Genomic DNA, 57,671 nt, shown 5'->3' with positions numbered 1-57,671 from the left:
TAAACGCCAAATGAGTCTGCGCGACAGCCAGATTTTCATCATTACGACCGTCTCCGATAATCGCCTTCTTCATAATATCCCGCGGCAAATCATTAGGAAATCCGCCGACAATCGGACCGCCCGGTTCGCCTTCCTCTGTCGCGCTGGTTAACCCGACTTTCAGGTGGACGCCGTCCTCCTCGTAAAGCATCGGACTCTGCTGCGGTCCCAAGCCATAGAGACTGTCCAAGTCTAGCGCCGGCGAACGCATGATATCGATGCCTTCCGGATCGACCGCGCCCATCTGCGTCAAAGGCGTGGGATCGCTGGTGATGTCATGATCGATAAACTGGCCCAGATAGGTATATCCCGCCGGGATATCGGTGTCCCCTGAGCTGTCGATATTCATCGTTGTTTCCGTTTCCATCGCCATACCTAGCTCGACCAGTCCTTCCGCATCGGGCTGGTCGCCGCGTTCAAATAGGCGACAAAATTTTCGTCGCGGTTTAGCCGGTTGCTCGTCATCGGGCCGGTCAATCGGGTCGGGTTTAGGAACGACAAACCAAGGACAAAATTTCTTAAAAATCCTCAGTAACGCTTCGACGGGAAATAACGCGCCCTTAACCCAGCCTTCTTTATCGAAAAAATAACTCTCTGCGCCGTGTTTCATGACATCACCTCATAAGTATTTAATAACTGACGAACCGAACAACCGTTACACGTCATAACCGCTAGCCTACACCCAAAACTCTTACGTCTAACTTAAGCCGCACAAGCCTGGCCGACATCACATCGGCTGGCTAATGGCTGCCCCCAAATATTACTGACCTCGATACATGCACTGTTCGAGGTCCAAGCTGGATTATGGCGCCTTTGTCAGGGCATAGGCGTCGCCTTGAAACTTGCAGTCAGTACGCAACACCTAACGCCTGCAGCGTTTCCTTAGTTATCGCGCCCTCAGCCAGTCCTTTCTGTTTTTGAAAGTTTTTCACAGCCGCCATTGTTTGCGGCCCCATCATGCCATCGATGGGTCCCGGGTTAACGCCTGCATCCGACAAGGCCTGCTGGATTTTGCGTACTAGCGCTGGCGTAGTCTCCACGACCTCCGAGGAGGCCTTGCTTGTCGCCGCCTTGCCTGTTGCAACCGCTTGACTAGATTCTGTTTCGGCCGTAACACCTAAATCCTGAGCGACTTCGGCTGTTTCTTCGACGGTCAGCTCCGCCGCGCTTTCAACCGCTTCGGCTGATTTTTTAACTGCGGACTCTGTCATATTCCCGATGGCTTCACTTTTCCTGTCGATCGTTTCCATGGTTTTATCCGTCATTTCCGAAACGGGTTTAGTCGGCACGCTCTCGGCAGCGGCTTGCTCTGGCTGATTGCTGGTTTCTTTCTGCTCATCGCCACAGCCGGACATGGATGCGGTAACGGCTAGCAGAACAATGATTCTTGCGTCGATGTAATATGTCTTCATGGTTTACTCCTGATGATTTAAAAAACAAAGGCCCTTGATCCGGGCGTAACCTCAAGGTCGACAACCAATTGCTTGGCTAATGCACTGGAAAGAACTCAAATCAGATAGTTATTCGGCGGCTTTATTCAAGGGGCGTTGGCCGTTGCACTCAGAACAGACTTAAAGGGAAGCGCAAGGAGGCGTTCTGAACCGCCAAGATTAATGGCGCCGCAGAACGGGGCGGCAAATCAATACCTTTCGCCAGCCACCGCTAAAGCCTAGAGATTAGCTACCAAATCTATAACATAAATTACTTGAGACATCATATACTTGTTTTCCAGTAATTTGAATTTAAACCTCGCGGCGGCCCACCTCTGTCAGGATAGATATAATGTTCGGGGTAACATTCAGCTGGACGAGACATTCGCCCCGGCCACATTATTTTTTTGCTCGGACAATAAACGAACCATTGACACCTTTATATCGATGCGACGGGAGCGCATATTCCATAAGCTCTAAGACAGCCATCGTCTGATCAATTTTTCCAGTTCCAGAATAAAAAACAGCGCCAGCCCGATGCCAAAGATTTCCAGACCATGAATAAAGTCGATTGGACGGGTATCGAAAAAATCCTCCATGAAAGGCGCATAAGTAAATATGGCTTGCAGCGTAATGACTACCGCAATGGCAATCAAGACAGCCTTGGAGCCGAACAAATGCCTTAAAGACAGCGAAGAGCCGCTCAAATAGCGCACATTGAGCAGATAAAACACCTCCAAAATGACCAAGGTATTGACGGCATAAGTGCGACCCTCCTCGAGTGTCGAACCGTGTAATTGACTCCATAGAAAAATGCCATAGATGCCGGCAAAAAACAGCAAGGAAACGAAGCTAATGCGCCACAGCAGGAATCCGGACAGCATTGACTCGTCTTTGCGTCTGGGCCGGCGTTGCATAATACTCGGCTCGGAAGGTTCGAAGGCCAATGCCATGGCCAGTGCGACCGAACTGACCATGTTGACCCACAGAATCTGCAGCGGCGTGATCGGCAAGGTTAGACCGGCCAAGACCGTGGCGATGATGCTCATTGATTCACCGCCGTTGACCGGCAACAAAAACAGTATTGACTTTTTCAAATTGTCGTAGACGGTTCGGCCTTCCCGAACCGCCCGCGCGATCGAGGCGAAATTGTCGTCGGCCAACACCATTTCCGCGGCCTCTTTTGCCGCTTCGGTGCCGGTTCTGCCCATCGCAATGCCGACATCGGCGCGTTTTAGGGCCGGCGCATCGTTGACACCGTCACCGGTCATCGCGACAACCTTGCCGCCGGCCTGCAATGCGGTGACTAACCGTAATTTATGCTCCGGCGAAGTTCGTGCGAAGATATCCACGCGCGCGGCGACTTCGATCAACTCATCGTCACCGATTTCACTCAGTTCATGTCCGGTCAACACGTCATCATGGTTTTTAAGATGTAATTGCGCGGCAATCGCGCGGGCGGTCGCGGCATGATCTCCGGTGATCATTTTGACGCGGATGCCGGCGGCGCGGCATTCCTCGACGGCTTGAATTGCCTCATCGCGGGGCGGGTCGATGAGCCCTATCAGTCCCAACAAAATCAGGCCGTCGTTCAGGTCGGAAAAATTCAGCTCGGTTTTGCCGGCCTCCACCGGCTTATAGGCTATCGCCAGAACACGCTGGCCCAAAGAGGCGATTTGATCGATCCAGCCGGCCCAATGAGCAGGATTGATGGGCACATCGTCCTCTTGTTGCCGTTGCAAGGTGCATAGCTCGATCAAACGTTCCGGCGCGCCTTTGACGATGATGAAATCATGGCCTTTGTGATCATGGTTCAAAGTTGCCATGAAGCGGTGTTGGGCATCGAATGGAATGACATCGGTGCGCGCGTTTTGACGCTGCAAGTCGGCCGGATCGAGTCCGGCCTTGATGGCGGCCGCCAACAATGCGCCTTCCATCGGATCGCCGTCGGCGATCCATAGTCCGCCTTTTTGTTGTAAGGAAGAATCATTACACAAGGCGCCCATTTTGACGATGAGTTGCAAAATGGGGCGCTTGGCTATCGCGACATGTTCGCCGCCCGAGAAAAAATCGCCTGACGGCTCATAACCGACACCGCTGATTTCGTAAAGTTTGGCCGAGGTCACGATGGATTTGACGGTCATTTCGTTGCGGGTCAGTGTGCCGGTTTTGTCCGAAGCTATGATCGATACCGCACCCAGCGTTTCGACGGCGGGCAGCCTTCGAATGATGGCATTACGTGAGGCCATGCGTTGCACGCCGATCGCCAAGGTTACCGTCAGAATGGCGGGTAGGCCTTCCGGAATGGCCGCAACCGCAAGACCGACCACGGTCATGAACATCACCGACGGGTCGGCGCCTTGAACATAAAAACCGAACGCGAAGACGCTGCCGGCAATCAACAGTATGGCCATGGTCAGCCAACGGGAAAAGACCGAGATTTGTTTAAGCAGCGGCGTCGTTATGGCTTCGATACTCGATATCATACCGCTGATGCGGCCGATCTCGGTCTTGCCGCCGGTCGCCACGACGACGGCTTTGCCGTGACCGGCGGCAACCAACGTTCCCGAATAGGCCATGGAAAAGCGGTCGCCCAGAGCTACATTGGCTTCGACCGCTTCAGCCGACTTTTCCACCGCGACCGATTCACCGGTCAACACGGCCTCTTGTATTTGCAGGCCCTTGGCCGAGAGCAGGCGCAAGTCCGCGGGAACTTTATCACCCGGTTCGAGCATGACGATATCGCCTGGAACCAGATTTTCGGCCGGAATGCCGATACGATGACCGTTCCGTAGCACCGTCGCGCGCGGAGCCAACATGTGACGTATGGCTTCGAGCGCTTTTTCGGCTTTGCCTTCCTGCACGAAACCGATGATTGAATTGACCAAGACGACGGCAATGATCACATAGGTATCGACCCAATGGTCCAGCAACGCCGTGACGACTGCGGCGCCGATCAGCACATAGATCAGCAGATTGTGGAATTGAGCCAGAAAACGTAGTAGAGGGCCGCGGGTTTTCGTTGGCGGTAAGCGGTTGGCGCCGTATGTCCGTAAGCGCTGTTGAGCTTCCTGATCGACCAAACCATTTTGATCGACGCGCAGTTTATCGACGACTTGATCAATAGATAGGCTATGCCAGTTCACCTGTTCGATCGATTTATCTTTTTTGCTCATGTCATCCCCTTGGTTTTAAGGCTTCAACATGAAAGACAATAGCATAGCGGGATATTCCTGACCCTTAAAAAAAAGGGGACAGATTTATTTTTCGACCCTATTTATTTTTTCAGGAATGGACCCGCCCACACTGAGTTGGATAAAGCCAATGCGGCAAGGGTAAACAGTAAAAGAACGGAGCCCGCTTTTCTATTTTATAGGGTTACTATCAGTCAGTGCATACCAACCAACGGCAATTCTATAGATCATCCACAGCAGTGTTGCAATCAAGCTAAGAATACCGACGCCAAATTCAAAAGTAAGTCCAGAAAATGCAAAACCAGCCAAGGCTACCCAAGCAGTTTTGATTTGCCAATCGAAATGAGATTTCAGCCATGTTCCTTGCACTTCATTTCGCTTGTAGAAGTTAATCGCAACACCCACAAGCAGTGGCAAGCCTGCAAGCATGAAGGTTAAAATCTGACATAGGTAAACCGTGGCCGCCAGTCTTTTTAATTTCTGCAATTCCTCGGTCTCTTTTTGTTCGGTCAATTTATCATTCATGGAAGTACCTGCTGTGTAAATTTTTGTAGGTTCAATCGATTGCAAACTTTTAGCAACTTTTTTGACTGTCAGACCGTATTACACGGCGCTGCTTTAGCGTTGCAGTTTCAAGCATTGAGACTACCATAAATCGTAAATTGACAAAGACTATTTTGTAAAAAACCACCTAACGATAGGTACTTTTTTAAGATTCCTTAAACTTATCTGGGTTGGCATGATAGAGAGTAATCTAATTTCAGGTTCTAGTAGGACTTATTTATACCGTGACCATCAAAACAAACCGTAGTTACCGGGAGATTCGCCGGTGAGTGGCTTCCATGACTGTAACGACTGCCCGATAAGGACGCCTTTCCTTATTCAGAGGGTTGAGGCGCAATGGAACGGAAACCCAAAAAAGGGGAGCTTCAGTTAATTTTACTCTGACCCTCAATTATTATGACCCTCAATTATTCCATGCACGGCCAATTTCGCCCCGGTGGCGGTTTTTGGCGGCTTGCTTCGCGAAGCCGCCCTACGATGCGGTAGGGTGTGCTGACGATAGGAAGCGCACCGGTTTTTGATGCGCTTCACGCTGTTCAACATCCGAAGGCAAGACGGTGATTTGAGTAGGAGCGCCGCCCTCGGCGCGAAAAGAGCCATTCGGCCCTAGGGCGGGCCTCCTACGGGCAGTCGCCCTTGGCGCGAAAAGCAAGTAATCCGCATGTGGCTATGCGAAATGCAGGTCAACGAGGTCCTGAACGATTCAACCGTGACTGGAGTAAGTTAAACGTTTGGGGCGGGTTAAATAACCCGCCCCGCCCAGAGGGATGACGCGATATTAACCAATGTGTTGGTTCAGGTACTTTTTAATGAGGGAACCCTGGCGATGTCATCGAGCCAGGCCGCGGCGCCTTGGCCGGCGACAAAACCGCTGGCTAAACAGGCCGTCAATAAATAGCCGCCGGTAGGCGCTTCCCAGTCCAGCATCTCACCGGCGCAAAAAACGCCCGGGCAGGCCCTTATCATCAGCTTGCTATCCAGCGCCGCAAAGGCTACGCCGCCGGCCGTGCTGATCGCCTCGTCGATCGGCCTGGGCGACGCCAGGGTTAACGGCAAGGCTTTAATCAACGCGGCCAGACGCTCAGGGCCGGCCAATATTTCCACCGTTCCCTGTTCGCGCAGCAATCCCGCTTTCACGCCCTTAAGGCCCACGGTTTTACGCAGATGATTGGCGAATGAATTTTTACCGCGCGGCCTGGATAACTTTTTCACGACAGCCGCCAGGCTAAGGCTGGGCAGCAAATCGACGACCAGACCGGCCTGGCCGGCAACGGCGATGCTATTCCGTATCGGGCCCGACAGGGCATAAATCAAGCTGCCTTCCACGCCGTTCACCGTGACATTGAATTCGCCTGACACCCGAAGACTCTGTCCGTCGGCATCGGTAAACGTCGCCGTCACGTTTTTCACCGGCTGACCGGCATAAACTTCGCGAAAATGCTCGCTCCAGCCGATATCGAAGCCGCAATTGGAAGGCTGTAGCGCCTCGACGGCGATCTGCTTGCGTCTCAACAGCGGCGCCCAGGCGCCGGTCGAACCCAGTTTTGCCCAGCTCCCACCTCCTAAGGCAAGCACCACGGCATCGACGGTTAAGGCTTTTTCGCCGTCCGGCGCCGCGAACGTCAGCCGCTTGCCGCCGTCCACCTCCGACCAGTCCAACCATCGGCGCCTGACATGAAAACGCACCCCTGCTTCGCGCAAGCGGTGCAACCAGGCCCGAAGCAGCGGCGCCGCTTTCATCTCGGTCGGAAATACCCGTCCGGAACTGCCGACAAAGGTGTTGATGCCCAGCCCATGCACCCAGTCCCTCAGGTCCTCAGGCGAAAAGGCCCGCAGCAGCGGTTCGATCTGCTCTCTACGCTCTCCGTAGCGGCTAATGAAACGATCGAAGCCCTCGGAATGGGAGATATTCATCCCCCCCTTGCCAGCCATCAGAAACTTGCGTCCCAATGACGGCATCGCATCGTAAAGGTCGACCCGGACGCCCTTGCGGCTGAGCACTTCCGCCGCCATCAGCCCCGCCGGTCCTCCGCCAATCACGGCCACCGATCTCACCGCATCTGACTTTGTTGATACAGTCATCAGATTAACCGATCCGTTTTTTGGGTCCGCCCCGGCCATGCCGGATAATCAGCGGACAAAACAAGAAGCCCAGAAAAACGCCCAAAGCCACGACACCGGACAACGTTCTCAACGCGGCGCTATCGGCGGTGATCAGGCAGCCGAAGGCCAAAACGCTGGTCAGCATCGAGGCGGCCATGGCCTGATAAGTCAGCGCAATATCGCCGCCGCGGTTTTCCTGGTAGAAGATGCCGTAATCGACACAAATCGCAACCGCCAGCAGGAAACCGACCAAGTGCAGAAAACTGACAATGGCGCCGCTTAAGGCCCAGGCGCCGAAAATGAACAACGCGGCCAATGCGGCCGGCAGCAGGGTTTGCATGGCCTTGAACAGGCTTTTATAGCGCGCCATCAATATCAGTACGATCAACGCCAGCCCGGACATCAACAGCGTTTTCGCCTTGTTCGTATAGTCGCTCAACATACCGTTCAGCATGTCGCGGTAGCTGAAATACTGCACGCCTTCCATTCCGGCAAAGGCGGCTTTTACCGCCTCATAGTCATGTTCCGCGATCCACACCATGACGATCGTCTGCCGCTCGTCTTCGATGACGCGACTGTCGATCAAGCGCTTCACCGGCGTGTCGAACACCTGCTGCAACGTCAACGGCTGCTTTTGCGGGTAATCGAAATGTCCCAGCGCCTTCATCGACAGGCCTTGTTTTTTCAGTGCGTCGCGCCACAAGGCCAGATTTTGCTCGGTCAAATATTCGTTCAGCACCCGCCGGTTATACTGTTGGCGATTGGCCGACAACAACCAGGGATAAAGTCCGAAATAAGCGGATAATTCGCCCTGACCTTGCAAGCGTTCCAACACCTGATAGACCTGCTCGGTTTTTTGCAGCGCGGCTTCGGTGTCGTCACCGGTGACCAGAATAAAACGGCCCGGTTCGATGCTGACCATGCGTGCGCGGATGCGTTTGTCATTTTCCTTCAGATAATTTAACTCCGGCGTCAGTTGCTGCATATCCTCCATCCAACGCAAAGACTGCAAGCCCCATATCGTCGCGACCAGACCGACCAGCAACAAAGCCATCAGCGCAGGCCGATAACGCTGACAGAACAGCGCCCAGCCTTTGACCAGCGGCATGTTGAGCGAACGGTGCTCCCGCGTCTTGACCAAGCTCGGCAAAACGAACCGGGTCAACAACAAGGCCAACAGAATGCCGGTGCCGGCATAGACGGCGATTTGTTGAAATCCGGGATAGCCTGAGGCGCCCAAAGCGAAATAACCGATCAGAGTCGTGAAGCCGCCCAACACCATGCTGGGCCAGATTCTGGCGATCACCGTCGGTCTTTGCTGTTCGGCAACGGTGTGCGCATGCACCAAGGCATGAATCGGATAATCGATGCAGATTCCGACCAGTGTGGAGCCGATCGCCACCGTCATGCCGTGGACATAACCGAAAACCGCGTCGGTGGCCAGTATCGCCGACAGTATAACGATCAGCAACAGACTGAAGACTTGAAACAACGCCGAGAAGGAGCGAAATATCAAAAAAAACAATACCAGCAGGGCGACCGATGACAGCATACTGACTCTGTTGATATCGCCTTTGATCAGGTTTTGCGTCGCGACGGCGAAAATCGGCACGCCGGTCATGTCCAGTTGATATTGGTTCTCCCAGGCCTGATTGAGCTCGGTGAATTGGTCATGAATGGCTTGCTGGATGCGGCTCTGCTCGGGAACATCGAGGCCGGCCGCGTCGGTCTCCAGAATCAGGTTACTATAGCGCGACTGCTCGTCGCTGGCCTGCCGCGCTTGCGCCACTTGCGACTGAAAACCGTTCAACGTCAATAATAACGGGTCGTGAATGGCGACTCTTTTAATTAAGCCGCCTTGCGGAGACAACAACGCTTTTTTCAGAAACTCGGCCCTGTCCTGCAAACCCTGCGGAGCAAAGATTTTGGCCAGATCGGCCTCGGGATCGAGACTGTAAAGCATGCCGGCATAACCGCTGTATAAATCCAGCATCGTCTGCACGGTCTCTCGTTGCTGTTTAGCCGACCAGACGTCGACGACCCCATCGATTCCCTTTAAACGCTGTTGCAAGGCCTTGCTCAGCTCATTCGGCACCTTGCCTTGCTGCTTGCTCCCCACCGAAATCAAATAACGCCTGGACAAAGCGCCGGACTGCATTTCGCTGGCCAGCAGTATTTCCTCGGCATTGTCGCCGGCCAGTATAAACGCGGAGATATCGGTCTTCAGCGTCACCGTCATCCATGCGACCAAAGCCAGCAATGGCGGCAATAAATAGAACAGCAGTTGCCCCCGGCTCAAGCCAGGGATCTTGAATCGTTGCAATAATGTGCGCACGCGTTATTCCTATTGTCCCTTATGCTTCGAGGATGGCCTTTTTTGCGGCAGCGCCAGGCCTGCCTACAGAAAAATGCCTATTCATCGGCGCCCAACAATTCTTGATAAAGCTGTTCCATACGCGCTTTGACTTCGCCGCCTTCGGCCTCTTTTTCCATGCTGATCTCACGGCTGTCGCCATCGGCCTGCTCCACATGGATACGTTCGGCCTGCTTGCCATGCGCGCCGGATATCTCGATCCGGAACGGCGAATCGGGATCGTTCTTGGCCCTCAGCACCATGGACCAGCGCTCCGGCAACGAGACAAACTCCACCTGATACAGGCTGTCCAGCAGGGCTTGATCGGCCGTCATCAAGGCTTTGAAAACGGCGATATTCAGCGTCATCGGATTATCGGCGTCCATGACGCCCTGATGACGAACCTCGTTGCCGGGATCGAAATACAGCATCTGCTCGCCATTGATACCCATCAACACCCGCTCGGGCCTTAACTGTTCCTTGATCATAAGATCCGGCGGCAGCGAATACATATAGCCGCTGCCATGCCAGGGTTGCTCCATCAAAGCCAGCGTGCGGGTTTCTTGATAGGCGACCCTGACCGCGGTATCCGACTTCATCCGCTGCATCAACGCAGCTAATGTATCGTCGGCATGAACACTGTTGCCGACCAGAAACGGCGTCAACGCCAAACTCAGACAGTAGTTTTTTAGATCATTTAGTTTCATTCAACGCGCCTGTACATCGAGCCAGATTTTGCGACCATTGACGATCATCGTCCTGATCGTCGATTGCGGATCGGGTATGCCCAGATCGGGAAAGCGAAAATGTCGGTAGACGTATTCCCCGATCATCAGCAGGCCGATCATCAAATAAATAAACACGCCATTATAAAGCGTCCACCAGAAGTCGCTACCCCAGACCGCCAAAGCCACACACATCAGCGCATTGAAGGCAAAAAAAGCGGTCCATAACCACGTCAATTGCCGGCAATATTCACTGACGCCGGGCGGAAATTGCGGAAACTCCAGGCGCACGAAGCTTTCGATAAATGACGGCCCCTTGCCTTTCAGCAAGGTCCGCCCGAAAAAATACATCAGCATCAGCTGAATCAGCACCGGCAATACCTTCGCGGTCAGCGTCTGCAGATAATAAGCGCCCAACAACAGCGCTATCGCAATCGACGCCTTGTAGAGTTTGATCCTGGCGTTGCGAGCGGCAAAGGCCTGCAGCAAATAAAGAGCGGAAAAGATGGACGGCGCCAGCCAAACCATGCCGCTTTCTATGCCTCGATAGACCAGATAAGGGTAAGCCAAAAATAAACTGGTGACGACCACCCCTTTGACGATTCCGAGCATGATCAGAGTTTCCCCGGCAATTTAATCTTCAACCCAGCTCACCTTGCCGTTCTTGAAGTGCACATTGAAGCGATTGAAGCGGCCGCTCCAATAGACCCAGGTATCGCTGTCCAGGCTCATCGTTTCGGTAACCGGCGGATAGCCTATCGCGACGATCACCGCCTCTTTGCGCATGCCCTTCGCCGCCGTGCCGCTTTTAATATGCTGTCTTTCCAGACGGGTAAATTTCGACAGATTGACCTTGTTCTTCGCGAACAACTTGTCGAACGCAGCGATGACATCATCGCCGGTATGCTTCTCGACATTCTTCACCAGTAACTTCTGATTGGAGTCATCCAGCGCCACTTCGATCGTCTTAGTGGTGATTTTGAGCAAATTAACCGGCGTATTGACCGGAATGGAAGCGCCGCGGCGATAATTGGTGGTGACATGCGTCCCCTTTTCATAACGAATGACAAACTGGGTGTAGTAGGTGTCGCCAACGGCAATGTGCGCCGGCAGTTCATTCGGCTTCAGCACTTTTTTACAGGAAACCAGTGACAGGGCCACCAATACCAGCAGCAAACCTCGAGTGATAATACGCATAACTATTTCTCCTCTCCGACCGGTCTATAACGCAACGACCGGGACATCAGATAATAAATAACCGAAAAGACGACAAATACCGTCAAGCTTACAGCGCCAATCTTACCAGTTAATGGGATCAAACACAGCGAACTGAACAATTCGATCAAAATCAATGCGATTAACACGGTAGCGATCATTTTATTGTTCAATTTCGTGCAACAATACGCCCCCAACGGCGCTCCGACCACGACCACCGGAATCGCCGCCAGCCAGTAAGCTTCCACTCGTTCGTTAAAATCGCCGATGACGAAGACATGCAGCATGAAACCGACCAGCGAATTGATCGCCATCAAAATCACCGACGTCGGCGTCGAGACTTTTTCCGTTAACCGGAACAGCAGCACCATCACCGAAAAACAAATGATGTCGATGCCATTGCCGACCAATCCGGTCATGCCGCCGCCGACCACGCCGGTCAATAGCATGCCGGCTTTTTCCGGCCAGCCGAACAGCGGCAAACGACGATTATAGGCGCGGACTCGCCAATTCAGCTGCGCCAAGGTCAGGGCGAAACTAACGACCATCGAGGTGAACAGCATTTTCAATAACGCCGGCTCCAGCATAGGGGCTATCAGCAAGGTACTGAATACAACGCCGAACGCGCCGCCCAGACTGGCCCATAAGACCAAGCGCCAGGCCACATCGATACGCATGACGACAATCGTCAACGTTGCCGCCGTCATGCCGACGCTCTGAATCGCCAACGAGAAGACCTTGGCCTCCAGCGGCGCAATCTGCAACACCTTGGTAAACACCGGAAAGGCGATCGCGCCGCCGCCCTCGCTGGTGGCGCCGGCGATGAAGGAGCCGAACACCATGGTCAGGCTCACCGGCCAATTTGCTTCGACAATGGCAAGCGTATCGGGCCTGCAGTAGCCATACCATGCAAGCCACACCAGTAGGGTCAGCGCAACGCTGAAAAATAGCGATTTATTCAATTTATCGAGGTCTATGTATTACGAGGAATGTTAAGGGGAGAGTAGACTATTGATTTCTCAGTCTATCTGCAACTGTTCTTCGCCATCGATGGCTGACCTGAAAAAATCCAGACGGACCTGATTGTAAAGGCTGCGGCTAGCGCGTATAGTTTGGCTAAGCCTGAATATTTTTACTCAGAGTCGCTATCACCCCGAACGATTTGTCCATTATGGCGAGTGCTCTGCATTCGTGGGGTCATGTTGCAGCAGCAGCAGCAACCAACAACCGTCTTTGTTAGTTGACAGAACAAACAACTTGTCATGATAAAAATCAAACAAGGCCTGGACCTACCGATCACGGGTCGACCGGAACAGATTATCAAAGCGGCGGCGCCGCCGACCAGCGTAGCGCTGCTGGGAATCGATTACGCCGGTTTGAAGCCTCATTTGGAAGTCCAGGAGTCCGATACCGTCCGCAAAGGCCAGGTCCTGTTCAGCGACAAAAGGTTTCCATCGGTGATTTATACGTCGCCGGGCACAGGTACGGTTACGGCGATCAACCGAGGCGAAAGGCGCGCCCTGCTTTCGGTCGTCATCGAGCTGACGGACAGCGACGAACAAGTTCAATTCCAGTCTTATTCGGACGCTGAAATCGCGACATTGCCGCGCCAGACCGTCATCGAGCAACTGCTGGCTTCTGGCCAGTGGACGGCATTGCGTTCGCGGCCGTTCGACAAGGTGGCCGATCCGGAAATCGTCCCCCACTCCATTTTTATCACCGCTATCGACAGCAATCCTTTAGCCCCGGCCATCGCCCCGATTCTACAAGGCCATGAACAGGATTTGCTGAACGGTCTGCGCTTACTGAGCACATTAACCGACGGCAAGCTGTTTCTGTGCAAGGCTCCCGAGACCCATTTGCCTGATATCGATCTCGCCAAGCTGGTCATCGAAGACTTTTCCGGCCCTCATCCGGCCGGTAACGCCGGCACCCATATCCATTTCCTGGACCCGGTGTCTTTGGACAAGACTGTTTGCCATGTCGGCCTGCAGGACGTCATTGCCATCGGCAAATTATTCTCTAGCGGCAACCTCTATACCGACCGCGTCGTTGCATTGGCAGGGCCGTCGGCGCTCAACCCCAGGTTGATCAAGACTCGTGTCGGCGCCGGCCTCGAAGACCTATGCGCCGGCGAACTGATCGATGGCGAGCAACGGATCATCTCCGGTTCTGTGCTGTCCGGCCACACGGCCAGCGGAGCCACCGCCTATCTAGGTCGTTTTCATCAGCAGGTCTCGCTGCTGCCCGAAGATAGGAAACGCCAATTCTTAGGCTGGCTGGGCCCAGGGCTCAACCGTCATTCGGTCAAGCCGGTCTTCCTGTCCCGCTTTCTGCCAGACACGCGCTTCGATTTCACCACCGCCAAGAACGGCGAGGTGCGCGCCATTCTCCCCAGCGGCAATTTTGAAAAGATCATGCCGCTGGACATCATGCCGTTGTTCCTGTTGCGCGCCTTGGCCGTCGAAGATATCGAAGAAGCGGAGGCGCTAGGTTGCCTGGAACTGGCGGAGGAAGACCTGGCCCTTTGCGCCTATGTCTGTCCCTCCAAACTGGAATTCGGTCCGCTGCTGCGTAAAAACCTGGATTTGATCGAAGCCCAGAGCCGGGAGGAGACATGATGAATAAGAAATTCTCATCTCTTTTTGCCAACGATGGCAAATGGCGGCGTTTCCAGCCCCTGTATCAGGCGATCGATTATTTTTTATACACGCCAGGAACCGTAACCCGTGGCGCGCCCCACGTCCGTGACGGCATGGATTTAAAACGCCTGATGATCACCGTGATCGTCGCACTGATTCCGGCGGTCGTCATGGCTTTTTACAATACCGGCCTGCAAGCCAATCTGGCGCTGCAGTCGCAGGACGCGGCGCAGGCTTCGGGCTGGCGCGGCGTCCTGCTAACTGTGCTGGGCGCCGGCATCGAGCCTAGCAGCGCCCTCTCCAACTTGATACATGGAGGGCTTTATTTCTTGCCGCTTTATTTCGTCACCCTCATCGTCGGCGGATGCTGGGAAATATTGTTCGCCTGCGTCCGCAAACAAGCCGTCAACGAAGGTTTTTTGGTCACCAGCCTGTTGTTCGCGCTGACGCTGCCGCCGGATCTGCCCTGGTGGCAGGCGGCGCTCGGCATCTCGTTCGGCGTCGTGATCGGCAAGGAAATCTACGGCGGCGTCGGCATGAACATCCTCAACCCGGCCCTGGTCGGACGCTGTTTTCTGTTTTTTTCCTATCCCAGGGAAATGACCGGCAATTCCGTCTGGGTCGCCGTCGACGGCTATAGCCGCGCGACACCGTTGGCGGAATGGGCGGACCCCGGCCTGACACTCTCGGCCTCCTGGAGCGACGCTTTTCTCGGCTTCATTCCCGGCTCTATGGGGGAGACCTCGACCCTGGCCTGTTTGATCGGCGCAGTCATCCTGATCATCACCCAGGTCGCTTCATGGCGGGTCATGGCCGGGGTGGCGCTGGGCATGACGATTCTGGCCCTGCTGTTCAACTGGGCCGGCAGCGCGACTAATGCGATGTTTCAAGTGACCCCGCTCTGGCATCTGGTGTTGGGCGGCTTTGCCTTCGGCGCCGTGTTTATGGCCACCGACCCGGTGTCTTCGGCTCATACCCGGGCAGGTCAATACGTCTACGGCTTGCTGATCGGCGCCTTGACGGTGCTGGTCCGGGTCATCAACCCCGGTTTCGCCGAAGGCATTATGCTGGCGATCTTATTCGGCAATATCTTTGCGCCGACGATCGACCGTTTTTTCCTGGACCGCCATATCGAAAGAAGGCGTAGGAGGCTGACCAGCGATGCCGAACGCTAATATCAAACAATCGATCAAAGTCATACTCGGCGTTTGCCTGGTCTGTTCTTTTTTCGTGTCCACCGCCGCGGTATGGCTGAATTCGATACAGCAACAGAACCGTCGCCTCGATCGCATCGGCAATATTCTGAGCGTGGCCGGCCTAGCGGGTCATCGTAAAAATATAGAACAGATATACCGGGATCGCATCGTGCCGGTCATGATCGATTTGGCCTCGGGCGAGCGCGTCGAACCAAGGCGATTCGACGACGTCCTCAACATCGAAAATTTCGACATCGAAACGCTGGCGTCGGATTCCGATTACGGCGTGGCCATTCCGCCCGAACAGGACATCGCCAAGATCAAACGACGGCCCCGCTATATGGTGGTCTATTTGGTCAAAAAGGATAACCGTTTCGATCAAGTGATTCTGCCGGTTTACGGCAAAGGCCTGTGGTCAACAATGTATGGCTTTCTGGCCCTGAACAACGATCTTAACACCATCGCCGGCATCACCTTTTATCAACACGGCGAAACCCCGGGACTGGGCGGTGAAATCGAAAACCCGAAATGGCAGCAAAGCTGGCGCGGTAAACGGGCATTCAACAGCGCAGGAGAAGTGATCATCGAAGTGGTGCGCGGCGAAGTCGAAGCGAATTCTCCCGACGCCAAGCATCAGATCGACAGCCTGTCCGGCGCCACCCTGACCAGCCGGGGCGTCGACAACCTGATTCACTATTGGCTGGGCGAACACGGCTACGGCCCGCTGCTGGACCGGCTCAGACAGGGGTCGCTCGCCGATTTAACCGCCGCAGGCAAACAGGAGTGAAGCGATGCTGGAACATTATCTAAGCCTGTTTCTAACCTCGGTTTTTATCGAAAATCTGGCGCTATCTTTTTTTCTGGGCATGTGCACGTTTCTGGCCCTGTCTAAACGTCTGCATACGGCCTACGGCCTCGGCCTTGCGGTGATCGCGGTGCAATCGATTACGGTGCCGATCAACAATCTGATTTATCAACAGGTGTTGAAAAGAAACGGCCTGGCCTGGGCCGGCCTCAGCGATGTCGACCTGACCTTTCTCGGCCTGCTCACCTATATCGGCGTGATCGCCGCGATGGTTCAGATTCTGGAAATGGTCATGGACAAATTCCTCCCTAGGCTTTATCACGCCCTGGGCATTTTCTTGCCGCTGATCACCGTTAATTGCGCGATTCTCGGCGGCAGTCTGTTCATGGTCGAACGCGATTACAGTTTTCCGGAGAGCGTCGTCTTCGGCTTTGGCTCCGGGGTCGGTTGGGCGCTGGCGCTCGTCGGCTTGGCCGGCATTCGGGAGCGCATGAAATACAGCAATGTTCCGGCGGGCTTACAGGGGCTGGGCATCACCTTCATCACCGCGGGGTTGATGGCGATGGCATTCATGCTTTTTTCGGGCATCGAGCTGTAGACTTCGATGGCTCAGTTTGTAGACATTGACCGGAGCGGTAACTATTCAGCAGGATTTTATCGAGGGAATCGGTTGTTGGTTTGTTAGACTGACTGCAACAGGATGCTGTCAGCGTTTTCAGGAATGTATTTCACCGTCCTGAGAAGCCAATGGCCTGCTACCTCAAAATGTAATAGCATTGAATCAATACCCGGAGCGCAGCAATTCCCACTTTGGCGTTCAAAAAGGGCATGGGGTGTGTTTGGCGAGGATGTCGGCAGCAAGGATGCTGCCGTCAAGCCCCCATGGATGGGTTTACGGCGCTCCTCGACAGACACACCCCATGCCCTAACCCCGCAAAAATACTCAAACTGATGAATTGCTGCCCGGAGCGTTGTCCAAACCCTTATGACGACAATCGGATATATCGGGAGCATGTAATGAGCGACTTTAGTCAGATCATCCTGGGCATGGCCTTGTTTACCATGATCGTACTGGCGCTGGTGTTGATCATTCTGTTTGCCAGATCCAAACTGGTCGCGCAAGGCAATGTCGAAATCGCCATCAACGACGACCCCGACCTCGGCCTTGACGTTCCGGTTGGCGGAAAACTGTTGAATCGCTTGGCCGAAAACGACATTTATCTGCCTTCGGCCTGCGGCGGCAAAGGCACCTGCGGCGAATGCCGGGTGATCATCAAGCAGGGCGGCGGCGAAGTGCTGGACACCGAACGGGCCAAACTCAACCGCTTTCAAATCGATCAGCATTACCGGCTGTCATGCCAGGTCTCGGTCAAGGAACCGCTGAGCCTGGAGATACCGCCAACGCTGCTGGCGGTGCAAAACTGGATCTGCAGAGTGCGTTCCAATCACAATGTCGCGACCTTTATCCGGGAACTGGTGTTGGAACTGCCGGCCGATATCGATTTCGATTTCCGGGCCGGCGGCTACATCCTGCTGACCGCGCCGCCCCATACCGTCAAGTACAGCGACTTCGACATCGCCGAACGCTTCAGGCCGGCCTGGGATAAATTCAACTTATGGCGCTACGTTTCTGAAACCGAAGAACCGGCTGTGCGCGCTTATTCGATGGCCAATTACCCGGAAGAAAAAGGCATCATCATGCTGAACGTGCGCATCGCATCGCCGCCGCCCGATCACCCCGAAGCTCCGCCGGGTCAGGTTTCTTCCTATATTTTCGGTTTAAAATCCGGTGACGAAGTCAGCATCTCGGGGCCCTATGGCGAATTCTTCGCCAAAGACACCGACAATGAAATGATTTTCGTCGGCGGCGGCTCCGGCATGGCGCCGATGCGCTCGCATATTTTCGATCAATTGAAACGCTTACACAGCCAGCGCAAAATATCATTCTGGTATGGCGCGCGCAGCCTGTCCGAAGTGTTCTATGCCGACGATTTCGATGCCTTGGCAAAGGAGCACGACAATTTCTCCTGGACTCTCGGTTTATCGAATCCGTTGCCGGAAGACCACTGGGACGGAGCGACCGGTTTCATACATCAGATACTCCATGAGAATTATTTAAAAGACCATAAAGCGCCCGAAGACTGCGAATATTATCTGTGCGGGCCACCGATGATGATCGATGCCGTCAACGAGCTGTTGTATGATTTAGGCGTCGATGAGCAAAATATCCTGTTCGATAAATTCGGCGGATAAGTGGAACCGAAATCACGCCGGTAAAGTTGGCTTACTGCATCGACCGGCATTAACATGGCTATTCAATCCATTGGGAGGACATGGTTTATGAAAATATCATCGCTGGCGCTGCTATTTTTCCTCATTTCCCTCCCCCATGTTTCCGCGGCGATGCGATGCGGCCAGCGACTGGTCGAAATAGGCGAGCATAAAATCGATGTGCTGAAAAAATGCGGCCCACCGACGCTGGCGGAGCGCCGTACCGGCATCGTCGGCGAAACATTTCACCATCCGCGCAGAACCCTGGACCTTGAAAAATACGAAGAAGTCATCATCGACGAATGGGTCTACAACTTCGGCCCGCGCAAGTTCATGCAATATCTGCGCTTCGAAAACGGCATTCTGATGGAAATCGACGACCTCGGCTACGGCTATTGATTGCCTGCACCCATGACTTCGATCCGAGCGACGGCCCCGCTATTAATCTTGTTGCTGACCGTCGGCTGCACAGTTAAAAATAATGCGCTGACGACGCCGCTTGATGACAGGCAAACGGCGTGCTGGCGGTTTTATCGAGACGCCGACCACATCGTCTTTGCCCACGGCGTCGAAGATAGCGGCGAAATGCGCGTCTCAGCCTACCCGTTCCTGCGCAGCAATCGATTTCTGGCTTCGTTCGACGCCACCTCCATGTCCACAGAGGCTTACGCGCAATGGCTGGAGTTGCTGCGCCGAACCGATCAGCAGGCAAGAATGCTGGAATTCGCCAATTTACCGGCCAAAGCAAAATTAGAAATCACCTCCCGGTTGCCGGTCAATACGACTTTTCGGCAACGCTTGCGGCAATGCGGCCGTATTCTGCTCGAAGCAACTCTTACGGACTCGGAAAGCAAACGGCAATTAGCGCGGCGGACCGCCGTGCCCGATGACTATCAAAGCTGGCAACGCATCGTCGGCCTATATCCGTTGGCGCGCTGGTTCGCCGAAATCGGCATCGACGACCTGCATCGAAAACTGAAAAAGCCCTTTCATCTGCCTATCGAGCAAATTGCGGCCTCTGGCAGACTGACTCGTTATCGGCCGGATTCGATGACGACGCTGAGTCAACAGCAAGTCGGCGCAATGCTCGCGGCCTCCTATCGCAACCCGCTGAAGATTCCGTTGCTGGCGCCGGATAAGCTGGAACGGCTCTTCGCCCATTTCGCCCCGGTTTGGGAAATCGACACCCGCAATGAAACCGATCTGGTCGGCGCTATGACGCTTGATGAAAACGGCAGACCTAAAGTCGACGGCGAAAATCCGACGGTCTATGTCAAACACGCCTATACCCGTTATCACGGCGAGAACCTGCTGCAATTGATCTATCAAATCTGGATGCCGGCGCGGGAAAAAACCGACGCTTTCGATCTCTACGGCGGCGAGTTGGACAGCGTGATATGGCGCGTGACATTAAATCGCCAGGGCTTACCGATCGCCTACGACAGCATCCACGCTTGCGGCTGTTATTACCTGCTGTTTCCGGGCAGCGGCTATCGCGCACTGTCGACCGAAGCGGATACGGAACCGGTACTGGCCCCGAAAACGGTCATGCTGGACCCTTACCGGCAAAGACCGCTGCTCCGTTTGGCGAGCAGAACTCATTATCTGCAGCAAATAGCGCCATACAATGCTTCCGGTTACGCCGAAGCCTATCGCTTGCAGGCTTATGACCATCTGCGTTCGCTGCCCTCGGCGGAAGGTCAACGCCGCAGTCTGTTCGGCCCCGACGGCATCGTCGAGAAGAGCCGGAGAAGCGAACGCTTCTTGTTATGGCCATTCGGCGTCGCCAGCCCCGGAGCGATGCGGCAATGGGGCAGCCACGCCATCGCCTTTATCGGGCGACGTCATTTCGACGATCCCTATTTATTGGTAAAACTGATCGCCCCACAAACACCGGAGTAGACCTGCAGCGACTGTGAGGCAAAAAGCTATTCTCGTGATTGGCTTTGTTGCCGGCATAAGCGATCCGCTGCTTTCAGCAGGGTGGATATTCGGCAGGGCTACCTCATTAAATGAATGAGTGGCAAAACAGAAAATTAACAACAAATACGCCAGGCAGGATGATGATATGAACTCCTCTCCTTTCCCAGGAGTCCGACATGAATTAAATAACCCGCCCCGCGTACACGGCCAATTTTGCCCCGGAGGCGGTTTTTGGCGGCTTGCTTCGCGAAGCCGTCCTACGGTGCGGGTAGGGTATGCTGACGATAGGAAGCGCACCGGTTTTTGATGCGCTTCACGCTGTTCAGCACATTCGAAGGCAAGACGGTGCTTTGCGTAGGAGCGCCGCCCTTGGCGCGAAAAGCAAGTAGCCCACATGTCGCTATGCGAAATGCAGGTCAACGAGGTCCTGAACGATTCAACCGTCACTAGAGTAAGTTAAACGTTTGTGGCGGGTTAAATAATCCGCCCCGCCCAAAGGGATGACGCGATATTGACCAATGTGTTGGTTCAGGTATTTTTTAATGAGGGAGCCCTGGGGTATTCGGTGCTCGCCTTGCTTAGCGCCAATAGCAAGACCGGCCTGCCTATGAGAGGGACGTCGGGGTGCTATCAGCATCGATAGAGCGCTGCATTTACGTTGCCCTACGGAGATAACGATCGATATCGACCCGGTCGATTTGATCCGGTTTCAGGTAACGTTTGGCGTAATCGAGATAAACGCCGCTGCTTAAAAACAACTCGAACACCTCGCGATCGACATGCTGTTCCTGGACCATACGATAGAGTATCGCGATCGCCTCACTGACCGGCTTCGGCTCCTTGTAGGGTCTATCAGCCGCCGTCAGCGCCTCGAAGATATCGGCGACGACCAATATCCGCTCCGGTATCGATAAATCGGCCGCCGTCAATTTCCTCGGATATCCGGTGCCGATCAGGGTTTCATGATGAGTCGAGGCGTACTTCGGCACCCGCGCCAGCTCCTTAGGAAATGGCACGCTTTCCAGCATCTTGATCGTGCTGATCATATGCTCGTTGATCTTGAAGCGGTCCTCGGCCGTCAACGTGCCTTGGGATACGCTTAGGTTATACAGCTCGCCCAGATTGTACAGTTGTTCAGGAATTTCCATGCGGATACCGAGTTCAGGGGCATAATCGACATCGCGGTAACGCTTGATGATATGCTCCGGCTTATCGCTCAGCAATTGTTCCGTCGCCGGTAATGACGGCGGCTCCGAGTCGAAACGCTCCAGCTCCGTTGGCGACAGGCCCAGACGGTCGTCGAAATGACGCTGCCAGCTTATCTGCGCCAAGGTCTGCAAACGGGCGGTATCGGCTTCGGCCAGGTGCTCGCCGCCGATATTGCAGCGGGCGATAAATGCGAAATCGTCCGTCAGTTGCGCACGCTTCCGCTCCAACTCGGCAAACAGACGTTGCGTCTGTTCCGGCGCATTGACAGTTTGTTTCAGGCAGTCGATTTCGGCGTCCCGCCATAACACCTCGAAACGCATCCTGATTTCATGGATGCGGTTATAGATCGTCTCCAGCTTGGTCGCCTTATCGACGACGTGTTCCGGCGTCGTAATTTTGCCGCAATCATGCAGCCATGCCGCGATCCGATATTCACGCAGTTCCTCGGCCGAACGAAAACAAAAATCTCTGAATGGTCCGTGATCGGAACGCTCCGCCGCTTTCGCCAGCATCAGCGCCAATTCCGGCACTCTGGCGCAATGTCCGGCGGTATAAGGCGATTTATCGTCGATCGCCTGAGCAATCAAACGAATGATCGATTCCATCAATTCTTTCAGCTCGTGCTCATGCTGTTTGATCGCAAGCGCCATTTCCCTGATCGAAGTGACCAGCTCATGAATCTCGATAATGACGCTGTCGGTCAACACGACTTCGTCGTATTTGCGGTGCTTGATCTTTTCGTTTTCGACGGCCAGTCGCCTGATCGGTCTGACGATCGGCGACGCGAACAGCCAGGAAACCGGCAACAACAGCAACAACACGGCGCTAGTGATCAGCAACGACATCTTGACCTTGTCGAGACTCTCGGCCAGCACGTCGTCGGTGGGTATCAGCGCGGCGAAATACTCCTTGTCGATGCCAACCCCGCCCAGCGAGGTGATGAAAACGAAATAATCGCGGCCATCGATCTCCGTTTGCCTGAGCCGGTTAAGGCTTTCGTGCTGCCCGAGCCAGTCCAGCAATTGCGGATACGGCACCGTCGCCATGTCTTGATCGGCCGGTTCCGTATCCTGACCACCGAACCACTTGGCCGCCAACGCCTGGCGTCGCTCCGGACCGAGCGCTTGCAGGGCGGCATTCAAAATCGTCATTAACTCGGCATGCTCCTTATGAAGCACGAAATGCAGCTCATTGGGCAACGGCAGTTTCGACGGCTCCAAGGTTTCATGAAAGCGTAGCCCATTGATAAAAAACTGTTCCGCCGTATTGCGTAAAATGGCCGCCGAATCCAGCGCCGCATATGCCTGCCCGGATGCCACCGCGGCCAAGGCCTGCCGAGTAGACGCCGTCTCCAGGATGCTAATATCCGGATAATGTTTGACGATGGCGTCGATCGCCGACCAGCCCTGCGGAATCGCCAGCGTCTTGCCGCCCAGCTGATCGAGTCGGCGAATTTCCGCCACGCCTTGCCGGGTCGCGACGGCATAAGGCAATGTCAGAATCGGTCGGCTAAAAAGCCCCAGATCTTTATTTTCGGCGCCCGCGAAAACCGGTTGCAGAATATCCAGATCCCGTTTCCTGAACATATCGACCAAGTCCGGCCAGCGATAGCCGTTGACAAACTCGACTTCGATCCCTGTCATCTCGGCCAGCAGGCGAATCAAATCGACGGCGTAGCCTTTAGGCTCCCCGGCGACGGCATAATCGATCGGCGGCCAGTTCATTTCGTTCGAGATTCTCAATTTACCCAGCCCGGCCAGATAGCTTTTCTGCCGCTCGTTCAAGGCGAGCGGTTCGACCGTTGGCGAGACGACTTCAGATCCACTCTCTTGATTGCTGGCGATGATTTCTCCGTTACCCCGGTATAGGTAGATTTCGCCATCCGAACTGAGAGGCTGCCTTTTCAGGTAGGTCGACAGCGAAGACAAGGTGATGTCGACAGCCAACACCGCCTTCGTCGAAGGAATGGCGGCCGAATAGGTTTGTCCCGGCGTCTGGAGTTGCTGAAACAAATAGGGCTGGGTTTTATAGACTTCAGACGACGCGTTGATGAACCAGGGCCTTTGGCTGGCGTCAAATTCGCTACGCTCCCGGCGCGTGATCCTCAGTTTGAAATTCTCGTCGAGGTAATCGAACCTACGCATACGCCTTTCGCCAGCGCCGCTGACCGTGATCGCGACCCAACGGTCGTCCGCCGACGCTCTCAGTTGCCCGCGAATCAGTGGGTTGGTGTCTAAATTGACCAGCTCGTAAAAATCACCGTCGGCGAATCCGATATAAATCGCATAATAGATCGGATTGGCCCGCATTACCTCGGCAAATAGCGCATTGGCGTCCGGGTTGACCCAACCGTCGACCACCAGGCCGGGAAATTTCGTCAGGATTTGCGTCGTCTGCACCGCCTTGTCGTCGATCGCAGCCAAAAAATCACTGGCGCCGGCGGCGGTCAATTGGTGACGAGACAAGGCTCCGTCGATCGCCATCGCGCGGCTGAAATAATACTGCAGGCTGACGGCAATCGCGACGGTAAACAGCGTCGCCAAGATGAAAACGCTGACAACGGTCAGACGAATGGAAAAGCGGAATTTCTTCTCTGCCTTCATCAGCGCAATAGCTCCTTTACAGAGGAAAACGCGGAATAAATCCAATCCTTGATTTCACAGCGGGGCAGACTAGCCAATCAGGGTGTCGTACAGAATCTGCAACGCCACGTCGGCCACCGCATGCTGGACGCCGATATGAAAACAGATTTGCGAGGGGCTTTGGTCGATCATCTCGATCGGAATATGGGCATCCCCCAAGGCTCCTAACGCATCCACCATCGGAAAGGAGTTGCCTTTCAGTCCCATGCCGACCGGCGTCAATATCGAGAGATTGTAAACCACATCCATGAAATCGGGCTTGAGTTTTTGCTCGATCCGGCGCCGCAAATCATTGATCGTGCCGGTCAAATCATTTTGATTAACCACGACGGAGATATCGTCTTTATCGGTCGGATAGTGATAGGTCTGAATGCCAAAGTCCTGAAAAATACTCAACAGTTCGGCGGTAAAACCGATCTCCTCGCCCAGCTGATCTTTCTCGAGGTAAATATAGGCGACATTATCGAGCCGAGCGATCCCCACTACCCCTTCTTCCGGAACCCTCTCCGACAGAATCACCGTGCCGGGATCGCTGGGCTTGTTGGTGTTGCGGATATGAATCGGAATCTTGCGCTCGCGGCAAGGCAGCATCGCGTTCAAGTGAAAGACATTGAAACCCTTCGACGACAACAGCCTGATTTCCTTGAAGGTCAACCGCGGAATCGCGCGCGCACGACTGATCAGGCGAGGATCGGCCTCGAACACGCCACTGACGTCGGTCCAGTTTTCGTAGCGGGCGGCATCCAAGGCATGGGCGATTTCGCTGCCGGTCAGATCCGAGCCTCCGCGAGAAAAAACCGCGACTTCACCACGCTCGGTCACCCCGTAAAAGCCCGGCACGACCGCGATCACGTCGCTGTCGAGTAAAGTCGCGATTTTGTCATAGGAGGGTTCGAGCAGCTGCGCATTCAAGTATTCATCGCTGACCTGAAAGCCAAAATCCTCCGGCAATTTCACCTCCGCTTTCATGCCGTGTTTGCTGGCGAAATAAGCCGCGATGATCCGGGCGTTATAGTGCTCTCCGCGCGAAGACAGAAATGCGATCCGGCGTTCCCCATGCAGAGAGGTTTCCAGATCGCGACGCAATTCGCTTAACAAGTTGCCCGTATCGACGCCAAGATCCTGGATAATCCCGCTGAAGCGCTTGATCACCGCTTCTTTGCTGGCCGCGGCGCCGATATTGAGGCGTTGCTCACGAAAGTGCGCGCCGCCGGTGGCGATGTTGATCAGATGATCGGTGATTTTTTGTTCATTGGAATCTATGCGGCCGGGTGCCGAGACGACGACGATACGGCGCTGGTCGTCATCGGCAACAATCCGTCGCACTTTTTCGATTTGATTGCTATTGGCGACGGAACTGCCGCCGAATTTACATACGATAATATCAGTCACCATCAAATTCCGTTGATGAAAAAACACACGATGATGCGCAAGTCCCGGGACTGCGGCGGTCGTTATTCACTGTCTCCGGTCAACAACTTATGACGCTTTTCAACCAAGACAGCCAGCGACTGCTCTACGATCTCCAGCCCTTCGTGCAACAGATCCTCCTCTATCAATAGCGACGGCAGAAACTTCAGCACATGGTCGTTGGCGCCGGCGGTTTCAATTACCAGGCCGCGCGTAAAGGCCTCTGCGGAAGTTTCGCCGGCCACCCCGGTCTGCGGCAAAACCAGCCCCTGGACCATGCCCAGGCCGCGAACGCTAGCCCCAAGCTCCGGAAACTTGGCGGCGATGCGCTCCAGCTCCTTGCGCAATAAATCGCCTTTGTATTTCACCGCCTGCGCGAGATCGTCATTATCCCAATAACTCAAAGCCTGGGTCGCGGCGATAAAGGCCAGGTTATTGCCCCGGAAGGTGCCCGTATGCTCGCCCGGTTGCCATTGATCGAGTTCAGGGCGCATCAACAACAACGCCATCGGCAGACCGCCGCCTATCGATTTGGACAATGTCACCATATCCGGATAAATGCCGGCGCGCTCAAAGCTAAAGAACGTTCCGGTGCGGCCATTGCCGACTTGAATATCATCGATAATCAGCAGGATGTCGAACTCGCGACACAGTGTTTCCAGCGCCTTGAGCCATTCGATACTCGCGACATTGATCCCGCCTTCGCCCTGCACCGTTTCAACAATAATCGCGGCGGGCAAATCGATCCCGCTACTGCCGTCTTCAAGAAATAGTCGCAAATAATCGATGGTATTGACGTCTTCCCCCAGATAGCCGTCATAAGGCATGAACGCAACATTGCTGCGCGAACCGTAGGACTCGTCCTTGTAATCATAGTTACCGGTCACCGCTAATGCGCCCAGGGTCAGACCGTGATATCCGTTGGTAAAGGAAATAATATTGGAGCGTCGTTTGATCATGCGCGCCAGTTTCAGCGCAGTTTCGACGGCATTGGTGCCGGTAGGCCCGGTGAATTGCACCTTATATTGCAGATTGCGCGGAGCGAGGATGGTATCGCGTAATTTAGTCAAAAAAGCGCGTTTGGCGACGGTCGCCTTATCCAGTCCGTGGACAATGCCGCCTTCCTGTAGATATTGGATCATCGCGTCGGTCAACAGCGGGTTATTATGACCATAGTTCAATGTGCCGGCGCCGGCGAAGAAGTCGATATAGCGTTTGCCGTGTTCGTCAAACATTTCGGAACCGCGAGCGACATGAAAAATCGCCGGAAATGAGCGCACATAACCGCGGACTTCGGATTCCATTTCTTCAAAAATTCTCATAATGTTAGCCTTTTCTTCACTCGATTAATAAAGATTGCTTGACTGTCTCGGCCTCAAATGGGCCGATACGTAGCAGCGGTTCTGATTCGTGTCCACTTTCGGGGAACAGTTCGGCGTTAAACAGCTCGCTTTCTAGCAGTTCTGCCCCCAAACGCTTGGCGATTCCTGAAAACAATGCGCGTGACGCACTGTTCGAGGCCGTCACCGTCGTTTCCAGATAGCACACGCCCTGGCTAGCCTGCGCTCTCAACACGAAATGAGTCAGACGTTTAGCCAGGCCTTGTCCACGCGCGGAAGGGGCGACGCCGACCTGCCACACGAACCAAACATCGGGACGTTTAAAGCTACGGAAACCGGTGACAAAACCTTGCAACTGACCATCACGCTCGGCCACCGCGCAACAATCGGCAAAATCGCGACACAACAATAAATAAAGGTAACTGGAGTTTTGATCGAGTGTGCCGGCGTTAATGACTAACTGCCAAATGGCCGCGCCGTCGGCGATGGAGGGATGCCTAAAGGTCAAGGCATCGTCGGTTTTCACTGATGGCATGTTATGACTCCCGCAAGCATAGTCTGAACAGGGAAGATTCTGGTAAGCGCAATCAATCTGCGTGATATCTTAACGGTGTTGACAACGACTTTATCTAACACCATTTGTTGATGATAGTAACGCTAGTTTCTTGGCAATTGCAAACCGTTTGTCGCAGCAAACAATAGTCGCATGACGCGCAGATCAGTTGATTAACTGAAGCTTTGCGGCAATGAAGTTCAATTTATTGCAGATAGAACTTGCATAGACAAACTTAAAGCGTTATTAATTGACACTGTCGGCTCAACGCTTTCTCTACTATTGAGACTCTATGAGCTGGCTCTATACTGACAATTCACCTAAGAATACAGATAGGCGGGCTATTAGCTAAGCCTATAGTGATATTTTTGTTCCGCTTTGAAAGGTTGTCTCTGAAAGAGATACCGACGTTATTGTTCCTCTCTAAAACCGGGCAATGACAGAGTAAACGAAATGGATTTTTAACCTAGCATTTCTTTTCACTGTCTTACGAGGATAGATTTATGAAACTACTCACTATCATTACATTAAGCCTGTTGCTGAGCATTAGCCGCTTAGCTCTCGCGGAAGATCACACATCAGTCGCCTTAGAACATGCCCATGCCGCAGTCAAACACGGAAAATTAGGCCATGCCTCGATGTTGGTCGAGCACGCCGAAGCCGCGCTTGAACATGCTAATAAGGCGCTCCAAACCGCTACCGGCGAAGAAAAAAAACATCTGGAAGCCGCCGTTAAGGTTTTGGAATACGCCATTAAACACGGCAAAATGGACCATGCGGAGATGGCGACTCCGCCGGCTGAAGAATCGATTGAACACATGAAGAAGGCGGTTCAATCCAAAGGAGCGGCAAGAGACCATACATCAGTCGCCTTAGAACATGCCCATGCCGCGGTCAAACACGGAAAATTAGGCCATGCCTCGATGTTGGTCGAGCACGCCGAAGCCTCGCTTGAACATGCTAATAAGGCGCTCCAAACCGCTACCGGCGAAGAAAAAAAACATCTGGAAGCCGCCGTTAAGGTTTTGGAATACGCCATTAAACACGGCAAAATGGACCATGCGGAGATGGCGACTCCGCCGACTGAAGAATCGATTGAACACATGAATATGGCAACCAAAGCCAAAAAAGCGGATGCCGGAGAAATGTCGATTGAATCTGAGGAAGCCTCAAAAATGATCAAGCAATCAGTGCAATCAGAAGGTACAGAGGCGGTCAGTAAAGGAGGAACAGCGGCAGCCGGAGAGAAGGCGATTGAATCTCCAGAACTCAATAATCCAAGCTCTGGAAGCAAATGGCCAATCAGGCGTTAAGCAAACTCTAATTTATTATATACATGGCCATGGCGGGATCCGTTCGGATTCCGCCGACACTCCTCTGGTTAAACCACGACTCGTCTACCCCCGTCCCGACCGGCAGTCATTTCTTCTCAAAAAAGACAGTAAACGTCTAGAACTCCCATCCGAATATTTTAGTTCTTATTAGAATTTTTATAGTTCTAACAAGAACCATGTGTTAAGCTATTAATCGTTGGCTCGCAAACATTGAGATTTACCCGATGACCTTATTCAGTAAAATATTGCACCTATCGGCGCCGATGCCCGTCATGGCAAAAGAATATCGCCAATAACTTTAGAATATTATGTATTTATGATATAGTTGTCTAAAAAATTAGAATCGTCAGCTCAATCGCTGTCTTTCTATAGATAATTTGGTATAGATCAAAAATTATCGCTACCCTCCTCCATTTACAATGACTTAAGGGACATTCAGGACTCCATAGGATAAAGACCAGTCCGCCAGATTACTGGCTGTGAAATGACCTTAAGTTCATTTAACTCAGCATCACGTTCGGAAAACTGTTCGCGGATGCAATATAGCCCGGCCGCCAGAACAGTTGCCGGGCTCAGCATTCCTTAAGATGTAGCTTCCCGACTGGAGAAATTTGATGAAAAAATTCTTATTGCTTGCCCTGTTAATCATCGCAGTCGGCAGCGCAACATTCTTCTATGACCGTTCAAAAACTCCTGCGACGGACATTTCCAATTTAGCCTATTCTTCATTCATTAATAAAGTCAGAGACGGACAGGTTGAAAAGGTTGAAATGACCGGCCGCGCGATACAATTATGGGCGTCAAACGGAAAACAATTTGTCACCTATAGCCCGGATGACCCGAACCTGATCGAAGAACTGCTGGCAAAAGATGTGCAAATTATCACCCGGGTGCCACAAGCTCCTTCGATGCTCAAGGACATCTTGATTTCCTGGGCGCCTATTTTGCTCCTGATCGCGGTATGGCTGTATTTTATGCGTGCGATGCAAAAAAATGGCGGCGCCGGCAACTTGAGTTTTCAAAAAAGCAAAGCAAAACTGTTTGTCGAAGACCAGATTAAAATCACCTTTAACGATGTCGCAGGCTGCGAAGAAGCCAAGCATGATGTCATAGAGCTGGTCGATTTCTTGAAGGCTCCGGATAAATTCCGCAACCTCGGCGGCAAAATACCGCGCGGAGTGCTGATGGTGGGACCGCCCGGCACAGGGAAAACGCTGATCGCCCGCGCCATCGCCGGAGAAGCCAAGGTCAAATTCTTTTCCATATCCGGTTCCGATTTTGTCGAAATGTATGTCGGTGTCGGCGCCTCACGGGTCAGAGACTTATTTAGTCAGGCCAAGGCACATTCACCCTGCATCATATTCATCGACGAAATCGATGCGGTCGGTAGAAAACGCAGCAATTCCAATATGACGGGCGGCAATGATGAACGCGAACAGACGCTGAATCAGCTGTTGGTAGAAATGGATGGATTTGAAGATAACGACGGCATCATCGTCATTGCTGCGACCAACCGGGTCGATGTGCTCGACGACGCTCTGCTGAGACCGGGTCGTTTTGATCGTCAAGTTAACGTCGGTCTTCCCGATGTGCTGGGCCGCGAACAAATCTTAAACGTGCATTTGCAAAAGATACCGGCTGCCGACGATGTAAAGGTCAGTTATATCGCCCGCGGTACGCCAGGATTTTCCGGAGCGGAACTGGCCAACCTGGTCAATGAAGCGGCATTGGTCGCCGCCCGTGCCGATTTAACCGAGGTGACGATGGCCCATCTTGAAAAAGCCAAAGACAAGATTATGCTGGGCGCGGAAAAACAAACCCTGGTGATGAGCGAAGAGGACAAGCGCCTGACGGCTTATCATGAAGCCGGTCATTGCATCGTCGGCCAGTTGATGCCGGACCATGACCCCGTCTACAAGGTCAGCATCATGCCACGGGGCAGCGCCCTCGGCATGACGATGTTCTTGCCCGAAAAAGACCAATACAGCGCCAGCAAACGCAAACTGGAAGGTCAGATTGCCGGATTGTTTGGCGGTCGTCTGGCGGAGCTGTTGATCTTCGGCGATGACCTGGTCACTACCGGCGCCTCCAATGATATCGAGCGGGCGACGGGCTTAGCGAGAAAAATGGTGACTCGTTGGGGGCTATCGGACAAACTCGGCCCTCTCAGCTACGCCGAAAATAACGGGCTATCCTCGTTCCAGCAGTCGGATTCAGCGGGCGGCAGCGTTTCCAGTAATGTCGCGCAGATCATTGATGAAGAGATTCGTTCCGTCATCGATCGCAACTATCGACGCGCCGAGAAACTTTTGCAGGAAAATATGGATGTCTTGCATCGCATGGCCGAGGCCTTGATGAAATGGGAAACCATCGACCGCGCACAAATCGATGACTTGATGGCGGGTCGGGAAGTCCGTCCGCCGCAGGAATTCATCAAAGAACAGGATGGAGGCGACACGTTGCAAGCCGCCTAGAAAGCGTATCGCTGATACTCACAGCGATTATGACCACCTGGATACCCATAGCGGTTATCCAGGGCAAAGGATGGCAAATTTTAATCACTCATGATCCAAACAATATCCCCGGGTGCCGTGCAACGGTATCCGGGCATTCCGTCTCTTTCACTCTTCCCCTCAGAGATTCCCTCCTCTCTTTCCCCATTTCATCGCTACGCAAAACCGCTAGTTGCTTTCACTTTGATTTGCACGGATACTGTGCATACTTGCCATAACAACTGTTTTGCGACTTCGACGACAAATGATGCAATGTTTAACGTCGCCAGCAAACATACTGACATGTTATACGTAGCCCTACCCAACAAATCTGATCTTATTTTCGATAGGAGGTAAAACCCATGGGATACTGTTTAAATGTTCCCTTCGTTACCCAATTAGGTATCGGATCCCATGTAAAAGGCGTGAATCCGATTGATGACCCGACAGGATGTTGGTATGCCAGCGCCTGTATGGTGGGCTATAGTTTTGAGGCAGGCCCACGTCTGGGAGTCCCGGAGTTGTACACGCTCCCCCTCAAACAGAACGCAAAGGGCAAGGTGCTGCAATACGGGCATTACGTGATCAATACCGCCTGGATGCCAACGCTCAAGGCACGAGAACAACTGGTCGATGTCGATGAACCGACTAACCAGGAATGGACAGCTAAGGCGTTGATCGATGAATTAAAAAAATATGGGCCGATTTTTTTTGGTTGGCTTAAAACCCACAACGGCCAGACTTATGGTCATGCATCGGTCATTGTCGGCGTTAAAAATCCGGGGGCCAAGAATCCTCAAGTCATTATCCACGACCCTGAAAACAGGCCTTTTTTTGAAATCGACCTGCAGGAACTGAATCAAAAAATCATCTGGGGCGTCGGCTTTACATTGCGCAGAGCCGGAAATGCCTACCAGCATAATATATCGACGAAATAACAGCAGATTCAATTTCAATAGCCGCGCCCCTGATATGCCGCACAATAAAATACGGCTACCTTGCAAGATAAGTTATTGCTTCATGCAACACGTATTGCTGCGTTAACGGCAGTCTGGCTTATGGAAAATACATTGTCATCTAACTTAAAGGCTACTACTCTTTTTTAAGTCGGGTTAAAAACTAAGAACGCCTGATTTTATTGACAACCTGACTCTCTATCACGCTGTTAAGCTATTTGTCACCTGGGCGGGGCGGGTTATTTAACCCGCCCCAAACGTTTAACTTACTCTAGTTACGGTTGAATCGTTCAGGACATCGTTGACCTGCATTTCGCATAGCGACATGTCTCGCACGGGGTCAGACTCGATTCAAATAAACATTGACTCATGTTTATTTACCGGAAGCGGATAGAAAAAATGTCAAATGTAAGACCCGCCCCCCTTTCGGCCCAGGTCACCGCGTCCGGACGCGCGTAAGCCTCGATGATCGGGTTGACCCGGCTGATGAAATACAAAACAGCGTCATCTTCCCAGGTGGCTACCGGGAATGGCAGGAATAAGGCTACAATAAGGGCTTTTCGCATACGCATAAGCGCATTTTTGATTAACAAAAGTGCAATTTTGTTTTAACCCAGTTTAGCGTTTGTACGCGCAAAAGTGAATATCAAAGAAGCCGAAATATTGTGCCAGACCGATGCCCTAGACACCCCGATCGTCAAACGACATGAATCCGGCGCCGGCTGGACAGCGACCCTGACCGGCACCCACCAGCCCAATCCGCTGCTGGAAACCGCGCGGGGACAGGTTTGGGTGTTCAAGCGCCTGGATGCGGCGGTTGAGGGGTATTCGAGATTGGGTTTGAGAAAATCCATGTGGTGCGTTGAATCATACAATCAAACCTTTTCCTTTGCCCTTGGGAGTCCGTCATGTCACGAAAAAAATCCTCGCGCCGCCGCGCTCGCCGACAAAATACCTTGGACCGGCATAATTCAGCCGTCAGTCGATATCTCATCATTAATGAACCGATAATAGACAAACGCGATAATTTGACACCCGAGCTGCTGGTCACCTTAGAGAGGATTCATGATGAAATCCCTAAAAAACCGAAACAAGCCATCGCAGAACTGGAGGCATTGTTGACGAGGCATCCCGATGTGCCAAAGTTATACAATTTTCTAGCTGCCGCACATGGGGTGGTTGGCCATCGAGGTAAGGTTCGCGAATTGGCAGAAGAAGCCTACCGGAGATTTCCTGATTATTTGTTCTCCAAAATCAACTATGCTCAAGTGCAATTGGATAAGGGCGAATTCAAGGCCATTCCCGATGTATTCGAGCACAAGTTCGACCTGAAATTGCTTTATCCCGATAGAGATGTGTTTCATGTGTCGGAATTCATCAGTTTTAACGCTGTCCTATGCGTCTATTACTGCTATGCCGGTGAGAAAGACCTAGCAAAAATGCTATACGACAACCTACTGGAAGTAGCGCCGGAATCACCAATGATTGCCTATGCGCGCTCGTTCCTAAAACCGAGCCTGCGTATGCGTTTAAAGCTATGGTTGGCAAAAAAAGCCGGATCAGTCAACGATAACATTCCGCCTCCACCTAAATCGCCTTATCGTTTCAAGGCTTGAATTTTTTGACGGGTCGCACGGGGTCAGACTCGGGTCGCACGGGGTCAGACTCGATTCAAATCAACATTGACGACTCATGTTTATTTACCGGAAGCAGATAGAAAAATGTCAAATGTAAGCCCCTTCGCCTCTAGCTATTCCCTCTCCTTGTGTCGGTTCCGTCGGAATCCTGAGGGACGGCGGAAAAAGTCGGCCTTTTCATGAATGAAAAGCGCGAATTCGATCAGGCAGGTTTTGAACGTGGACTGCCGAGAGCGTCGGAAAGTGTCAGCAAATTTTACAGCCATCGGTTTCGAATACCATCAGAAAGGATGAGTCGGGCTTGAATAGTGCGATATTACAAGGACTTGTCTCAACACCTCGCGCTCGCGGCACGATATTTGCCGGTAATCCGGTGATTGGCCGACGAAATCGGGAAAACCGATATTGCAATAATTTCCGCCGCTCAATCCCTCGTTGATTCCGAAAGCTCGCTGTCCGATCATATGCGGCATTCGAGGAATGGACGGGGGTATCAATTCGGGGAAGGTTTTGCTCAAAATATCGCTCGGAATCCTTTCCCTTTCCCTTTCCCTTTCCCTGGTTCGCGGGTCGCGACAATCAATCTGACTCAGGGGAAAATGCCGATGAATCGCTATCTGACTATTGCAACCGCTGTAATTTTCGCCTCCCTGCCACTCGAATCTTTCAGCCAGACTAGGTTTCCACCCCGGAAGCTCCAATGCCGTCGGGGTTGCGCGGAACGGTCCTGCCATTCCGCGCCCTCGTCTCGACCAGGCCGATATTGTCGCGGGCCGATATTCTCTAAATGAGTTGCGGCGCCGGGGTCTGGAGATGTTCACCACGCCGTTCAACAAGCATGACGGTCACGGGGACGGGCCTTCCGGAGCGGATCCCACGGTATTCGGTCAGCGCCCGACAACGAACGGGACTTGGCTGCGTATCAACGGTCTTGACAGCCAAACCTGTCAAGAGTGTCATGCATTCGCCAGCATGGCAACGATCCCGCCGACACTGGGTATCGGTGGCGTGGCGGGAATCGCCAACACGGCATTTCCGGGCGTGGCACAGATCGACATTGAAGACTTGGATGCGACCGGCATTGCCGAGGTCAACGGGCGATTGATCAATCCCCCGTTCCTGTTCGGCGCCGGCGGGATCGAGCTGGTTGGCAAGGAGATGACCCTGGAATTGCAGGGCCTCAAGGCTCTTGCGCAGGCCAATCCCGATACGCCCGTGGCCCTGGTCACCAAGGGCGTGGATTTCGGCACGATTACTTACCGCACGGCGACCGGCTTCGACCTCTCCGGCATCGAGGGTATCGACGACGATCTTGTCGTGCGCCCTTTCGGCCGCAAAGGTAGCTTTGCGACCGTTCGCGGTTTTGACGTCGACGCACTTCAGTTTCACCTGGGCATGCAGGCGGAGCAAATATTCGGGGTCACAAATATTCGGGGTCAAATATTCGGGGTCAGAGTAACATTCTTGCGCACGAAATCGTAATATTGAAACATAAATATTACTCTGACCCCGAATGTTTCAGGCAGGTTTTGAACGTGGACTGCCGAGAGCGTCGGAAAGTGTCAGCAAATTTTACAGCCATCGGTTTCGAATACCATCAGAAAGGATGAGTCGGGCTTGAATAGTGCGATATTACAAGGACTTGTCTCAACACCTCGCGCTCGCGGCACGATATTTGCCGGTAATCCGGTGATTGGCCGACGAAATCGGGAAAACCGATATTGCAATAATTTCCGCCGCTCAATCCCTCGTTGATTCCGAAAGCTCGCTGTCCGATCATATGCGGCATTCGAGGAATGGACGGGGGTATCAATTCGGGGAAGGTTTTGCTCAAAATATCGCTCGGAATCCTTTCCCTTTCCCTTTCCCTTTCCCTGGTTCGCGGGTCGCGACAATCAATCTGACTCAGGGGAAAATGCCGATGAATCGCTATCTGACTATTGCAACCGCTGTAATTTTCGCCTCCCTGCCACTCGAATCTTTCAGCCAGACTAGGGTTTCCACCCCCGGAAGCTCCAATGCCGTCGGGGTTGCGCGGAACGGTCCTGCCATTCCGCGCCCTCGTCTCGACCAGGCCGATATTGTCGCGGGCCGATATTCTCTAAATGAGTTGCGGCGCCGGGGTCTGGAGATGTTCACCACGCCGTTCAACAAGCATGACGGTCACGGGGACGGGCCTTCCGGAGCGGATCCCACGGTATTCGGTCAGCGCCCGACAACGAACGGGACTTGGCTGCGTATCAACGGTCTTGACAGCCAAACCTGTCAAGAGTGTCATGCATTCGCCAGCATGGCAACGATCCCGCCGACACTGGGTATCGGTGGCGTGGCGGGAATCGCCAACACGGCATTTCCGGGCGTGACACAGATCGACATTGAAGACTTGGATGCGACCGGCATTGCCGAGGTCAACGGGCGATTGATCAATCCCCCGTTCCTGTTCGGCGCCGGCGGGATCGAGCTGGTTGGCAAGGAGATGACCCTGGAATTGCAGGGCCTCAAGGCTCTTGCGCAGGCCAATCCCGATACGCCCGTGGCCCTGGTCACCAAGGGCGTGGATTTCGGCACGATTACTTACCGCACGGCGACCGGCTTCGACCTCTCCGGCATCGAGGGTATCGACGACGATCTTGTCGTGCGCCCTTTCGGCCGCAAAGGTAGCTTTGCGACCGTTCGCGGTTTTGACGTCGACGCACTTCAGTTTCACCTGGGCATGCAGGCGGAGCAAATATTCGGGGTCAAATATTCGGGGTCAGAGTAACAAATATTCGGGGTCAGAGTAACATTCTTGCGCACGAAATCGTAATATTGAAACATAAATATTACTCTGACCCCGAATGTTTCTTTGACCCCGAATGTTTCTTACTCTGACCCCGAATGTTTCACCGCCACTAACTTCAAAGATTGTTCGCGCTCCTCCTGGATCGACGACAGCGGAATGTTGATCTGCAGGCCGCCGAACACCGTGTAGGGATCGTCGCGGAAGTCGGTGCCGCCGAAGCCGAGCCGGCCGCTCAACGACGTGTTGCGCAATGCCCAGGTCACCGCGTCCGGACGCGCGTAAGCCTCGCTGACGTGGCGCTGGGCCAGGAGGATCGGGTTCACCCGGCTGATGAACGACAGAACGGCGTCGTCTTCCCAGGCGGCTACCCGTAGCGGCAGGAATAAGGCTACAATAAAGGCTTTTCGCATACGCATAAGCGCATTTTTGATTAACAAAAGTGCAGTTTTGTTTTAACCCAGTTTAGCGTTTGTACGCGCAAAAGTGAATATCAAAGAAGCCGAAATCTTATGCCAGGCCGGCGCCCTGAACACCCCGATCGTCAAACGACACGAATCCGGCGCCGGCTGGACGGTGACGCTGGCCGGCAAACACCAGCTCAATCCGCTGCTGGAAACCGCGCGCGGCCAGGTTCGGGTTTTTAAGCGCCTGGATGCTGCGGTGGGTGTGTTGTTTGGGATTGGGTTTGGGGAAATTCATGTGAATCGATGAATCATGTTGCTTAACCTTTCATTCTGCCCTTGGTAATCCGCCATGACACATAAAAAATCAAAAAAATCCTCGCGCCTCCCCCGCCAACGCAACAAAGCAGACCTGCGCAATTTCTATCTTGTCACCAATGAACCTGTGATCGACAAAAGTGACAACTTGAACCCCGAAATTATGCTCGCCTTAGATAGAATTTATCACGAAATCGCCAACAACAGGCCGAAACCCGCCATTGCCGAACTGGAAGCGCTGCAGGTCAAGCACCCCGATGTGCCCAAGATATACAATTTCTTGGCTACCGCGCATAGCTTACTTGGTAACCGCGATAAGGTCAGTGAATTAGCGGAAACAGCCTACCGAAAATTTCCGAATTATTTATTTGCCAAAATTAACTATGCGCAAGTGCTATTGAACCGGGGGAAATTCGATGCCGTCCCCGATTTATTCGATCATAAATTCGACCTGAAGCTGCTCTATCCTAAGCGGCGGGTATTTCATGTATCCGAACATACCGGTTTTGTCGGCGTCCTGTGCGCCTATTACTGTTACGTTGGCCGACAGGACATCGCCAAGAAACTCTATGACAACCTCCTGGAAATTGCCCCGCAGTCGCCCATGGTAGCCTACGCCCGCTCGTTTCTGAAGCCGGGTTTACGCATGCGGCTCATTCTTTGGTTACGGCGGCGAAACGCCCGATCGGTCGACGACACACCGTCTCCGCCCACCTCGACCTATCGTTTCGAGGCTTGAGCTTTTGAAAGATGCGTAGGCGAAGTATTCAATTGCACCGGTGCCGAATTGATCAGCAAAGGCCTCACGGCGGCGACAGCATTGCCGCGAACAAGCTTTACGATTACTACATCAACAAGATAGGCGAACAATGACCGATAGATCGAACGAGTGGGCGCAAGGCTGGGCCTTTTATCAAACCGGACGCGGCAACGTGCCGGACGAAGATTCTCCGGAATTAAGCGAATGGATGAAAGGCTTTTGCGCCGCAATGGCCGATTACGACCTGGAGGGCGAATATCCGAGTATTCAAGCGGCGCTAATGGATTACGGCATTGACGCCGACCTGCTCGCGGCCTGTCTGGACGCCGCCGAACGAATCACCCAGGAGCCGGAATTCAACCGCTGGCCCTCGGTGCCGGTGCGGGGCTTTGGCGATGGCAATCTCCATGACGGGCCGGTTGTTTATGTTCTGCCGGATGCGGCGAATGATGACGGTTAAATAGCCGGCCTAGCGATCAGCGTTTTCCGCCAAAAAGCCATTTTAAAAGATCGCCCAAACCAAATGTCGTCCTCGAATAGACACGATTATAAGCCGCCTTCTTGAGATTGGTCAGCCATCCGAAACCACGCGGCGCCTTAATACCGAGGGAATGACGGACCATGCGTTTCACCGATGTTCGCGCGGCGAAACGCCTTTTTAATGAGGGTCTGCGGAATCCTATTTTCATACTTAATCCTATTCAATCAAACAGATTACTGGTCGACAGCCGTTTGAAATAGTCGGGGGAAATTTAACAAATGCCCTCTTTACCATAACTCGTCGTACCGATGGTCGTACAGCGATGAGTAATTTTATTGCAGCGTAATGTTTTTCTCTCATACAACTCCGTTTTTACATGGTCTTTACAGATGCTGCCTTTGAAGGAGTCCTGAGTTTTGATCCGATAGTTATTGGCGCTTTTTGGTTTGTAACTCGGGGTTATCCGCCGTACTTCGCCGGTGACTTTCCGGTTTTCCTTTTCGAGCGAAGACAACAATGCCTTACTACTTGTCTCTAATTCGTTCATCCAGTATCGCTCCTTGATAACGTCAAAGCCCTTCCAAACAATCATGCAGACAATGACGCCGATAAAAAAATAAAGCAGCAATCTTTCGTTGTTTCTGGCCGTGGTTTCCGTTTCGCTATACGTCGGTTCGACGTACCGCCGCGGGATATACTCGCCCGAAGCTGGTTCTTGATTGTTCTGCTTTTCTTTCTCGGCTCTTCGGCTTCTTTGTACTGCTAGTTCATTATTCCATTTTTTGGCTTTGTTAGCGGTACGTTTTTCCATTGCTATTTCCTTTTATTTGGCTATAAAAGTTGTAATGTCGTGTCAAACCTTATCGGCTTCGGCACGCAGATCATTTATGGCATGTTGCAGCCAGTGACTCGGCACGATCCAATTTTTATAGTCTTGCCGCCATCTGCCGTAATAGCGTTTGGCTATCGCCTTTACGATGGCGTTGACTTCCGGATTGAACGCTACAACTTTAACCGCCAAATCTCCATACTGCAGCGTTTTAAGGGAAACCCATATCCCCTTAATCGTTACGATTTCCTCGGTAAAAGCCCGATTGTTGTCGGCAACGGCTGGTTCCGGAAAGAACAGCCACCTTTTCAATTCCACGCCGTTAAGAATGGCTTCTTTCGTCGTCTCCAAGTCGAAATTTTCCGGATCGAATTCGCTCAGGTCAATTTCCAACGCCAGGAGCTTGTGCGCTTCCAGCTTCGCCAGCTTTTCATCGCCCACAAAAGAACTATAGGCGACTTCAATTAAAACCTGAGTATCCCAAGTATAACCAATCAAGTCAGGCCGAATGTCATCCAGTTTTTTCTCTTCCTCGACCCGATTAAGCATTAACCAGGTCGGGTTGCTTTGGCTGATCTGGGGCGAACCGGTGAGTTTGCGTTCAATATCCGGTGGAACAACAAGCCCCCCGGCATCCTGGATAACTCGCTTTGCGAACATGTGCAATAGCGTTTCATGGTTGATGACACAATCGGCTTTATTGGATTCATGAGCGAAGTGATGCTCCCTTTCTGTACCTTTTTTCGCTACCATCCGTTCGTTGCATACGACACAATAGCAATTACAAATTAAACCGCGTTCGGCTTCGGAAATATGGATAAGACGATTTTTATGATCTATTGCGAACTAAGTGCTCATAGTTATTTACCTCAAAGTTAAAAGAAGGAGAACTTAGTTTTATGTATTTTTTCTCAGAGCAACAGGGTCATACCCCCGCTAACCGGGTTTGTGGGGGATTATGCGCGAAATAATTCAATGCCTTATAGATTGGCTGGACGAGAATCCAAGTGAAGCAAAGGCTCATCGCATCCTGCGCGCATTGGCAAATGAATCGCTAAACAAAGCTGACGATACGAAAGAGAAGCGGCGTTTCGACTCTCTGGATATTACTGAGGCTGCCCAGGTAACCAAGGAAAATATTACCGAAGCTAATAACTGGATAGACTGGACAAGGACTGTTCAGAGATACTGGGCAACCAGGGAAGAGCAAATTATTGATTTAGCCAGAAAGCGGAATTTAAAATCTTATCCAAAACCGCATCGCATAAGCACATCCGGCGGTCCTGATCCCACCACCTACCAGCTAAAAGCGGAACCGTTACCGGAAACCAGCGATAATGAAGAAGAACAAAACCCGGAATTTGAGCCGGAAAAGACGCTCGATAGAAGCCGTATTAGCTTCAAATATGATCTAGCGGAAAACGGGGAGGTAAAGCCTACCTGGTGCGCTAAATGGTTATTCCGTGATGGTCAGATACGTCTATCGCGTTGGCATATCTGGGTGATCATCGGTTGGTTATCCATACTGGGCGCCGGCGCTGTCGCACTGTCTTACTTCGGCTGGCTTGGGCTTATGGCGCCTAGACCGATTACAACCCGCGAACTGACGGCATTTATAAGCATTTTTGCCTTCCCTTATATCGTCTGGATTATTTTTATCAAGCCTTGGGTACGATTGTTTGATGATCGGATAGTGGTGGCTCCCGATCTATTGGTAGCGTTGGAAGAGAAATCGGCGCAATTGGAGCTATTCCGAGACGGCGACTTGAGGATGATCCGCCTGGTGAGCTATACCGCCCCCTGCCCGATCTGCGGCGCAACGGTGCATCTTGATAAAGGCGAGCCGGATTACTCCAGGCGATTGGTAGGGCGTTGCTCTGACAGCCCAAGGGAGCACATATTCAGTTTTGACCCGGTGACTCAGAAAGGGTCTGTCTTGAGAAGTCCGGCAGTTTGAAGAACACTAGTATTCCGCCGATCTGCTCGCGGCCTGTCTGGACGCCGCCGAACAAATCCTCCATGAGCCGGAATTCAACCGCTGGCCATCGGTTCCGGTGCGGGGGTTTGGCGACGGCAATCTCCAAAACGGGTCGGCTGTTTATGTTCTGCCGGATGCGGCGAACGACGATATGATGAAGTGAGTTGTTTTCGGTATTGGGAAGACTGTTGGCGGCCAATCTCAGTCTCTCGCCAAGCTGAAAAATAATTTCCTGAAGGACCGTTTTTGGTTGGTCACGGGTCGTTCGCGTTGCCAGTTTGAGCGCACCAGCTTAGCTGTGACGATGCTTATCAATATGGATATAGCAGCGGAAGTGTCCAGCCATATACCTGCTCAAACCCGATCAGGTCGAAAAGGGATGGGGATACTTTTTAAAACGTTTGTGTTGTATCCCCATCTCTTCCATTTTGCCGAACACTGATGTCGCTTTGTCCGGCATTTTGTATTAGAGCAGTAAAGACTACGTCGCGCTCGTCAGCGTGGTGTAACTCGAGATCAGATTACGATAGTCAGGAATGTGATTGGAGAACAACGCCCCCAAACCTTCGATATCGTTACGCCAGTCGCGATGCAGTTCGCAAGCAGCACCGAACCAGGTCATCAACTGGGCGCCCGCCGCAGACATCCGATCCCAGGCGGCCTGCCGGGTGAGTTCGTTGAAAGTGCCGGAAGCATCGGTTACCACGAAAACATCGAACCCTTCTTCCAGCGCCGACAGAACCGGGAAAGCCACACAAACTTCTGTCACCACACCGGCAATGATTAGTTGTTTCTTGCCCGTGGCCTTGACCGCTTTGACGAAATCTTCGTTGTCCCAGGCATTGATCTGGCCGGGGCGCGCGATATACGGTGCACCGGGGAATATTTCCTTTAACTCTGGCACCAGTGGCCCATTGGGTCCAGTCTCAAAACTGGTGGTCAGGATGGTGGGTAGATTGAAATACTTGGCCGAATTAGCCAGCGCAAGGACGTTGTTCTTGAATTTGTCGGGATCGATATCCCGAACCAGGGATAGCAATCCCGCCTGATGATCGACCAGCAGAACAGCGGCATTATTTTTGTCGAGACGGACATAAGGTGTAGTCATGGTATTTCTCCGGTTGATGTGGTGCATGGACACCAATTGATAATGCTCAACCGCCTAATGGCGATTGAGCTATTTCTTCACATTTGGCCAAACTGGCCGCTGTTGAAATCGTCTATGGCTTGAATGATTTCCTGTTGACTATTCATCACGAACGGACCGCGACCGACGATGGGCTCGGCTATCGCTTCGCCGCTCAACAGTAACACGACGGCATCGGTACCGGCTTCGATGGCGACCTTTTGTCCGGACTGGCCCAATACGATCAACTGCGCCTCGCGAGCGGTAGCGGTACGGTTTACCCGCACACTGCCGTGCAGAACTGCTAACGCCACACTCCATCCTTCGGGCAACGCGAGTTCAGTTGTGCCGCCTTGCGCCAGTCGAATGTCCCAGACGTGAATCCGCGTGAAGGTATGTGCTGGACCGGCGTGACCTTCGAATTCACCTGCAATAACTCGTAACGTTCCAGCATTATCTGCAAGGGATATGACTGGAATATCTTGGTCGACTATGGCTTGATAACTTGGCTGAATCATCTTATCCTTGGCCGGCAAATTGACCCAGAGTTGCGCCATTTCCAACACCCCGCCGGACTGGGTAAATGCTGGAGAATGGAACTCTTCATGCAGAATCCCTGAGCCTGCCGTCATCCATTGCACATCACCAGGACCGATGACGCCGCCTTGGCCGGTTGAGTCACGATGTGCAACTTCGCCCTGGTAAACGATAGTAACGGTTTCGAAACCGCGATGCGGGTGTTGGCCGACGCCTCTTGGTTTATCAGTGGGTGTGAAGTTGGCCGGCCCGGCGTAGTCCAGCAACAGGAAGGGGCTGAGCTGTTTACCGTGGGTTTCATAGCTAAACAGGGATCGCACTGGAAAGCCATCACCTACCCAGTGAGAACGTGGTGGACTGTAGATGCCTAGGATGTTTTTCATGTCGATCTCCTGATGGTGAAGAGGTGTATAGCGTTGGATAAAGGATAATATCGATACGATGGCTGCGGTAGACTGCTAAACTAGGTCTTAGAGTCCTATTTTATGAACGATGAAGCGTAGACAGTGATGCAGGATTTGAACGACCTTTACTACTATGTGCAAACGGTTGACCATGGCGGCTTTGCCCCGGCAGGCCGCGCATTGGGCATGCCCAAATCCAAACTCAGTCGTCGCATAGCCCAACTGGAAGACCGTTTGGGCGTGCGTTTGATTCAACGCTCGACACGTCATTTCATCGTCACGGAAGTCGGGCAAACCTACTACGAACATTGCAAGGCGATGTTGGTGGAGGCTGACGCGGCGCAAGCGGCCATCGATACCGTGCATGCCGAGCCTTGCGGCGTGATCCGCCTAACTTGCCCGGTGGCGCTTTTGCATGCCCATGTCGGCGCAATGCTGGCCGATTTCATGATGCGTTACCCACAGATCACAATCTATCTGGAAGCCACCAACCGTAGGGTCGATTTGCTAAGCGAAGGGGTCGATGTGGCGATTCGTGTGCGGCCACCACCGCTAGAAGACAGTGATCTGATTATGCGGGTATTGTCTGATCGAGGCCAATGTCTGGTGGCCAGTCCCACACTGGTTCAGCAGTTTGGTTTGCCGGTCGTGCCTGCCGATTTGAATGTCTGGCCAAGCTTGGGACTAGGTACACCACAGCAAAGCCATAGTTGGCAATTGCATGGAGCAAATGGTGCCGAAGCTGTTTTACATCATAATCCACGCTTTGTAACAACAGACATGATCGCATTGAGGAATGCGGCCGTGACTGGTGTTGGCGTTGTGCAACTACCGGTACTAATGGTGCGGGAGCAGTTGGCTGAAGGGGTTTTGTTAACGCTGCTTCCCGAATGGGCACCATGCCGGGAAATTATCCACGCAGTGTTCCCGTCACGGCGCGGTCTGTTGCCATCAGTTCGAGCATTGGTAGACTATATGGCTGATCGCTATCGGTCCTTCGAGGAAGATTGATCCAAAAATCCGAAGATATTTGGCATAAAACCAGATAGTGATCATATTCGATGTCAGCTATATGGCTTAATTCAGCCAAGCGGTGTTTAGTATCACCACAGACAGCTATGGGTCGAAACCCACCAGTCAAAACATCCCCTCCAACACCCCAGGAGTTGAGACCTTCCCACCCCCGCCGGAAAACCTCAGATCCACCGGCGCATCCCTGGCATGAGTTAAAAATCAATGCAAAGCCGCACCGCAGCATTTCTTGAATTTCTTGCCGCTGCCGCAGGGGCAAGGATCGTTCCGGCCAACCTTGACGCCATCTCTCTTTGCTTGTTTAGCAACCGAGCGTTCCAGCATGGCTAGCCGGTAGGGTTGCCAGAACCGATAAATGAAAGCGATACTTTCCGGAATGTATTCGGACAGTGCGGCGGTTTGCATGCGGGTTTCGACCAATTTTTCCTGCTCAGGCGAAATCTCATCGGAACCCAATAAGAATAGTGGTAAAAAAGCATCCTTACCCGCTGGGTCTTCAACCAAGGGTTGCCAATCCTGCTGACACAAATTAACCCCATCTATAAAGCCATAAGCCCACATCTCGCCATCGAGACATTCCTCACCATCGGGCGAAATAAAACTCTTAAAGATCGGTTCCAAACCATCAGGATCATGTTCCAGCACGGTAATGATGCTATTGAAGTGCCGAATGATGAGACCAATGATGTGCTGAGCCTCATCCTGTGAAGCAAATTTCGGCATATCTTCTTTGTTTGGACCCCAAATGCGTGAAAACCATTGGTCAAATGATAATGTCGTAGGACCAATGGCAATAGCCGTCAGATAGCCATCCAATGCCTCTATCTGCATGGTTTCATCTGATGTTGCGCTACTCATTAAAAATTGCTCAAGTTCATCAAGTTCCGTTTCGGTAAGCGGCGATAATAGGTTTTGCTTAGGCTTATTCACAAAGCACCAACCGCTTATCATTCGCCCCGCAATAACCGCCTTCATCTGTTACCATCTGAAGGATAATTCCACAATGAGGGCAACCGAACGGTTCATTATCCATCCAGTCTTCGATTTCAATAATGTTTTCACAATCGGGGCATTTCATAACAAATCTCTTAGTGTAGCTGGCACAGAACCTGACGTATTGTAGCCTATAAAGTTGAGTTCCACCGGCGCATCCCCGGGCCTAAGCCAGAACTGCACCACCACCTCGCCCCTGATCGCCACTAAGTTCAGGTAATCGGCCAGATCCTCGGCCTTGGCGTAATGCAGCCTCACCTTACCGCCGTTCCAGATCACCGGATGGTAGGTTTCGATCCGGCTGATCATTAATACTATAAGAAAAAACCTTTTAATTTTAACGCATTGTCTGCAGCCATTAATTTAATCGTTACATCATGTGTTTTTGGGTGACTACTAACTTTTTTCCAATTTAAATGAGCTTTTGATCCATCTTTTTGTAAATGTTTGGCGTAAAGTGGTGTCAAATATTTTGTCTTGATTGCAATTGCTTTGGATATATCAAGATTCCTCTCATACTGAACAGCAACAATAACATCACTTTCTTCCATTTTTGACTTATTAACCGTAAGTCTTGGATTCTTGCCGTCTGAAAACTTAACCCTTGACCTCACTTCAACTTTAGCACCATTTTTAGTGCGCAAATCATACCCAGTTGAGCGTTCAATCTTACATTTGAATGCTAAGCTAGTTATTACTTCCGCATGAACCCCTCTTTTAATAGCATCAGTTCGACTAATCTTCATCTAAAATCTCCTCATCAATAGCATTTTTAATGACAATATTTAGCCAAGCATTGAATGAAAGATTTTTGTTTTTAGCTATTGCTTTTGCCTTTTCTTCTATAAAGCTAGGAATCCTCAACAGGGCTAAGGTGTCTGACCCTTTCGCTCGCTGGCCGAACAGGCGTTAACGCAGTGGCTGGACAGAATTGCGTAGTAAAAAGGAGTAAAAAGGGGACAGATTTATTTTTCATGTCTTCAGTTTCTTTTTGCGGCCTTCCCTTCCCCCTGCTCTCGCCCCCCATTCCAATAATTTTTTCTATCTGGTCGGTAAAACGATTGGTGCCGATAGGCAGCTTTCGTTGAACCGCCTCATGGATGCGTACCCATTCCCCTTCCGGTATCGCGCCATAAACAAACTCAGTGTATAAAGTGAAGCTCGTTCAGTTTCAATGTTTCCCAACGCTAATCAAATTCGCTGTTTCATCCTGCAATAGCGCTGAAAACTTGACTACGGGTAAGTCGCCGGATCATCTGTTATCCGGGAGTGAGTTTTGGAAAGGAATATTCCCTTATCATTGAGGTGCCAAAAAATAAATCTGTCCCCTTTTCTCCACTTTTCTCCATTAAGGACTCACCGCACACCTCGCAGGTCGACACCGTCGACACGCTGACCGTTTCGACGGTGCGCGAATTGACCGCATTCCGTTTATCCAGTCGCTTTCCTTTGCCTTGGCTTCCCGACACGAGCGCCGAATCATCCGGGCCCGTTTGTGACGAAGGCAGGCTGGAGTTCCGATTATCCTTCCGGGTTGTCCTTTCCAGGAAAATCGCTAAAATTAGCTCGACAATCATAAACAGACTGTTCATCACCGCCAGACTTTCCGGCGTGACTTTACCGGCCTTCCGGAGCGCTTCAAAATCGGCTTTTACCCGATCGAGTTCCTGTCGCACTGAGGTTTTATCAAGGTTTGCCATTCGCTATGACTACGTCTGTTTTCATGACGCTATTATCGCATGGCCTTGTTTCGACCTTCAGTCGGAAAACGTCTTTTTTGCACCGAAAAACCTGTCAAGTCTTTTTTTGACTTTTTTTAGGGGTGAGTAGTTACACCAATTTAAAGGTTTTCCGCAGCCAAACTCTGGTAGAGAATAAACTAATAAACATACCCAGAGAATAAAAACATAAAGGCTGATGATTTGATTAACTGAAGTTTCCTAAAAACGCCTCAAGCCACCATGCGTAACAACACCGCGACCAGCGAATTTTTCATGGGATTGGTGGGTTTATGGCAAAGCCTATCAAAATCTTCACTCAGTGAGGCTTCGGCGATGAGGCGCCGGACATCGGAAAAGGCGAAACTCGTCCGCCCCTTGACCTTGTGCCGACGTTGCGGATCCGCTTTGATGCGATCGGCGTACATCCAGGTGACCGTGGTGGCCATCATACAGAAATGCAGGTGGTTTATCACGGCCTGGGCATTCCGGCTCTGGCATTTTTGACTGCCAATGTCTTGCTTGAGTTCTTTAAAGCCGGACTCGATCTTCCAGCGAGCGCCATAATATTCGATGACCTGGGTGACCGACAAGTCGAGATCGGTCGTAAACAAGGCGACCCACTGGGTTTTACGAAACACCCACACGACCTTGATGGGGCATTTTAAGGTCTTCAGCATGACGGTTTTCTCAACCGCCAGTACTTCGCGTACTTTGCCATACAGGTTAACCTGATAGGCAGCAGTTTGCTGCCGGAGCGCGTGCGCTCGGTCGGTCACGGTCCCCAGACGCTGGCCGTATTTACGGGGGCGTCCGCGTGTCTTGGCATCGGCGGACCGGGCGTCGGGGAGCGCATAGAGCACCTGGTTGCTGCGCAATCGGGATAACAGGTGAAAACGTTCGCCTACCGTTTGGCGCACCGGCTTCCATAACCCCTGATTCCCAAACCAGCTGTCGGTGACCGCCAGCATTGGTGTCGAAGCAAAGTGACCGGCGACGGCGATTAGCAATTCCGCCGCTTGCGTGAGTTTGCTTTGAAACGGCGCGACTTGGCCTTTGATTTTGGCGGTTTCCTTTTGTTCGGCGATCATGTGACGGGGTAAGTAAAAACGAAAGCCCAAAAACAAACAGGCCCAACGACCTTTGACCTGCTTCAGTAAGCCGATCGACACCACATTTTGCGCCCAGGGGTAACGGCTTTGATTCGCTTTGGCGGCATGATCGAAAATCGACGCGCAGCCGAAAATGTGTTGACCCACTTTGAGGTTGATAAAATCGTCCAAGCCAATCAATAAGCGGCCATCGGTCGTGGGGGACGGAATCAATCCCCACAGCGTCGTCCAAAGCCTTTCCCAGGGCAGTGTCGACGAAGCCATGAAGGTATAGAACCGCTTTTGCTTAATCTCGATCCCGAACAAAGTCTCCAAGGCCCGCCATAAATTAGACGACATCGATGAGGTAAACGGAACAATCACGGCGAGCAGCGTGTAGACAAACAAAGAAGCTCGCTCCCGTCCCAGATCAGTCTCGGAAAAATGGGCTTGGAGAGGGCGGAGAAGATCGCGTAAAATGAACATGAATGAGGCCCTTTTGTTTGTGTAATCAATGATTTAGAAACCAATATTATACTACAAAAGGCGACCTCATTCACCCATAAGCTATTGTTTTTAATGAGATTCGGCATAGCCTAACAATCAATATTAGAGCCGGCTAATGTTTAAGCTGAATATTAGCATTATCTGATATTCCTTGCCCTCAAAAAATTGGGAAACTTCAGTTGATTAACCTTGGATACAGAAATTGATGATGGCCCCGTAATTAAATGAGCGGCCTTTTCTCCGAATTTATTCATTGTGTTTCGGGACATTACAATTTTGTAAAGTGGCCCGGTGACTTTGTCTTCTAAAACATCAACATGCTTTTCCCAGTTCTCCTGCCAGAATTTGCTACCTCTGTTCACGCATACCCATGCAAAAGAAAATACCATGCCAAGGCATGACAGGATTACAGCAAGATCTTGTTTGTTTTGGGCGGACGATGCTTGAACTGCAAGAAAACCCGCCATTGTTGCGCCGATGAATGTCCAGAAATATGTGGCACGTTTCCAATACAACTCTATCTCAAACTTTCTAATGTCTAGGGCCTGTTTTAGTGCTTCTGCTTCTTTTCCTTCAAAGGCAGATGCGTACTCTTCCGGTGTAATTTCTTTTGTTGTCGTTTTGTCTGTCATATTTGATGGCTAACGCCCGGCTCTGCGGCAGGCCAAAGTGGAGGCCGTTTTTTGGCTGGAGCTTTGGGCCTGTCCGACAGAAGCCGCTTGTTAACAGTTCACTGCCACTCAATTTTCAGATCCTTGTGTGACTGAGCGCAATCACGCAGGTATAGGTTGATAAGGCTTTGATACGGAAGGTCCTTTTTCTCAGCAAGATTTTTGAAGTACGCAACGGTATCTTCATCCAGCCGGATCGTAACCTGCTTCTTGAGCTTCTTAGCGTATGGATTCTTAACGGAATCGGAAAAATCGTAATGATCACGCATGTCTGTACCCTTCATAAGTATTTCGTTCTCGCCTATTTGCCTTGCGGGCGGAGATAATTCGAATGATTTCACCGTCCCTAACGCAGTGGCACACCACCAGTAAGCGAGAATGAATGCTTGTGCCGAGGAGAATGAACCGGTCCTCCTCTTCAGAATGGTCTGGGTCAGCTATAAGACGTGCGAACTCATCCGTAAAGGCAGTTTTGGCCTCCTGGAACGAGACGTCATGCTTCTTGCGATTAGCGGCATCCTTGCGAGGATCCCAGTCAAAGGAATAATGGCTCATAATTACATTGTAGTTACGTTATAATTATTGTCAAGGCTCCGAGCCAGATACTGTTAACGACCAAGCTCACCCGACGAAAACCGCATCGCGGTTTTTGGTCGGGTGGAGCGCCTGGTTAGATGATTACTTGTGATCATGCCCACTTTGGCTGTTAGCTTCCCCAAAATGGTGGTCGGCATTTGCTTTTATCGTAGCGTGCAAGCCTTCCGCATAATGCGTGAAGATGACATAGGCTTTGACAAATTCACGACCGGCCGCCACGGAGTCATCGGCGTGCTTCTGAGTTTCCTTAGTGTGCTGAAAACGCTCGCGAATGCCATTGGCCATGGCTTCTGTTAAGACATCGACGAGCTTGTCAACCGACCCTGTTTCCAAAGCACTGTCGGCTAAGGCGACGGCTGGATCCACAGCTTCACCCGGTTTCAAACCGGTATATGGCGCTCCTTCACCAGCACGATGAATGCGAACCAGAGTTTCGAAGAAGTACATATCAGCTAATTCTTTGGCCTCGGCGCCCTTGGCACGAACTGCGATGGTCTTTTGGAAAGCGGTTCGAATCTCTTTTTCATCATCGGCCTGCACCCATTTAAACAGTGGTGTTACATCGCCTTTTTCAAGCGCTATCCTTGCTGTTTGTACCACTGGGCCATCAAGCGTGTCGCAATGTGCAAAGGCGTTTTCACTCAATACTGTGAATAAAATTACGATCCCAAAAAATGTCACTATGATACGATTCAAATAGTTTCTTTTAGCCATTGCTAGTCTCCTGTGTTTGATCAGCTAACGATAAAAGTAACTTGACGGCGAAAGCATCGCGACGATAGGAGCGCAGCTTTGGCCGGTCAAGTTGACCCGCTGGTTAGGTTTCAAATACAACCTCCGGTTCCCAAGCCAATACATCAATGCAATCTTCACAAGACAAGAAGGAGAAATGAGAAAGCCCTTCCCGCATTGTTCCACAAGATTGCTTGCTGACGATAGCAAGAAACTCAGAATTATCCACTAGCCAAAACGCATGCGGAAAATCCAACGTCTGCTTTGGCGATATTTGGCATATCCGGTTACTTTCATTCGACGCATAGTACGCTTCTACGGTTTTGAACTTAAATATAGCCATAGGCTTTGTTCTATCTTCAGGTCGCAGCCATACTCTTATGCCTTCCCAATCGTCGTGGACAGCTTCGAGATATAGGCGCTCACCTTCCAGGGAAGGTATTGGGTTCCACCGTTTGTATATTCCGCTCCACATATAAAACCTAACCATTGATTAGCCATAGTAAAAAGGGGACAGATTTATTTTTCATGTCTTCAGTTTCTTTTTGCGGCCTTCCCTTCCCCCTGCTCTCGCCCCCATTCCAATAATTTTTTCTATCTGGTCGGTAAAACGACTGGTGCCGGTAAGCAACTTTCGTTGAACCGCCTCATGGATGCGTACCCATTCACCCTTCCGGTATCGCGCCATAAACAAACTCAGTGTATAAAGTGAAGCTCGCTCAGTTTCAATGTTTCCCAACGCTTTGTAACAAGGCTCGATGTCTAACCAATCAAATTCGCTGTTTCATCCTGCAATGGCGCTGAAAACTTGACTACGGGTAAGTCGCCGGATCATCGATTATCCGGGAGTGAGTTTCAGAAAGGAATATTCCCTTATCATTGAGGTGCCAAAAATAAATCTGTCCCCTTTTCTTTAAGGTAAAAAATAAAGATCCTCGACAACTCAGTTATATGACCACCGTGCAGCTTTTTAATGAAGGAATACTTAATTTGCTGTTACTTTCAGGTAAGGTTTTAAACTATGCTATTGATGGATTGCTAAATGCCATTGCTTCAATATCTATCGGACAACAGCAAAGGAAGACACAGCCGCGGGCGATAAAACGACGGCCTAAAGCTTATCCTTTACTTACTGTGCCTAGAAGAGAGGCTTGTGAAGCTATTAATTTATAGGAGTTTTTATTAAGTAAGCAGTATTAGGGTCAGATGGCAACCCCATTGGAGCCGACATAGTTTCTGATGCCGGTATAAGCTGAACCGTGGCTGCTACAGACCCAGTCTGCGCAATCGCAGACTGCATTAGTGCCATCAAGCTTATGCTGAAAAGAATCTTCACGAAGATTGATTTTGTAATCATACAATTACACTCCTAAAAAATAGTTCAAAAATATACTGCAGTGTGGGCAATACCCTGCCCCGAATTAGTATAGCTTGATATCTAACTCTCAAGGTGAGTCACATTGTCGCGGACTCGCTTTTACCGTTAGTCTGTTGTTGCACACTCTAAATTTCTTTCTCCAAGTCTTTACAAAACCAATGCGCACCATAGGAGCTCACGGTTTCTAAGCAGCTGTTTTGGTATAGGAATGTCCGGTGCTTTTGAAGTTGGAATCAGTGGCGGTTTTGTCGGAATACGCAGTCCAGATAGATATTGGCTTGAGGCCGACGTAGAGGCTGCAATGTTTACGTATTTCTATGAGTAGAACCTCCAACCATTTGTTCCAGGCTGACGGCCCTGGCGGGGCGCAACCTTAACACAAGATTTCCAACGTAACCGGCCATTTAAGAATCCACTGCGATAGACAGTTACTGTGATTCGTGCTACAAACAAACGGTCATCCGGTACGTGGGCTTTCAGAGGAGCTAAGTGTCAGCAAAAGCCGATGGGGCATCGCATTTCCGGTTCATATAAAGCAGTTCAGCCCTGCCGCCGGATGTTTTCGACAGATTCAAATGGCGGCTGGTGACACGACTGCTTGTTCTACCCCTAATTTATCCATCGCCTGGGCAAAAGATACATCCGCTGCAAAATCCGTGACCACCCGCTGCAAGGGCCGCGATGTGCCTCGATGGCGGATGTTGGCGCTTCGGACGAACGGCCGTATCCGTTGGTTGCCTGCGCGCAATTGTGGCTCTTCCAGGCTTACGACGCCGAAGGTCGTGTGCCAGCAGAGTTTTTTACCCTCACGCCATACCGAATTCGCTTGGCTGAGTTCCTATGTCGTTTTGATCACTTGCCGCTGCGCCCAGACTGTCAGCGATTCATGGCCCAGTTGCCTCATCTCGTCGATGATGCGCATCTCGGCGGCGTCGGCTTCCTTTAAATCCCCCGTCTCGTCTTCAACGGCCAGCAACAAGTGGCTAATCCGCTCTCTGAGCGCCGGATGGCTGTTCAGCTTTTCCAGTATCTCTTGGTCGCTCAAGGTACGTGTCGTCATGGTCGCCTCTCTCATAAATGGGGTTTCGGATCTAATTTACTCCACATCAGTTTGAATCGCACCCCTCCGATTTTAAAGCCAAATACTCTCAATGAGAAAACACCTTTATGGATCGCCTTTTAACATCGTTTCTTCGCGTGGTGATCCCGGTTGCTTAGCTGAACTGAATTACATCGTGTCGAGACTTCTGATAATCCAGATTCAGGATCGAATCATCGTAAGAATCATCTTGAATTGCTTCAGCGCCTTAAGACTGTGCGGTTGCTGCGCGGGTATGAGAATCATATCGCCTCCTTGCAAGTGATTTGGTTTGCCTGCAATACTGACTTCCGCTTCACCTTCGAACACATGCACAAGGGCATCGAAGGGCGCCGTATGTTCGCTCAGGCCTTGTCCTTCATCGAACGCGAAGATTGTCACGTTACCCGTTGGCTTTTTGACAATTTCGCGGCTAACAATGGAGCCATCCTGGTAGTCCACCAACTCGCTGGCCCTGGCGATTTCGGCGCCGTCGAGTCCTTTGGGTTTGGGTGTGTTTTCTGCTTGCATAATTTACCTTTCCAATATGTTGTACCAAAGAGGCAGAAGCCCGATGTTTTCGAGACCTATTGTCACGGCTGACGTGATGGCTTATTCCATCAGTTTAAAAAAATCTTTAGGTGCTCCACAGATCGGACAAGACCAGTCATCCGGTATGTCGGCCCAACGGGTTCCGGGAGCAAGGCCACTATCAGGATCACCTTTTGCTTCATCGTAGATATGTTCGCATTCCCTGCATTGATATTTTTTAAATATCAGACATGCTGTTTCTCCTGTGAGCTAGAGTTAATGCAATGATTTCGATACCGAAAACAAAAAAAGGGGTGCATTGCTTTTATCTTTCGAGCGCCTCGGTTATTCGCTGCTTAAGCATAGGGAGCAACTCCTTCTCGAACCACGGATTTTGGCTAAGCCAAATATTATTTCGCGGACTTGGATGCGGAAGGGGGACTATCTTGGGCCAATGGGATTGCCAGCCACGAACCGTCTCGGTAAGTGAGGCTCGTACTTCGTTGATGTGATACGCCTGTGCATACTGTCCAACAATCAACGTCACTTCAAGATGGTGCAGGTGACCGAGAAGTTGATCGCGCCATGTCTCCGCGCATTCGGGCCGTGGCGGAAGGTCACCGTATTTACCCGTGCCGGGAAAACAAAGACCCATTGGCAGAATTGCGATCTGTTTCGAGTCGTAAAAGACTTCGCGCGTCACCCCCATCCACTCACGCAAACGATCACCGCTGGCATCATCGAAAGGTATTCCGGATTCATGAACTTTTGTTCCTGGTGCTTGGCTGGCAATCAATATACGAGCTTGCGGGTGCATCTGTAGAATGGGCCGGGGTCCATGCGGCAGATGTGCTGCGCAAATACGGCAGTCTTGCACTTCGGTTAGCAAAGATTCAAATGAACTCATGGAGTGACGTTCCTCATGACAGGCGAACAAACTGTAGTGGTACATTAATCGTCCTCTCCAATTAAAGGAAAAGCCAATCGTTTTCCTGGATCACAATTGCCTGGTTATGCTCTTCGTCCTTTGCTGCATAGACGAGCGTCACGATACCCTTGTCCAGTTCCTGCTTTAAGCGCTGGATTTGCTCGTGATTACCCTTGAGTTCATCTAGATACCGTTCCTTGAATGCTTCCCACCTGCCCGGGTCGTGGTCAAACCATTTCCGCAGCTCCGTACTGGGAGCGATATCTTTGAGCCACAGATCAATGCTTGCTTTTTCCTTTGTCAAACCGCGCGGCCAGAGCCTGTCCACGAGGATGCGTCGGCCGTCATGCTTGTCCGGCAGTTCGTATACCCTTTTAATCCTGAACCGATAATGTTGTTTTGGCTGTTGCATCATGGTATAGAGCAGCGTTACTTGAATAATTTATCCGGCATGGCGCTAACGGTTTAGGCTTTAAAGATGATTGTGAGTAGCACCACTGAATCCAGCACGGCTTTCACGGCGTGCGGTTCGTCCGGCATTAAATAAACTAGCTGGCCGGATGTTAATGCTTGTGTTGTCTGCATGGCTACAAACTCAATTTTTCCGCTTATGCAATGAACCACGATAGGTCCTGAAACTTTGTGATCTGCAAATTCTTTACCCGCCGGAAGAGCCAGGCGGACAAGTTCCATGTCGTCTGTTTTCATAATGACTTTTGATTTTTCATTCGGGACGTCTTGTGCCCAAGTTGCCAAGTCAACAACTTCATTGGATGATGCGTGATGTGTAGCCATAAATCTTTCCTCATACGTTTAAATTTATCAAACACAAGGTAACAATCCGGCGACGAAAAAAAGTCGCTACTTTCTCAAACTAATCATTACCAATTTCAAACCTGCTCAAGCTGTCGATGCACCCCCAACCATCCTTTGATGGACGCTGTAAGCAACGGTACGGCACCCAATAGAATAAACACCAAGTCACCGGGCAGTCGTAGCCATTCAATCAGGCGCGACCGCTCGCTGCCAATGTAGTCAAGGCTGCGCGCGTGCCAATAACCATGCTGAACAACATCCCAGACCTGTAGCACGCCGCCGGGGAACAAGCTCAAGATTAACATCAGAGCCAGACCGACATTGCTGCCCCAAAATCCGAGCTTAACGTATTTCTCAATGCCGACCCAGCGCGTATCACTGCTGGTCTGGCGCAACACGAAGACCATCAGCGCCAATGCCAACATGCCAAATACGCCCATCATCGCGGCATGACCATGGTTGGGCGTCAGTTGGGTGCCCACCTCATAGTAGCTGACGATAGGCAGGTTGATTAGAAAGCCGAAAATGCCTGCGCCGACGAAGTTCCAGAAGCCGACAGCCATCAAAAAGTAGAATGTCCATTTATGCGGTATGGCGACTGATTTGCCGCAAACATCGCAGTCAGCACGTGTAGTGCGGACAAAATCCCAGGCGTCCAGGGTTAGCAGTGTCAGCGGCACCACTTCCAGTACCGAGACCATGGCCGACATTGCCATGTTGATGCTGCTCTGGCCAGAAAAATACCAGTGATGGCCGGTGCCGATCAGGCCGCCAGCGAAATATAAAATGGCATCGAGGTAAATCACTCGCAGCGCAACATTAAGCCGGGTAAGTCCCAGTTGATAAAATATCAATGCCACCAATGTGGTGGCGAAGAATTCAAAGAAACCTTCGACCCATAGATGAATGATCCAAAAACGCCAGGTATCGACCACGGTGAAGTTAGTCTTGGCGCCATAAAATAGTGCCGGTATGTAGAACAGCGGAATTGCCAGGGAAGCCAGCAGAAACAGCCTTATCAAAGGTTTTGCGACTGGCTCACACAAGGATTCCGGCTGCACTAGTTTTAATAAAAGCGTAAACCAAACCAGCAGACCGACGATAAGCAGGTACTGCCACAGACGGCCGAGTTCCAGGTATTCCCAACCCTGGTTGCCAAGCCAGAACCACCATTGACCCAGCATTTGTGAAATACCCGCCCACTCGCCTAACAGACTGCCGCCTATGACCACGACGAAAGCACCGAATAGCAGATGAACCCAGCCGGCAAACCAGCGTGGTTCATCGTTGCGTAGCGATCGGCCGAGAAACAAGGCCGCGGCGACAAAGGCGGTAGCGATCCAGAAAACGGCTAATTGCAGATGCCAGGTACGCATCAGATTGCTGGGAAATATGGCCTCCAGTTCAAGGCCGTAAAAACTGCCGGGATCGACGCGATAGTGCGCCGTTGCACCGCCCACCAAAGTCTGGGCAAGAAAGAGCAAAGCGACCACCACAAAAAATTTCACCAGTGCCAGCTGGCCGGTGCTGGCTTGACCCGGTAGCAGATGGGGGTGTACATGCTGTCCGGTGCTAATCCAACCCAGATAATCGAATTTGCCGAACATCAACAGTACGATGCCAATGCCGGCCAGCAATACGATAAGACTCAATGCACTCCACAACAGTGCGCCGGGAACGGCTGTATTACCGACGCTAGGGTCATACGGAAAATTGTTGGTGTAGGAGTAGTTCTTGTCGGGGCGGTTGGTCACCGAGGCCCAGGCCGTCCAGGTAACGAAGGCGGAAAACCGCTGTAATTCAGTGGGATCGCTGATCAGGCCGCGCTGGAGCCCGCCGTTACGTTCGGGGTTCAGAAAATATTCCGTCCAGTAAGCAATCTGCTTATGGTAGGCGGCTGTCTCCGCTTGAGTCAAACGCAGCGTTGCGCTGGTGGCATCATAATGATTG

At 51.8% G+C, this 57,671-nt stretch carries 57 protein-coding genes (2 of these 57 cut by a window edge); 20 read left to right on the top strand and 37 right to left on the bottom strand.

The window, feature by feature from the left end:
- From Q9L42_RS05685 to Q9L42_RS05640, 10 genes are all read right to left on the bottom strand, one after another.
- Window positions 1-649: the 5' end (the start) of a peroxidase family protein gene (locus Q9L42_RS05685; protein WP_349432244.1), read on the bottom strand. It extends 947 nt beyond the left edge of the window; the window shows 649 of its 1,596 coding nt (coding positions 1-649); the start codon lies at window positions 647-649; its stop codon lies off the left edge, out of view.
- 238 nt (window positions 650-887) lie between these two features.
- Entirely contained in the window at window positions 888-1,451 is a 564-nt protein-coding gene (locus tag Q9L42_RS05680; RefSeq protein WP_305909398.1) for a peptidoglycan-binding domain-containing protein, read from the bottom strand.
- A gap of 494 nt (window positions 1,452-1,945) precedes the next feature.
- Entirely contained in the window at window positions 1,946-4,645 is a 2,700-nt protein-coding gene (locus tag Q9L42_RS05675) for a cation-transporting P-type ATPase (protein ID WP_305909399.1), read from the bottom strand.
- A gap of 189 nt (window positions 4,646-4,834) precedes the next feature.
- Window positions 4,835-5,188, bottom strand: coding sequence for a DUF4870 family protein (locus Q9L42_RS05670; protein ID WP_305909400.1), 354 nt, complete (start codon window positions 5,186-5,188; stop codon window positions 4,835-4,837).
- An 834-nt stretch (window positions 5,189-6,022) separates the two neighbouring features.
- On the bottom strand, window positions 6,023-7,309 hold the full coding sequence (locus Q9L42_RS05665) for a TIGR03862 family flavoprotein (RefSeq protein WP_349432241.1): 1,287 nt from the start codon (window positions 7,307-7,309) through the stop codon (window positions 6,023-6,025).
- Window positions 7,310-7,313: 4 nt separating this feature from the next.
- Window positions 7,314-9,665, bottom strand: coding sequence for an MMPL family transporter (locus Q9L42_RS05660; RefSeq protein WP_349432239.1), 2,352 nt, complete (start codon window positions 9,663-9,665; stop codon window positions 7,314-7,316).
- Between the two features lie 77 nt (window positions 9,666-9,742).
- Entirely contained in the window at window positions 9,743-10,390 is a 648-nt protein-coding gene (locus tag Q9L42_RS05655; RefSeq protein WP_305909404.1) for an outer membrane lipoprotein carrier protein LolA, read from the bottom strand.
- Entirely contained in the window at window positions 10,391-11,020 is a 630-nt protein-coding gene (locus Q9L42_RS05650) for a hypothetical protein (protein ID WP_305909405.1), read from the bottom strand. It abuts the gene before it with no gap.
- Between the two features lie 21 nt (window positions 11,021-11,041).
- The gene (locus Q9L42_RS05645; protein WP_305909406.1) at window positions 11,042-11,605 is read right to left on the bottom strand and encodes a hypothetical protein; all 564 of its coding nucleotides are present in this window, start codon (window positions 11,603-11,605) and stop codon (window positions 11,042-11,044) included.
- Between the two features lie 2 nt (window positions 11,606-11,607).
- Window positions 11,608-12,585, bottom strand: coding sequence for a sulfite exporter TauE/SafE family protein (locus Q9L42_RS05640; protein ID WP_305909407.1), 978 nt, complete (start codon window positions 12,583-12,585; stop codon window positions 11,608-11,610).
- Window positions 12,586-12,885: 300 nt separating this feature from the next.
- On the opposite strand from Q9L42_RS05640, the gene Q9L42_RS05635 reads away from it, so the two are divergent.
- The 7 genes from Q9L42_RS05635 to Q9L42_RS05605 all read left to right on the top strand — a co-directional run bounded on the left by Q9L42_RS05635 (window position 12,886) and on the right by Q9L42_RS05605 (window position 20,439).
- Window positions 12,886-14,244 carry a Na(+)-translocating NADH-quinone reductase subunit A gene (locus tag Q9L42_RS05635; RefSeq protein WP_305909408.1) on the top strand — a complete coding sequence of 453 codons (1,359 nt, stop codon included), beginning with the start codon at window positions 12,886-12,888 and terminating at the stop codon, window positions 14,242-14,244.
- Entirely contained in the window at window positions 14,244-15,440 is a 1,197-nt protein-coding gene (locus Q9L42_RS05630) for an NADH:ubiquinone reductase (Na(+)-transporting) subunit B (protein WP_349432236.1), read from the top strand. The genes Q9L42_RS05635 and Q9L42_RS05630 overlap by 1 nt, the downstream gene beginning before the upstream one ends.
- Window positions 15,427-16,248: a Na(+)-translocating NADH-quinone reductase subunit C gene (locus Q9L42_RS05625; RefSeq protein ID WP_349432234.1), complete on the top strand. Its 822-nt coding sequence runs from the start codon at window positions 15,427-15,429 to the stop codon at window positions 16,246-16,248. Before Q9L42_RS05630 ends, Q9L42_RS05625 begins: the two co-directional genes overlap by 14 nt.
- A gap of 4 nt (window positions 16,249-16,252) precedes the next feature.
- The gene (nqrE, locus tag Q9L42_RS05620) at window positions 16,253-16,864 is read left to right on the top strand and encodes an NADH:ubiquinone reductase (Na(+)-transporting) subunit E (RefSeq protein ID WP_432648880.1); all 612 of its coding nucleotides are present in this window, start codon (window positions 16,253-16,255) and stop codon (window positions 16,862-16,864) included.
- A gap of 419 nt (window positions 16,865-17,283) precedes the next feature.
- Window positions 17,284-18,519 carry an NADH:ubiquinone reductase (Na(+)-transporting) subunit F gene (gene nqrF, locus Q9L42_RS05615; protein ID WP_305909410.1) on the top strand — a complete coding sequence of 412 codons (1,236 nt, stop codon included), beginning with the start codon at window positions 17,284-17,286 and terminating at the stop codon, window positions 18,517-18,519.
- A gap of 87 nt (window positions 18,520-18,606) precedes the next feature.
- On the top strand, window positions 18,607-18,936 hold the full coding sequence (locus Q9L42_RS05610; protein ID WP_305909411.1) for a DUF2845 domain-containing protein: 330 nt from the start codon (window positions 18,607-18,609) through the stop codon (window positions 18,934-18,936).
- Between the two features lie 12 nt (window positions 18,937-18,948).
- Window positions 18,949-20,439 (top strand): hypothetical protein, encoded by a 1,491-nt coding sequence (locus Q9L42_RS05605; RefSeq protein ID WP_305909412.1) that lies wholly within the window; start codon window positions 18,949-18,951, stop codon window positions 20,437-20,439.
- Window positions 20,440-21,113: 674 nt separating this feature from the next.
- Here the strand turns inward: Q9L42_RS05605 and Q9L42_RS05600 are convergent.
- The 4 genes from Q9L42_RS05600 to ectA all read right to left on the bottom strand — a co-directional run bounded on the left by Q9L42_RS05600 (window position 21,114) and on the right by ectA (window position 27,596).
- On the bottom strand, window positions 21,114-24,272 hold the full coding sequence (locus Q9L42_RS05600; protein WP_349432231.1) for an HD domain-containing phosphohydrolase: 3,159 nt from the start codon (window positions 24,270-24,272) through the stop codon (window positions 21,114-21,116).
- A 69-nt stretch (window positions 24,273-24,341) separates the two neighbouring features.
- Window positions 24,342-25,703, bottom strand: coding sequence for an aspartate kinase (locus Q9L42_RS05595; RefSeq protein WP_305909415.1), 1,362 nt, complete (start codon window positions 25,701-25,703; stop codon window positions 24,342-24,344).
- Between the two features lie 62 nt (window positions 25,704-25,765).
- Window positions 25,766-27,043 (bottom strand): diaminobutyrate--2-oxoglutarate transaminase, encoded by a 1,278-nt coding sequence (gene ectB / locus Q9L42_RS05590; RefSeq protein WP_305909416.1) that lies wholly within the window; start codon window positions 27,041-27,043, stop codon window positions 25,766-25,768.
- Window positions 27,044-27,059: 16 nt separating this feature from the next.
- A complete protein-coding gene (ectA, locus tag Q9L42_RS05585; protein WP_305909417.1) occupies window positions 27,060-27,596 on the bottom strand; it encodes a diaminobutyrate acetyltransferase in 537 nt (178 codons plus the stop codon).
- 521 nt (window positions 27,597-28,117) lie between these two features.
- On the opposite strand from ectA, the gene smbP reads away from it, so the two are divergent.
- The 3 genes from smbP to Q9L42_RS05570 all read left to right on the top strand — a co-directional run bounded on the left by smbP (window position 28,118) and on the right by Q9L42_RS05570 (window position 32,378).
- Window positions 28,118-28,927: a small metal-binding protein SmbP gene (smbP, locus tag Q9L42_RS05580; protein WP_349432228.1), complete on the top strand. Its 810-nt coding sequence runs from the start codon at window positions 28,118-28,120 to the stop codon at window positions 28,925-28,927.
- Between the two features lie 635 nt (window positions 28,928-29,562).
- Window positions 29,563-31,422, top strand: coding sequence for an ATP-dependent zinc metalloprotease FtsH (gene ftsH, locus Q9L42_RS05575; RefSeq protein ID WP_305909419.1), 1,860 nt, complete (start codon window positions 29,563-29,565; stop codon window positions 31,420-31,422).
- A 380-nt stretch (window positions 31,423-31,802) separates the two neighbouring features.
- Window positions 31,803-32,378 carry a papain-like cysteine protease family protein gene (locus Q9L42_RS05570; protein ID WP_349432226.1) on the top strand — a complete coding sequence of 192 codons (576 nt, stop codon included), beginning with the start codon at window positions 31,803-31,805 and terminating at the stop codon, window positions 32,376-32,378.
- 395 nt (window positions 32,379-32,773) lie between these two features.
- On the opposite strand, the gene Q9L42_RS05565 is transcribed toward Q9L42_RS05570, so the two are convergent.
- Window positions 32,774-32,989, bottom strand: coding sequence for a hypothetical protein (locus Q9L42_RS05565; RefSeq protein WP_349432224.1), 216 nt, complete (start codon window positions 32,987-32,989; stop codon window positions 32,774-32,776).
- A gap of 46 nt (window positions 32,990-33,035) precedes the next feature.
- On the opposite strand from Q9L42_RS05565, the gene Q9L42_RS05560 reads away from it, so the two are divergent.
- The 4 genes from Q9L42_RS05560 (at window position 33,036) to Q9L42_RS05545 (ending at window position 36,794) form a co-directional block, all read left to right on the top strand.
- Window positions 33,036-33,407 carry a hypothetical protein gene (locus Q9L42_RS05560; protein WP_349432222.1) on the top strand — a complete coding sequence of 124 codons (372 nt, stop codon included), beginning with the start codon at window positions 33,036-33,038 and terminating at the stop codon, window positions 33,405-33,407.
- A gap of 17 nt (window positions 33,408-33,424) precedes the next feature.
- Complete coding sequence (locus tag Q9L42_RS05555; RefSeq protein WP_305909423.1) at window positions 33,425-34,012, top strand: hypothetical protein; 588 nt, start codon at window positions 33,425-33,427, stop codon at window positions 34,010-34,012.
- An 834-nt stretch (window positions 34,013-34,846) separates the two neighbouring features.
- Window positions 34,847-35,515 carry a hypothetical protein gene (locus tag Q9L42_RS05550; protein ID WP_349432220.1) on the top strand — a complete coding sequence of 223 codons (669 nt, stop codon included), beginning with the start codon at window positions 34,847-34,849 and terminating at the stop codon, window positions 35,513-35,515.
- A gap of 211 nt (window positions 35,516-35,726) precedes the next feature.
- Window positions 35,727-36,794 carry a hypothetical protein gene (locus Q9L42_RS05545; protein WP_305909425.1) on the top strand — a complete coding sequence of 356 codons (1,068 nt, stop codon included), beginning with the start codon at window positions 35,727-35,729 and terminating at the stop codon, window positions 36,792-36,794.
- A 101-nt stretch (window positions 36,795-36,895) separates the two neighbouring features.
- Here Q9L42_RS05545 and Q9L42_RS05540 read toward each other — a convergent pair whose 3' ends face one another.
- Window positions 36,896-37,231: a hypothetical protein gene (locus Q9L42_RS05540; RefSeq protein ID WP_305909426.1), complete on the bottom strand. Its 336-nt coding sequence runs from the start codon at window positions 37,229-37,231 to the stop codon at window positions 36,896-36,898.
- Between the two features lie 67 nt (window positions 37,232-37,298).
- On the opposite strand from Q9L42_RS05540, the gene Q9L42_RS05535 reads away from it, so the two are divergent.
- From Q9L42_RS05535 to Q9L42_RS05525, 3 genes are all read left to right on the top strand, one after another.
- Window positions 37,299-37,526, top strand: a complete 228-nt coding sequence (locus tag Q9L42_RS05535) for a hypothetical protein (protein WP_305909427.1) — start codon at window positions 37,299-37,301, stop codon at window positions 37,524-37,526.
- 42 nt (window positions 37,527-37,568) lie between these two features.
- Entirely contained in the window at window positions 37,569-38,273 is a 705-nt protein-coding gene (locus Q9L42_RS05530; protein WP_349432216.1) for a hypothetical protein, read from the top strand.
- A gap of 130 nt (window positions 38,274-38,403) precedes the next feature.
- Window positions 38,404-38,754, top strand: coding sequence for a hypothetical protein (locus Q9L42_RS05525; RefSeq protein ID WP_305909430.1), 351 nt, complete (start codon window positions 38,404-38,406; stop codon window positions 38,752-38,754).
- A gap of 292 nt (window positions 38,755-39,046) precedes the next feature.
- On the opposite strand, the gene Q9L42_RS05520 is transcribed toward Q9L42_RS05525, so the two are convergent.
- The gene (locus tag Q9L42_RS05520; protein ID WP_305909431.1) at window positions 39,047-39,586 is read right to left on the bottom strand and encodes a hypothetical protein; all 540 of its coding nucleotides are present in this window, start codon (window positions 39,584-39,586) and stop codon (window positions 39,047-39,049) included.
- Between the two features lie 42 nt (window positions 39,587-39,628).
- Window positions 39,629-40,393, bottom strand: coding sequence for a competence protein CoiA family protein (locus tag Q9L42_RS05515; protein WP_349432738.1), 765 nt, complete (start codon window positions 40,391-40,393; stop codon window positions 39,629-39,631).
- Window positions 40,394-40,562: 169 nt separating this feature from the next.
- Here Q9L42_RS05515 and Q9L42_RS05510 point away from each other — a divergent pair, with 169 nt between their 5' ends.
- Window positions 40,563-41,561, top strand: a complete 999-nt coding sequence (locus Q9L42_RS05510; RefSeq protein ID WP_349432213.1) for a hypothetical protein — start codon at window positions 40,563-40,565, stop codon at window positions 41,559-41,561.
- Between the two features lie 502 nt (window positions 41,562-42,063).
- Here the strand turns inward: Q9L42_RS05510 and ycaC are convergent.
- Both ycaC and Q9L42_RS05500 read right to left on the bottom strand, forming a co-directional pair.
- On the bottom strand, window positions 42,064-42,690 hold the full coding sequence (gene ycaC / locus Q9L42_RS05505) for an isochorismate family cysteine hydrolase YcaC (protein ID WP_305909435.1): 627 nt from the start codon (window positions 42,688-42,690) through the stop codon (window positions 42,064-42,066).
- 77 nt (window positions 42,691-42,767) lie between these two features.
- Entirely contained in the window at window positions 42,768-43,628 is an 861-nt protein-coding gene (locus tag Q9L42_RS05500) for a pirin family protein (protein ID WP_349432211.1), read from the bottom strand.
- Between the two features lie 126 nt (window positions 43,629-43,754).
- On the opposite strand from Q9L42_RS05500, the gene Q9L42_RS05495 reads away from it, so the two are divergent.
- Window positions 43,755-44,660, top strand: coding sequence for a LysR family transcriptional regulator (locus tag Q9L42_RS05495; protein WP_305909437.1), 906 nt, complete (start codon window positions 43,755-43,757; stop codon window positions 44,658-44,660).
- A gap of 222 nt (window positions 44,661-44,882) precedes the next feature.
- On the opposite strand, the gene Q9L42_RS05490 is transcribed toward Q9L42_RS05495, so the two are convergent.
- The 10 genes from Q9L42_RS05490 to Q9L42_RS05445 all read right to left on the bottom strand — a co-directional run bounded on the left by Q9L42_RS05490 (window position 44,883) and on the right by Q9L42_RS05445 (window position 51,333).
- Window positions 44,883-45,656, bottom strand: coding sequence for a UPF0149 family protein (locus Q9L42_RS05490; RefSeq protein WP_305909438.1), 774 nt, complete (start codon window positions 45,654-45,656; stop codon window positions 44,883-44,885).
- Window positions 45,657-45,755: 99 nt separating this feature from the next.
- Window positions 45,756-45,983: a hypothetical protein gene (locus tag Q9L42_RS05485; protein WP_305909439.1), complete on the bottom strand. Its 228-nt coding sequence runs from the start codon at window positions 45,981-45,983 to the stop codon at window positions 45,756-45,758.
- A gap of 5 nt (window positions 45,984-45,988) precedes the next feature.
- Window positions 45,989-46,420 (bottom strand): hypothetical protein, encoded by a 432-nt coding sequence (locus Q9L42_RS05480; RefSeq protein ID WP_305909440.1) that lies wholly within the window; start codon window positions 46,418-46,420, stop codon window positions 45,989-45,991.
- 513 nt (window positions 46,421-46,933) lie between these two features.
- The gene (locus Q9L42_RS05475) at window positions 46,934-47,374 is read right to left on the bottom strand and encodes a hypothetical protein (RefSeq protein ID WP_305909442.1); all 441 of its coding nucleotides are present in this window, start codon (window positions 47,372-47,374) and stop codon (window positions 46,934-46,936) included.
- Window positions 47,375-47,625: 251 nt separating this feature from the next.
- Window positions 47,626-48,969, bottom strand: a complete 1,344-nt coding sequence (locus tag Q9L42_RS05470; protein ID WP_305906698.1) for an IS701 family transposase — start codon at window positions 48,967-48,969, stop codon at window positions 47,626-47,628.
- A gap of 158 nt (window positions 48,970-49,127) precedes the next feature.
- Window positions 49,128-49,622: a hypothetical protein gene (locus Q9L42_RS05465; protein ID WP_305909443.1), complete on the bottom strand. Its 495-nt coding sequence runs from the start codon at window positions 49,620-49,622 to the stop codon at window positions 49,128-49,130.
- A 98-nt stretch (window positions 49,623-49,720) separates the two neighbouring features.
- On the bottom strand, window positions 49,721-49,930 hold the full coding sequence (locus Q9L42_RS05460) for a BrnA antitoxin family protein (RefSeq protein WP_305909444.1): 210 nt from the start codon (window positions 49,928-49,930) through the stop codon (window positions 49,721-49,723).
- Window positions 49,923-50,216: a BrnT family toxin gene (locus Q9L42_RS05455; RefSeq protein ID WP_305909445.1), complete on the bottom strand. Its 294-nt coding sequence runs from the start codon at window positions 50,214-50,216 to the stop codon at window positions 49,923-49,925. The genes Q9L42_RS05460 and Q9L42_RS05455 overlap by 8 nt, the downstream gene beginning before the upstream one ends.
- Before the next feature lie 123 nt (window positions 50,217-50,339).
- Entirely contained in the window at window positions 50,340-50,972 is a 633-nt protein-coding gene (locus tag Q9L42_RS05450) for a DUF6448 family protein (protein ID WP_305909446.1), read from the bottom strand.
- Window positions 50,973-51,075: 103 nt separating this feature from the next.
- Window positions 51,076-51,333, bottom strand: a complete 258-nt coding sequence (locus tag Q9L42_RS05445; RefSeq protein ID WP_349432206.1) for a hypothetical protein — start codon at window positions 51,331-51,333, stop codon at window positions 51,076-51,078.
- Between the two features lie 608 nt (window positions 51,334-51,941).
- On the opposite strand from Q9L42_RS05445, the gene Q9L42_RS05440 reads away from it, so the two are divergent.
- The gene (locus tag Q9L42_RS05440) at window positions 51,942-52,163 is read left to right on the top strand and encodes a hypothetical protein (protein WP_305909447.1); all 222 of its coding nucleotides are present in this window, start codon (window positions 51,942-51,944) and stop codon (window positions 52,161-52,163) included.
- A gap of 1,043 nt (window positions 52,164-53,206) precedes the next feature.
- On the opposite strand, the gene Q9L42_RS05435 is transcribed toward Q9L42_RS05440, so the two are convergent.
- The 7 genes from Q9L42_RS05435 to Q9L42_RS05405 all read right to left on the bottom strand — a co-directional run.
- Window positions 53,207-53,428: a hypothetical protein gene (locus Q9L42_RS05435; RefSeq protein WP_305909448.1), complete on the bottom strand. Its 222-nt coding sequence runs from the start codon at window positions 53,426-53,428 to the stop codon at window positions 53,207-53,209.
- 201 nt (window positions 53,429-53,629) lie between these two features.
- Window positions 53,630-53,977, bottom strand: a complete 348-nt coding sequence (locus Q9L42_RS05430) for a cupin domain-containing protein (RefSeq protein ID WP_305909449.1) — start codon at window positions 53,975-53,977, stop codon at window positions 53,630-53,632.
- An 81-nt stretch (window positions 53,978-54,058) separates the two neighbouring features.
- Window positions 54,059-54,226 (bottom strand): rubredoxin, encoded by a 168-nt coding sequence (locus Q9L42_RS05425; RefSeq protein WP_349432737.1) that lies wholly within the window; start codon window positions 54,224-54,226, stop codon window positions 54,059-54,061.
- Between the two features lie 76 nt (window positions 54,227-54,302).
- A complete protein-coding gene (locus Q9L42_RS05420; protein ID WP_305909450.1) occupies window positions 54,303-54,929 on the bottom strand; it encodes a uracil-DNA glycosylase family protein in 627 nt (208 codons plus the stop codon).
- Between the two features lie 16 nt (window positions 54,930-54,945).
- Window positions 54,946-55,320, bottom strand: coding sequence for a DUF488 domain-containing protein (locus Q9L42_RS05415; protein ID WP_305909451.1), 375 nt, complete (start codon window positions 55,318-55,320; stop codon window positions 54,946-54,948).
- Window positions 55,321-55,370: 50 nt separating this feature from the next.
- Entirely contained in the window at window positions 55,371-55,700 is a 330-nt protein-coding gene (locus Q9L42_RS05410) for a cupin domain-containing protein (RefSeq protein WP_305909452.1), read from the bottom strand.
- Window positions 55,701-55,795: 95 nt separating this feature from the next.
- Window positions 55,796-57,671: the 3' portion of a nitric-oxide reductase large subunit gene (locus Q9L42_RS05405; RefSeq protein WP_305909453.1), read on the bottom strand. The gene runs 422 nt beyond the window's last position; the window shows 1,876 of its 2,298 coding nt (coding positions 423-2,298); its start codon lies off the right edge, out of view — the gene reads right to left on this strand; the stop codon is at window positions 55,796-55,798.

The sequence above is a fragment of the Methylomarinum sp. Ch1-1 genome (assembly GCF_030717995.2).
In the GTDB taxonomy this organism is placed as follows: domain Bacteria; phylum Pseudomonadota; class Gammaproteobacteria; order Methylococcales; family Methylomonadaceae; genus Methylomarinum; species Methylomarinum roseum.
The sequence above is the reverse complement of the archived record's forward strand: the minus strand, read 5'-3'. Positions and strand labels throughout refer to the sequence as shown.

Coding starts and splice junctions, on each gene's coding strand:
- Q9L42_RS05485 (WP_305909439.1), bottom strand. CDS start 45,983: ATGATCAGCCGGATCGAAACCTACCATCCGGTGATCTGGAACGGCGGT.
- Q9L42_RS05450 (WP_305909446.1), bottom strand. CDS start 50,972: ATGGCTAAAAGAAACTATTTGAATCGTATCATAGTGACATTTTTTGGG.
- Q9L42_RS05465 (WP_305909443.1), bottom strand. CDS start 49,622: ATGACAGACAAAACGACAACAAAAGAAATTACACCGGAAGAGTACGCA.
- Q9L42_RS05500 (WP_349432211.1), bottom strand. CDS start 43,628: ATGAAAAACATCCTAGGCATCTACAGTCCACCACGTTCTCACTGGGTA.
- Q9L42_RS05415 (WP_305909451.1), bottom strand. CDS start 55,320: ATGATGCAACAGCCAAAACAACATTATCGGTTCAGGATTAAAAGGGTA.
- Q9L42_RS05410 (WP_305909452.1), bottom strand. CDS start 55,700: ATGGCTACACATCACGCATCATCCAATGAAGTTGTTGACTTGGCAACT.
- Q9L42_RS05530 (WP_349432216.1), top strand. CDS start 37,569: ATGACACATAAAAAATCAAAAAAATCCTCGCGCCTCCCCCGCCAACGC.
- Q9L42_RS05570 (WP_349432226.1), top strand. CDS start 31,803: ATGGGATACTGTTTAAATGTTCCCTTCGTTACCCAATTAGGTATCGGA.
- Q9L42_RS05605 (WP_305909412.1), top strand. CDS start 18,949: ATGACTTCGATCCGAGCGACGGCCCCGCTATTAATCTTGTTGCTGACC.
- Q9L42_RS05440 (WP_305909447.1), top strand. CDS start 51,942: ATGACCACCGTGCAGCTTTTTAATGAAGGAATACTTAATTTGCTGTTA.
- Q9L42_RS05630 (WP_349432236.1), top strand. CDS start 14,244: ATGAATAAGAAATTCTCATCTCTTTTTGCCAACGATGGCAAATGGCGG.
- Q9L42_RS05510 (WP_349432213.1), top strand. CDS start 40,563: ATGCGCGAAATAATTCAATGCCTTATAGATTGGCTGGACGAGAATCCA.
- Q9L42_RS05650 (WP_305909405.1), bottom strand. CDS start 11,020: ATGCTCGGAATCGTCAAAGGGGTGGTCGTCACCAGTTTATTTTTGGCT.
- nqrF (WP_305909410.1), top strand. CDS start 17,284: ATGAGCGACTTTAGTCAGATCATCCTGGGCATGGCCTTGTTTACCATG.
- ectB (WP_305909416.1), bottom strand. CDS start 27,043: ATGAGAATTTTTGAAGAAATGGAATCCGAAGTCCGCGGTTATGTGCGC.
- Q9L42_RS05420 (WP_305909450.1), bottom strand. CDS start 54,929: ATGTACCACTACAGTTTGTTCGCCTGTCATGAGGAACGTCACTCCATG.
- Q9L42_RS05670 (WP_305909400.1), bottom strand. CDS start 5,188: ATGAATGATAAATTGACCGAACAAAAAGAGACCGAGGAATTGCAGAAA.
- Q9L42_RS05610 (WP_305909411.1), top strand. CDS start 18,607: ATGAAAATATCATCGCTGGCGCTGCTATTTTTCCTCATTTCCCTCCCC.
- Q9L42_RS05470 (WP_305906698.1), bottom strand. CDS start 48,969: ATGTTCATTTTACGCGATCTTCTCCGCCCTCTCCAAGCCCATTTTTCC.
- ectA (WP_305909417.1), bottom strand. CDS start 27,596: ATGCCATCAGTGAAAACCGACGATGCCTTGACCTTTAGGCATCCCTCC.
- Q9L42_RS05480 (WP_305909440.1), bottom strand. CDS start 46,420: ATGAAGATTAGTCGAACTGATGCTATTAAAAGAGGGGTTCATGCGGAA.
- Q9L42_RS05490 (WP_305909438.1), bottom strand. CDS start 45,656: ATGAAGGCGGTTATTGCGGGGCGAATGATAAGCGGTTGGTGCTTTGTG.
- nqrE (WP_432648880.1), top strand. CDS start 16,253: ATGCTGGAACATTATCTAAGCCTGTTTCTAACCTCGGTTTTTATCGAA.
- Q9L42_RS05525 (WP_305909430.1), top strand. CDS start 38,404: ATGACCGATAGATCGAACGAGTGGGCGCAAGGCTGGGCCTTTTATCAA.
- Q9L42_RS05430 (WP_305909449.1), bottom strand. CDS start 53,977: ATGCAAGCAGAAAACACACCCAAACCCAAAGGACTCGACGGCGCCGAA.
- smbP (WP_349432228.1), top strand. CDS start 28,118: ATGAAACTACTCACTATCATTACATTAAGCCTGTTGCTGAGCATTAGC.
- Q9L42_RS05455 (WP_305909445.1), bottom strand. CDS start 50,216: ATGAGCCATTATTCCTTTGACTGGGATCCTCGCAAGGATGCCGCTAAT.
- Q9L42_RS05550 (WP_349432220.1), top strand. CDS start 34,847: ATGTTCACCACGCCGTTCAACAAGCATGACGGTCACGGGGACGGGCCT.
- Q9L42_RS05495 (WP_305909437.1), top strand. CDS start 43,755: ATGCAGGATTTGAACGACCTTTACTACTATGTGCAAACGGTTGACCAT.
- Q9L42_RS05600 (WP_349432231.1), bottom strand. CDS start 24,272: ATGAAGGCAGAGAAGAAATTCCGCTTTTCCATTCGTCTGACCGTTGTC.
- ftsH (WP_305909419.1), top strand. CDS start 29,563: ATGAAAAAATTCTTATTGCTTGCCCTGTTAATCATCGCAGTCGGCAGC.
- Q9L42_RS05655 (WP_305909404.1), bottom strand. CDS start 10,390: ATGAAACTAAATGATCTAAAAAACTACTGTCTGAGTTTGGCGTTGACG.
- Q9L42_RS05475 (WP_305909442.1), bottom strand. CDS start 47,374: ATGGCAAACCTTGATAAAACCTCAGTGCGACAGGAACTCGATCGGGTA.
- Q9L42_RS05435 (WP_305909448.1), bottom strand. CDS start 53,428: ATGACGACACGTACCTTGAGCGACCAAGAGATACTGGAAAAGCTGAAC.
- Q9L42_RS05675 (WP_305909399.1), bottom strand. CDS start 4,645: ATGAGCAAAAAAGATAAATCGATCGAACAGGTGAACTGGCATAGCCTA.
- Q9L42_RS05625 (WP_349432234.1), top strand. CDS start 15,427: ATGCCGAACGCTAATATCAAACAATCGATCAAAGTCATACTCGGCGTT.
- ycaC (WP_305909435.1), bottom strand. CDS start 42,690: ATGACTACACCTTATGTCCGTCTCGACAAAAATAATGCCGCTGTTCTG.
- Q9L42_RS05635 (WP_305909408.1), top strand. CDS start 12,886: ATGATAAAAATCAAACAAGGCCTGGACCTACCGATCACGGGTCGACCG.
- Q9L42_RS05540 (WP_305909426.1), bottom strand. CDS start 37,231: ATGCGTATGCGAAAAGCCTTTATTGTAGCCTTATTCCTGCCGCTACGG.
- Q9L42_RS05665 (WP_349432241.1), bottom strand. CDS start 7,309: ATGACTGTATCAACAAAGTCAGATGCGGTGAGATCGGTGGCCGTGATT.
- Q9L42_RS05520 (WP_305909431.1), bottom strand. CDS start 39,586: ATGGAAAAACGTACCGCTAACAAAGCCAAAAAATGGAATAATGAACTA.
- Q9L42_RS05680 (WP_305909398.1), bottom strand. CDS start 1,451: ATGAAGACATATTACATCGACGCAAGAATCATTGTTCTGCTAGCCGTT.
- Q9L42_RS05645 (WP_305909406.1), bottom strand. CDS start 11,605: ATGCGTATTATCACTCGAGGTTTGCTGCTGGTATTGGTGGCCCTGTCA.
- Q9L42_RS05460 (WP_305909444.1), bottom strand. CDS start 49,930: ATGCGTGATCATTACGATTTTTCCGATTCCGTTAAGAATCCATACGCT.
- Q9L42_RS05445 (WP_349432206.1), bottom strand. CDS start 51,333: ATGGCTATATTTAAGTTCAAAACCGTAGAAGCGTACTATGCGTCGAAT.